Origin of the sequence: uncultured Bradyrhizobium sp., from assembly GCF_947648125.1 — a bacterium.
Taxonomy (GTDB): Bacteria; Pseudomonadota; Alphaproteobacteria; order Rhizobiales; family Xanthobacteraceae; genus Bradyrhizobium.
In genome coordinates, this window is the sequence record NZ_CANSMR010000037.1 from 1 (window position 1) to 53,609 (window position 53,609).

Sequence of the window (53,609 nt, forward strand, 5' to 3'; positions counted from 1 at the left end):
TCAAGGCCAAGACCGAGGCGGAATTCCGCGTCGCGCTGACGAACACCTGAGATGTTGGGTGCGGGACGATCCTCGATCCGTCCCGCACGATCCGACGACGCCGGCTTCATCGCCCGCATCGTGCTGGCCGCGCAGCGTGGTCCGTTGCCGCGCGGCTGGTTCGACATCGCGCTCGACCGGCCGGAAGAGGAGTGCCTCGCGTTCATGGCGCGGCTCGCCGTGGCGCGCGTGCGCTCATGGTACCATGTCGCCCATTTCCTGATCGCTGAGGTCGACGGTGTGCCGGCTGCCGCGCTGTGCGCCATGCCCGCTTCCGGAACGGTCGTGGCGGCACGCGCGGCGATCGAGGAGGTCGCGGCCGAGACCGGTGCGGATGCCGACGGCATCGTCGCGCGCGGCGGCTATGCCCGCAATTGCTGGGTTCAGGGCGGCGAGGGCGACTGGCTGATCGAGCACGTCGCAAACCTGGGATCCTATCGCGGCGGCGGTCTGGTGCAGGCCCTGATCGGCCGCGCGCTCGCCGACGGCAAGGCTGCCGGCTATTCGCGGGCATCGATCTCGTTCGTGATCGGCAACCACGCGGCCGAGCGCTGCTACGCCAAGGCCGGCTTTGCCTTCGCCGAGGAGAAGCGCGACGCGGCATTCGAAGCGCTGACCGGCGCGCCGGGTTTTCGCCGATTTGCGCGGGAGATGCGAGGGAGAGGCGAGGCCACATACACCGCTGTCGTCCCTGCGCAAGCAGGGACCCGTACTCCGCGGCTTGTGTAGTGGAGGGGGACTCGTCGTCCCAGCATCGCGTAACAATCAGCATTGGTGGTTATGGGTCCCTGCTTGCGCAGGGACGACGATGAAGATGGTCTCGCGCGATACGACGCATCATCATTGCGTATTTCACCTCGGTGTCATCGCCCGGAAAGCGGGCGATCCAGTATTCCAGAGACGCCGGTGCTTGAATCGAGAAGTCGCGGCGTACTGGATCGCCCGGTCGAGCCCGGCGATAACAGTGTGAGTGGGGACGCAGCTTCGCATTCTCGCGACATGATTGCCCGAGCTTTGCATTTCGTTCCGCCCTCTTTCTTGAAGAGGGCGCAGGGAAAGCCGGGTGCCGATCGCACCCATGGGTCCCGCGTAATAAAAAACGCGGGAGGTAGGACCACAGGTGTAACCGGAAACTACCCGGCTTTCCCTGCGCGATGGGTTACGGCTTACTTCGTGCTCTCCCCGGCGAGACTGGGCTTGTTTGTCACCGTCTCCGCAAAAACGCTTTCGCGTTTTGCGAAAAGACACCTGCCGCTAGGGCGTCAGGACCACACGACTTCGCCGTCCGCTTCACATGCTTTCGTCTCTGGCATGATCCGCGTCCACCGCATCTCACCGCAACACCCGTGACGATGCGCAAGCGCCCCTCGATCGGGTGAGACGCGCAGACCATACATCGAGTTGCCATTCCGATAAACCGAAATATTTTGATTGCGTGGGCTTGACAGGTTTTGCTGCGTTGCCCGTCGGGCTGTTTTGTCGCATGCAGGGCGTCGACCTCTGCATGGTGGCGTGCACGCGCCGCTCTGTGATGACGCTCACATCGCCAGCCGGGCGCGCAGCTTGCGGCACAATCCATACGTCGTCTGCGTGTCGCATGAGTCCAAACGCGTGTCGCGTCAGGCCAAGCGTCCAGACACAAGTTGTGCTGACTGAAGGCGTTTTGGCATTTCGTTGCGCGCTCCTGGATTCGTGTCGCGCCAGCACTACAGGCCAACAAAAACAAAATCGGGATCGAAGTAGGACCCGGCTGCGGCAAATGATCTCAAGACACTCCGCACCTCGCAGCCGTCTTTTGCCCCCGATTGTCTCCATCATCGAGGATTGATCCGTGATTCAAATTTTTCGCCGCTCGTTCGTTGCCGGCCTGCTGTCGCTTGGCCTGGCGTTGCTGTCACTCCATGGCGCGCAGGCGCAAGCGCAAGCGCAAGCTCAAGCTCAAGCTCAAGCTCAAGCGCAGGGGACCGACACCATTCTCGTGCTCGATGCATCCGGCTCGATGTGGGGCCTGGTCGACGGGCAGAGCAAGATCTCCGCTGCGCGGCAGGCGGTCGATGCCATCCTGTCGAAATGGAATCCCGCCGATCGTCTCGGCGTGATGGTCTATGGCCATCGCTCGAAGGGTGACTGCAAGGACATTGAGCTGATGGTGCCGGTCAGCAAGTTCGATCCGGCGAGGATAAAGGCCGCGATCGACGGCATCAACCCGAAGGGCAAGACGCCGATCTCGGATTCGCTCCGTGCTGCCGCCGAGGCGCTGCACTCGACCGAGAACAAGGCCAACGTGATCCTGGTCTCCGACGGGATCGAGACCTGCGCGCCGGATCCGTGCGCGGCCGCGGCCGAGCTGAAGAAGGCCGGCATCGGCTTCACCGCGCACGTGATTGGACTCGACGTCGCCGATCCCGCAGCGAAGAGCCAGCTGCAATGCATCGCGCGCGCGACCGGCGGCGTCTATCTCGATGCCGGCAACGCCGCGAGCCTGACCGGCGCACTGACCAAGGCGGTGGCGGCGACGCAAGGCACCAAGGTCGCCAGCGAGGCACCGCCGAAGCCGGCGGCCGCCGATCCCTATCTCGGCAAGAACCTCCGCGGCGTGGCACGGCTCGCCGAAGGGCTCGATCCGATCAGTGACGAGGACGTCAACTGGGGCGTCTACAAGCGCGCCGGAGGCGAGAAGGGTGAGCACGTCAACACCTTCTACGGTGCGCCGTTCGCCGACAACATCGCACCCGGCGATTACATCGTGGAAGTGAGCTACCGGCAGCTCAAGCGCGAGTTTCCGCTCAAGGTCGAGAACGGCAAGCCAGCCGCGCTCGACGTCATCCTCGATGCCGGCTACGTCACCAGCGAGGGCTCGGTGGCCGGCGGCGCGGGCAAGGTCGACGACGTGGTCTGGCAGGTCTCCGACAAGGGCGGCAGACTGATCGCGCAGGAATACGACGCGGTGCCGCGCTTCGTGCTCGCCGCAGGCAATTATACGCTGACCCTGACCAAGGGGCAGTCGAAGACCAGCAAGCCGTTCGTGGTCGCCGCGGGCGACTCCAGCAACGTCCAGCTCACGCTCGACGTCGGCAAGCTGATCGTCACCACCACCTATGCCGAGGGCGGCCCGAAGGTCGAGAAGGACCTCGTGGTTGCCGTGCATCAGCCGGCGAAGGCCGACGGTGACGAGGGCGAGAAGGTCGCGCAGGAATACGACGCCGAATCGAAGTTCGATCTGCCCGGCGGCAGCTACGAGGTGATGGTGACGGTCGGCGAGGCCAAGGGTACGGCGCGCGCGGAGGTGAAGTCCGGCGCGCCGACCCGGATCACCGTCAACCTCAATGCCGGTGTGGTCGGGATCAAGGCCGACGGCGCCCAGGAGATCGACATCTACGGCGCCGAGCGCGATATCAATGACGAGCGCAAGCGCGTCTCGGTGAGCTATGAGGCGACCACCAACGTTGCGCTCAGCGCCGGCGACTACGTCGCGGTCGCCACCTATGCCGACGGCCAGAAAGCGGAAAAGCCGTTCTCGATCGCCGCCGGCAAGCGCCAGACGCTGGAGATCAAGCAGTAGTTAGGACAACCTAGCGACGGAACGACTGCACCTCTCCCGCTTGCGGGGGAGGTCGGCGCGTAGCGCCGGGTGGGGGCTCTCTCCACGATATGATTCGCGGAGAGAGCCCCCACCCCGACCCTCCCCCGCAAGCGGGAGAGGGAGCCCTTCGGCCGGTGGTCGCCTTGCGTGCGCTACACGCGCGCCTCGCTCTCGCGAATCACACCCTCGCCGCAGCATGCGAGAACACGATCTCGATCAGCGTGCCGGTGCGGCCGCCGGTGCGGATCTGGAATTTGGCGCGGTTGGCTTCGACCAGCGCCTTGGTCAGCGACAGGCTGACGCCGCCGGAGCCGGCCTGATCGGAGGGCGTCGGCGCGCGGAACGGCTCCAGTGCGGCGGCGACCTCGTTGTCGTTGAGGCTCTGGCCGGTGTCGCGCACGCGCAGCATCACCTCGCCGAAATCCGACAGCGCGGTCGAGACGATCACCTGGCCGCCGGCATTGGCGAGATGGATCGAGTTGCCGATCAGGTTCAGCGTGATCTGGCGCAACGCGCGGGCATCGGCGACGACCGGCGGCAGCGTGTGCGCGAGCGAGGTGCGGATGATGATGCGCTCGCGGTTGGCCTGCGGCTGCATGACAGCGACGCAGCTCTCCACCATCTCGTTGAGGTTCTGGCTGGTGAAGGCGAGATCGAGCTTGCCGGTCTCGATCCGTGACAGATCGAGCAGGTCGTTGACGATGGCGATCACCCGCTCGCCGGAGGCGCGGATGTCCTTCATGTATTCGACATAGCGCTCGTTGCCGAGCGCGCCGAAACGCTCGCCGATCATCACCTCGGCAAAGCCGATGATGGCGTTGAGCGGCGTGCGCAGCTCGTGGCTGATCCGCGCCAGCATGTCGGATTTGGCGTTCGCCGCGCGTTCGGCGAGCCGCCGCGCCTCGCGCAATTCGCCCTCGCTCTTCTTGGTCTGCGAGAGATCGCGGAACACGGCGAAGAAGTTCGGGCCGTCGGCGCGGGTACGGCCCATCGTCACCGACAGCGGGATGATGCCGCCCTGGCGCACGCGGCCGAGCGTCTCGCGACCGTGGTCGAGCAGGCTGGCGACGCCTGCCGATTTCACGCTCGTGAGATAGTCGAAGATGCCGTGCTGGCTTTCCGGCGCGAACAGGTCGGCGAGATTGTGCGTGATGAACTCGTCGCCGTCATAGCCGAACAGCGCCTCGGCGCTGCGGTTGCAGGAATGGATGTTGCCCTCGGCATCGAACATGATGATGCCTTCGGCCGCGGTGTCGAGGATTGCGCCGAGCTCCTCGGCGTCGGCGTGGCCGGCCTGCGGCGGTAGCGGCGCCAGCACCGGCTCCGCGGCAGCCACAGGCTCCTGATCGGGTTCGGGATCAGAGAGGGCGGCCGCGACCGCGGAGTCTTCGTCCAGCGTGCGCGAGAAGATCAGCGCCAGCGCGGAATCGTCGTCCCAGGTGATGGTGTGCAGCCGCGCCTCCGCGGACACTGACTGCGCGCCGTCGTCCGCGTTCTGGTTCGCGGAGATCGTCACCGGCGTGCCGGTGCCGGAGCTGCTGCTCGCCTGCGAGACGCCGGGCTCGACATAGAGCGCGTCGAGCCCGCCGGCGGCTTCCAGCGCGTGCAGGCTGTCATAGCCCATGCGCGCGAGGAAGGCGTGGTTGGCATAGAGCAGGCGGTCGAGCCGGTAGATCAGGATGCCGACCGGCAGCAAATCGAGCAGCGCGCGGTCGCGCCGGGACTCTCCGCGCGGTGCAGGTTCCGTCGCGGCGAGCCAACCAGCCTTTGGCGCGTCGGCCGGCGTCTCCAGTTGCGCTGCGGTCTCTCGGCTCGGCGGCGCCTCCACCTCCTGCGGCGGTTCGCCGGCGAGCGGCGCTTCGGCAGCCGCCTCCGTGGCGGCGCTCTCGTTCGTCGTCGCGGTGAGTCCGGCCTCGCTCTCGAGCCGCGCCGACAATTGGCGCGCGAGCTCGTTGAAGGCGTTGTTCTCGACCGGCGTCAGCGATGGCGGCCGCGTATCGCCGGCAAGGCGGAACGGCACCACATTCTGCGGTGTGTCGTGACGCGCCTCCTGCGCTTCCTCGTGCGTTTCCACGGCGTGATCCGGATCGGCTTGGTGTGAAGTCTCTGTTGCGCTCGGCTCGGTCAATTCCTCGGGTGGTGCTGCGGTCGGGTCGGGCGGCGGCTCCGCGTGCGGCGGAGAAACATCATGCGGCGCGGCAGGACCGGGCGGCGCAGCGGTGCGCGGCGCCGGCGCGGCGTCGGCCGACAGCGATCGCGGCGCGATCGAGCCGCTGAAGAACTCATAGCGGCGCAAAGCGGCGAGTCGCGCAAGCCCGTCGAGATCACGACACACACCAAAGCCGCGGTAGCCGGCGAAATTTCTGGAACGATCGAACACCGGCAGGCCGGACAGTTCGACCGGCAGCCGGCCGCCGCCGTCGACTGGCCAGTGCAGCGTGATGCCGCTCCAGGTGTCGCGGCTGGCGAACGCCTTGAGGACGCGGCCCTCGGGATCGAGGCCGAAGCTCTCGGCGATGTCGCTCCAGAGACGGCCGAAGCCTGCCGCGGTGTGCAGGCCGATCAGGCGGGTGAATTCGTCGGAGCCGAGCGAGAAGCGCGCCTCATGGTCCATCTGCCACATGAAGCGCAGCGGATGCCGCCGCACCGGCAACGGCTCGTCGAGCCAGGACGGCGGCGGCATCGGCGCCAGCGTCGCCGGCTCCGGCTCGGCGGCAGGCGGTGGAGGGGGCGCATCCGCGATCGCATAGGGCGAGGGCACGGGCTCGGCCGGTGGCGCCGATGTTTCCGCAGCGGGCGCGTGTGCGGTCTCTTCGAGATCGGGCGCAGGCTCCGGCTTGGGTTCCTCGACCGGTGCCGCAGCGGGCATCTCGATCAGAGCTTCCGAGAGCGGCTCCTCGACCGTGGGAGTTTCGTCAGGCGTGGTGTCGAGAGGCGTGGGCTCGACCGGTGCTGGCTCGAGATGCGCCAGTTCGGCCGACGTGAGCGGTGGAGCAAGGTGCGCGGGCACTTCGACCTGGGCCCCGGCGGGCACCTCGATCAGCGCTTCCGATATTGGCTCCTCGACGGCGGGAGTTTCGTCAGGCGTGGTGTCGAATGCCGCGGTCGCGACGGGCGCCGTCTCGACGTACGTCTCTTCCGGCGCGGGAGATGGAGCAGCGTCCTCAGGCTCGGAATCAGCCGGGGCGATGATCGGTGCGATCGCGCCGCGCTCTTCCAACTGCGGATCCAGTGCATCGAACAGCGTGAAGGTGGCCAGCGCTTCGCTTGCTGGCGCGGCGGCTTCTGCAAGCGCCGTTGGCGGTTCGACGGCGGCCGATGCCGGTGGTGGCTCGACTGCGGCGGCCTCTTGCGGCGCTGCTGCGCGTACCGGAGCTTCCGGTGCAGCCGTCTCCGGCTCAACCGGCTCAGGCATGATCGGCGCTGCCGGTTTGGCGGCGAGATGCGCCGCCGGCTTGATCAGCGCGATCAGCGCGCGATCGGCGCCGCGGCCGATCCGCTGCAGCACGACGCGGCCGATCGCAACGCTCGCCGCCGCGCGGCCCTGCGCCAGCGCTTCGTCGCGCGCGGCATCGAGGCCGGCTTCGGTGAGATCGTGCAGGCCGGGCAGCAAACGCGCCGCCTCGTTGGTCGCGATCAAAAGTCCGTCGCCGTTGAAGGCGGCCGCCGGACGCGGCAAGCCCTGCACCAGCCGCAGCAAGCGCTCGGCGAGCGGCATGTTGCGGCCAGAGCCATTTAGCGCGGTCATCAGGATGCCGTGGCTGCCGTCGGATAGCTCGATCCGCCTGCAGCCGCAGGTCGCGAGCATGCCAGGCGTCGCGCCAAACCCGCGCAGCCGCTCCAGCCGCACCGCGCCGCCTGCGTCGAGGCGGTAGCCGAGCCGCGCGACCTGGCGGCGATGCGGATCGGCAGGGCCGAAGACGCGCTTCGCCAGCTCGGCGCCATTGGCGGCACCGAATACCTGCGCGCCGACCGGATTGGCCCACAGAATCCGTGCGCCGTCGGCCGACCACAGCCATGCCGGCAGGGAGCCCGACGCATGGTCCGCCAGCCTCACATCGCCCAGCGCCAGGATCTGGAATTCCGCGTCACTCATCACGCAAGATTTGACCGCATGGTTTGGCTTCTTCCTTAGCTTTGCCGGAGCGCCGGCGGCCGCAGGACGACAGCCTTAACAGAAGGTTAGTATCGCAACTGGGGGGCGGCAGGTCCATGTCCGCGGCCAGGGTGCCCCGGCTTAAGCCGGGATAACGTTAACTTGGTTGAACGATCCACAGCCGTTTGACGTTGTCGGGCGGAGAAAGGCGGCTGCGACAGTGTGTTGCGGAACCAGGGCGGCGCCGCGTCACACCTGCGATTGCAGTGCCACGATATAGCGTTCCGTCTATTCTACCTTGTATTCTATCTTGGGCACGCTGGGCCTACCGGCGGGCCGATCACCAAGCGAGGGAGAGCGACCATGAGCGACAACGGGCGTGACCATTTCGAGATTCCCAAGTTCGAGATTCCCAAGGACATGCGCTCGATGGCGGAAGCGAGCTTCGATCAGGCGCGCAAGGCCTTTGAGCAATTCGTGACCAACGCGCGGGACACCGCCGGCAAGATCGAGGAGCGCAACGCCACGGTGCGCGCCGGCGCCAAGGAGCTGTCCGCCAAGGCGCTCGGCTACGCGGAAAAGAACGTGCAGTCGTCGCTCGACTACGCCCAGTCGCTGCTCAAGGCCAAGGACCTCACCGAGGTGATGCGGCTGCACAGCGAATATGTGCAGGGCCAGATGCGCTCGCTCGCCGAGCAGGCCAGCGAAATGGGCCAGGCCGTCAGCCGTGCCGCGATGGATGCGGTCAAGCCCAAGAGCTAACGAAGAGCTCACGGAGTGTGGCAGGCCCGACCCCGGTCGGGCGCGGTAATCCCATATTCCGCCACATAAAAAATGTGGCGTTGCACGCGATCGTACGTTGCGTTGCACAAAATTGACATGATATGGGTGTTTATTAGGCGCGCCCGACGAAGGGCACTCCCGTGAATCAAGGCAGCGTGATCCATTTCAACGTTCCCGGCCCTTGTGTCTCCGGGACGTCCGCAATGGTCACATCTACTCACCCGTTGCGAAGGATTACACGTATGACCAACCCGTCCGATCCGTTCTCCGCCTCGATCATCCCGTTCGAAGTTCCCGAGCAGGTGCGTGCGTTCGCCGAAAAGGGCGTGCTGCAGGCCCGCGACAGCTACGCCAAGTTCAAGGATGCTGCCGAGACCCACAATTCGACCGTCGAGGCCGTGTTCACCTCGATGAACAAGGGCGCCACCGCGTATTCGGCCAAGCTGATCGAGTTCTTCAAGGCCAACACCACCTCGTCGCTCGACTTCGCCCAGGAGCTGTTCAGCGTGAAGTCGCCGACCGAAGCGGTCGAGCTGTGGACCTCGCACGCCCGCAAGCAGTTCGAGACCTACACCGCGCAGGCCAAGGAATTGGCCGAGCTCGGCCAGAAGGTCGCGAGCGAGACCGCCGAGCCGATCAAGGCCAGCGCCTCGAAGTTCTACCAGCAGCCGGCCGCCTGATCTCGGCCTGCATGAGATAGCGGAAGGCCCGGGCCGAAGCGGTCCGGGCCTTTTTGCTGGACGGGGGCCGTGGATTGGCCCGAGATAAGAGCGGAAATCAGCGCGTTACGGCCTTGCCAAAGGCGGGCGTTGCACCTAGTTTCCGCCGAAATCGCCGCCCCCTTTTTGCGGGGCCGTGCGTCAGGATGCAGTTGTAGCTCAGTTGGTTAGAGCGCCTGTCTGTGGAACAGGAGGTCGGTGGTTCGAGCCCACCCAACTGTACCATCCACATGATCACCCACCGTGACATCGGAAGTTCAGGCCATCGCAAGATCGCTTGCCGTCTCCTTGATCGCCGTGGGCGTGTCATCTCGCCCGCTTGCACTTCTGCGTGCCTTCACCCACACTCCGCGAAACGACGCCTTAACGACGCCTAGTGACACCTTTGGGGGGATGCATGGGGACCGCCGGTTCAAGGAGTTTTTCGTTTGCGTTGATATCAGGGATCGCCTTTGCCGCGCTGCTGCTGCCGGGCCGAGGCGAGGCTTACACGCCCGACCAGCAGCAGGCCTGTACGCCGGATGCGTTCCGGCTTTGTGGCCCCGAGATTCCCGATGTCGATCGCATCACGGCCTGCATGATCAGGAACAGGGCACAGCTGTCGCCGGCCTGCCGCGTGTTCTTCCGCGCAGATCCCGAGCCGCGTGAGGCGAGCGAGCGGCGGCCTGCCAAGCGGAAGGTCTCCAAGTCGCACAAGGCGAAGAAGTCCACCCACTGATGTCGGCCCATCGATCTGCTTCCCATCGCGCGCACGCGAGAGCCGCGAGCCCGGCGCGTTGTCTTGACGCGAACCGGTGTGGCTTCGCGCGCAGGATCATGCGGCGGCGATTTCAAGATCGTCATGCGCGACAGACTGACGCCTTGTGACGCTGTCACGCAGCATCATCTCTGGGGCTTGAGTTGTTTTGCAGAATCCGTTGCGCGATGGAACGGATGGAGTGAGGCGCGTGAGCGAATACGACAAGCAAGAGATCGATCGGCACTTCGCCTGGTTCGAAGCCAGGCTTCCGGAAGGGCCGGCGCGTTTCGTCGCGTGGCTACGCAAGCCGTCGTCGCGCTATGTGCGGATTCCGCTCGCGATCCTCCTGATCATCGGCGGCATCTTCAGCTTCCTGCCGGTACTCGGACTCTGGATGCTGCCGCTCGGACTCCTTTTGTTCGCGCAGGACGTCCCGTTCTTGCAGAAACCGACGGCGCAATTGCTCGGCTGGATCGAGCGCAAGTGGATCGCGCGCCAGCGCGCCAAGACTGCCGAAAAACGCTAGGGTGAGTCATATCAAACGCTTAGCGCTTCCATTTTCAGTTGTGTCATAAGTTGAGTGTGACTCAAAAAGCAGAATGCACCGGTAATCTTGGCCGCTTTGCGGATTGCAAGAAGTTTCTTCTTTCGCGAATCAGCGTGCTGATTCATTTTCGCCTCCTGGGGTCAATCTGGAGGCCAACGTATGAACGTGATTGTTTTCGCTTCGCGTAAGGGGGGCTCGGGAAAAAGTACCCTGGCTGCTCACCTCGCCGCGCAAGTGCACAAGGCAACGAAGCCCTGTCTGCTGATCGATGCCGATCCGCAGGGCTCGCTGACGCTCTGGCATAAATTGCGCGGCACCAACGAGCCGGCGATCAAGACGGCGGTGAACTCGGTCAGCGGGATCATTGCCCAGGCCAAGCGCGACGGTATCGAATGGGTGTTCATCGACACGCCGCCGAATCTGTCGGCCGTGGTCGACGACTCCATCAAGAACGCCACGATGGTGATCATTCCGGCGCGGCCCGGCGTGTTCGACGTCAACGCGGTGCAGGAAACGATTCAGACCTGCCGCTCGATGCGCAAGCCCTACGCCGTCGTGATCAACGGTGCGCCCGCGCAGCGTGATGGCGCCGAAAGCCGCATCGTCGCGATCGCGCGCGAGGCGCTGGCGAAATTCCGCGCACCGGTGTGGAGCGGCCAGATCACCAACCGTGCCGACCTTCTGATGGCGCTCGGTCAGGGTGAAGGCGCCCGCGAATATTATGCGGAAGGCCGCGCTGCTGCCGAGATCAATCGGCTGTGGGCCGCGATCGAACGTTCGATCAAGGCAATTCGCGGCACGGCGTCGGCGTCCGGCGCGATGCACAAGCAGGCGGCGTAACAACGCCGCTTTGGTTCGAACTGGAAAGAACGCGCGGCAGTCGCGCGTTTTTTGTGTGCTGAAGCGACGAGGCAATCGCAGATTGCCTCGCTGACTTTGGCGATGACGCGATGGATGGCGTTACGCCACCATCAGCAGATAGAACACGATCACCGGCGCCAGGGTCAGGATCACCGACCAGATGCCGACAGCCCATAGAATATCCTCGGTCGTAAAACCCGGCTCGGCACCCGGCCTCACGGCAAAAAAAACACTCCTGGAATTCACGACGCCCCCGCGTTGATCTTAAGCGCAATGCGGAGACTGATACGCGAGCGGTTTTAAGATCCCGCTCGGAATTTCGCTGGCATTTGCGCGCGGGGGCTACTTCGGATTAACCACAGCCGGGGCGGCAGGCCGAAAAGCCTCAGTGCATGCTTCCGTCGCGATCACGGATCGCGCCGAGATGCTCGTTGATCCGGAATACGATCAGGATGAACTCGGCGGCGATGCGCGAGAACACGATGCCGACGAAGACGCTGGCGATCGACGCGAGCAGCTGGATGAAGCCGACGAACGGGCTGATCGCCATCGCGGTGAGGCTCCACAGGATGCCGGAGATCCCGAACAGCACGATGACCGCGATCACCAGCCAGTAGAACGTCTTGATGATCGTGGGTGTGATGAAGCGGTCCCACTGAAACAGATCCTGGAAATCGAACATCATGGTTCTCCCGGCCAGCCGAAATATGATTCGCGTCGCGTGCATCCTACTGCGTCACCCCCGGCGTGATCACTTCGTCCCGGCAGCCCGCGCAGCAGGCGTCCGTCAGGACGAGGCGTCTCGCCGGGCCAATGGTTCGGGACGGCGCCAAGCGCCTCCGCACCCAGAGGGATCGATACCGCAGAAGCCCAATCGGTCTCGCCAAAGCCAGGCCCGGGACCGGGCGCCGGCAGTCCAGGGGCGAGCTATGCGAGTGGGCTGGTTGTGATTGCTGCAAATAACGGCCACAATCGGGCTTCCCTCCAGCATATCCTCACCCAATGACCACGCTGACCTTCGAAGACTTCAAGCCCGGCCGTTTCGGCACGTTCGGCCCGCGCCATGTTTCGCGCGAGGAAATCCTCGCCTTTGCCGCCGAATTCGACCCACAGCCGATGCATCTCGACGAGGAGGCGGCGAAGAAATCCATGCTCCGCGGCCTGTCGGGCTCGGGCTGGCATCTCGGCTCGCTGATGATGCGGATGATGTTCGACGGCTTCATCGGCCGCACCGCCTCGCTGGGCGCGCCCGGGGTCAACGAGATGCGCTGGGTGGCGCCGCTGCGTCCGGGCGACGATTTGACGCTGGATGTCGATGTCGTCGAAGCGCGGGTCTCGAAGAGCCGACCCGAGACCGGCATCGTGACCTTCAAGAGCACGATCCGCAACGCGCGCGGCGAGATGCTGTGCGAGATGGAGGCGCCGATCATGATCAGCTGCCGTGACGCTTTGAGCGCATAGGAGACATCATGCGCTTTTTTGAAGATATGGAAATCGGCGCCCAGCGCGCGTTCGGCTCATTCACCTTCACCGCCGAGGACATCAAGCGCTTTGCCGCGCAGTTCGATCCGCAGCGCTTCCATCTCGACGAGGAGGAGGGACGCAAGTCGCTGTTCGGCGGGCTCGCCGCATCGGGCTGGCACGTTGCCAGCGTCTGCATGAAGCTGCTCGTCGCGGACGGCAAGCAACTCGCCGCAGAAGCTGCCGCGCGCGGCGAGACGGTCGCGGTCTGGGGACCCTCGCCGGGCTTCCGCGAGCTGCGCTGGATCCGCCCGGTGCTGGCCGGCGACATCATCAGCTTCACCAACCAGGTCGAGACCAAGCGCACGTCCGAGAAGCGGCCGGAATGGGGCATCATTCAAGCCCGCAATACCGGCGTCAATCAGCGCAATGAGGTGGTGTTCTCGTTCCTCGCGACCGCCTTCGTGCCGCGCCGGAATCCCGGTTCCTGATGTTGCTCCAGCGCCTCTGATGTTGCACGGACGCCATGGTCGGCAGCTACTTCTGCTGCCGACGTAGTTGTGCGTTGCGTGGAACTGATTTTTTGCTAACGCATTTTGAACCTTTGTCCCTGCCTTATGGCTGGGGGCACGAGCACTTGGGCGAACACTTGGCCTTGCACGTGGGCCGAAAACTTGGGCCGAACACCTGGGGACTACTATGGCAGATCGCAGCGCGCTGAAACTCGTCGGCATTATCTTTGCGACGGTCACAGTTGTCGTGATGCTGGCCACTGGAATGGTCGTGAAGGGCTTTGCCGACGGCAATTATTCCTTCGAGACCACCGCGAGCATCGATCGCTGATCGACCGTCTGTGACGTCGGCGCGCGAGGGAGCGCGCATTCGCGCTTTTCAATGTGACCCGTCGGCAGGCTGCGTCACATTTCCTTCGAGATCTCAGTTTTTGGTTTGACGCGTTTTCTTCACGCGAACCGGCGTCCACTTCGCTCGAAAATGCTTTAGGCCACTCCTTGGGCATGATCTTTTCGGAAAACCGCTTCGCACTTTTCCGGATCATGCCCTAGCGATTCCAGATCAGCACCATCACGACGGTCGCGGCTGCCAGGATGCCGATGAACCGGATCATGATCGTGCCGATGCCCTGATGCGGCTGGCGCAGCGGAATCGGATCGGCGGCGCTATCCGGCCGGACGCTCTGCATGAATTCTCTCCAAATGGATGCCCGGCAAGGCGCGGTCCGGACACGAGTTCCGGATTGGACGCGGGCTCGGCATCTCAAGTCCAAATCGGCTTCTGCAAGAATTGACGCCGCGGAGTTTACACCGCGCTGAATAATGAATCGTTCTGCGCCAAAGCGGGCATGCAAAACGAAGCCGCCGCCTCCTGGTCGGGAGGCGGCGGCCATCAGTCTGGAAAACTGATCGGGATCAGCTGTTGCGCAGGCCGTCGGCGGCGCGCTTCCACTGCGAGACGTTGTCGGCGATCATCCGCGTCGACTTCATCGCTGCCTGGCTGAGCTGGGCATAGCCGGAGATCTCGCGCTGGACGCGCTGGCCCTCGGCATGCAGCAGATCGCGCAGGCTCTCGAGCTCGCCGATCAGCTTCTCGATCTCGGCGAGCGAGGTGCCGGCGACGCGCTGGATCAGCGAGTTGACGTTGCTAACCGTGGCATCGGTATTGGTGTCGGTCGGCGCGGTCTCCGGGCTCGCCACCGGGCGGCGCAGATAGGCGATGTCGTTGCGCACGAAGTCGCGGATACCGGCTTCGACTTCCGAGACCGCAGCAAGGTTGGAATCGACCTCGGAACTCGTTTCGACTTCGGCTTCCTCGGTACGGTTGGTGGCGTTCATCGGCTTTCCCCTGGTTCGCAATAGCGAAGCGCGGCTTGTCCCCCGCACGACGAATTGATGAAGTTACGGACCTATCAGTGCCGCCGAATTTGACCGCATCTGGGCCAAGTTGGGGCAATGCCTGATCATTAGCGCGACAGGGCTAACAGATCGTTCACCATGAGCGCTTGTAGCCGGCGCCGATGCTCTTGTTGATGGTGCCCTGGGGGGTCTCGCCGACCGAGCCGGAGACGGTGACGCCGTCGAACAGCTTCTGCTCGGCGCCGACCCGGCGCAGCCACCTGTCCTCAGCGGTCGACAGCGTCTGGCCGGCGGTGATGCTGGTGCCGGTGTCGGTAACGGACAGGCGAGCCGACTGATCGGTGTCGTAGCTGCGCGACGGATGGCCGTCGACGCCGGGCACCGGGACCACGCCCTGCTGGATCAAATTGTAGCCGCTCTGCAGCGTCAGCGAATATTGCTCCGACAGCGGCACCGACTTGCTGAGGGAGGTGCCGATCTTGCTCTGGTCGGCGCCCGGATCGACCCGCGCCTCGACCGAGGTTTTGTCCCAGATCGACGCCACGCCACCCGCCGAGATCGATGCCCAGGCCGAGCCGCCGGATTGCGGCAGGCTGCCGCCATTGGCAAGCCGCTCCGACAATTGCTCCGACGTCGTCATCGTGCCCTGTTTGGCGACCGTCATGTCGGCGCCGATGCGGGTGTCGAGGAACGGCGAGATCGACTGCTTGACCGACACCGCCGACGAGCCGTTGGCGTTGTTGTTGGTCGACCAGGACGGATCGTTGCCGGCGACGCTGCTGCGTTTGGCTGCACTCTTCGGCGCCAGCGTGGGCAGGCTTGTGGAGTCGGTGTCGAGCTGGCTCCAGTCGAGCTTGCTCTGGTCGATGTCCTTCAGGATGTCGGCGTCATTGGCGTCGGCCGCCGGCGGCGCCTCATCGGCCGCAGCCTCGGCGTCATCGGCGGGGGTGCCTTTTGCGGTGTCTTTCGCGATCTCTTGGGCGGCGGGCGCGACCGGCCATGGTGAGGTCTGCGCCGTGGCCGAAAACGCTATCGCCACGCTGAAGCCGGCCGCCAGCACCGGCAGCCTTGTCCAGCCAAATCGTGATGTAGAAGTCATTCCCAGCCCGCAAATTCCAGCGCCGCAACATGCGGTTTTCTTGGCGCGAAATTGTGGCAACGGCGCCGCGAAGGCAACTGATCAACGCGTGATCGTCATGTCCGGGACGAACGCGAGCGCGTTCGCGCGGCCCGGGCGCGGCCGTTCGCGGCTGGCAAAACAGGCCGCAGCTGCCGCGGCGCCTTGACGCGAAGGCGCGGCCCCGGACATGACGAAGGCGTGAAATCGTGGGCCCGTCAGACCGCGATGCGCGGCAGATGGATCGGGTAACCGACCGTCTGCTCGACCAGGTCGAAACTGTCGACCAGCACGCGGAAGCTCGTGAGCTTGCCGGCCCTGAACTGCGCGAAGTGAGCGATCCTGAGCGAGATCGGCTTGTTGGAATCCAATGCCGTCAGCGAATAGCGCAGCATCGAGGCCGCGGAATCCGCACCCAGCATGATGGACTCCCGATCGAAGCGGTGAACCCTCAAGTTCTCGCCGATCTGCCTGATCACCTCGAGCACGGCGGCCTTGCCGCGGCGCGAGCCGAAAAAGGAAAACAGGTCGATCGGCCCGTAGATGGCCCATTCGACCTCGTCATCGAGCAACGGCTCGATGTCTGCAAGCTGGCGTTCGTTGATCGCGCGATGCAATGCGCGCGAAAAACGCCAGAGGCTGTGCTCTGTCATTTTGGTCTCGTCCTGAAACTGGATTTTCAAAGCAAACGAATGGCAGGCGGTCAGCGCCGACGCCCTGCCAGGTTGCTGCACGTCACTATTACGGCCTCAAATAGTGCGGAACGGCCAAAACGCAAATGACTTTTTTGCAATGCACAATTGCGCCGGTCTTGACCGGAATGTGACCGCACGCCCGCAGAGCCCCGTTCCGATGGGATCGGAACGGGGCTCTGGATTCTGATTTAACGCGTTTTCTTCACGCGAACCGGCATCCACCCCGCATCAAGTGCGGGGCAGGCTTCGCTCGAAAACGCTCCGGTCACCGCAATTCAGCGGTCGCGTTGCCGCAGCGGCTGCCGTTCGATCACGATCTCGGCGTCGTGGATCGCCACCACCGCGAACAGCAGCGCGCCGCCGATGCCGCCGATCGCGGCGCCGAGCGGCATGAAGGTGAAAAACACCAACGTTCCGCTGTCGAGACCTGAGGTTTTGGCCAGTCCGATCCAGGTGAGCCCGGCTCCGATGCCGAGAGCGGCGCCGCCAAGGGCGCCCAGTGCAAGGCCAAGCACAGCGAGCAATGCGACTTTCATGGTGATTTCCAGCCCCGACCGCAACAAGCCCAGTGATAGGTCAGCGCCGGGCCTGCGAGGTTCAACGCTGGTGGGGACGAATTTGCGGGGCGGGGACGCCGGCGTGGTTTTCCGGGAGCTAGCCCGCGTTTTGCCCGGTCAGCGCCGCCGCGACGTCGCGCTCCAGCACCTGCTGGACGAGGTCGAACGTGTCGATGATCTCGCGGATCTCGGTGATCTTGCCGTCGCGCAGCGTGTAGAACACCGCGACATCGAACTGCACCACGCGCCGGTTGTTCCGCTTGCGGAAGAACACCCGCAGCTGGGCCGCGACCTTGTCGCCTTCGGCCACCACCATCGGCGCCTCGTAGCGCATGTCCGAATAGCGCTCGTGGATCGTGGTCCACATCTGGCGCAGCGCGGCCTTGCCGCGGTGCTGGCCCATATGCGGGAGGATGTCGATCGGGGCGTTGGCCAGAAACGCGACGTCGTCGCTGCAGCGATCCAGCGCGCCCTCGATGCCGCCGGCATAATAGACGTCGAGGAAGTTCAAGACGCGCTGCCGGTTCAAATCGTCGCCCATGTTCGACTCCGCCGGTTCAGTCCGACTCGCCTTTGACTGCCCCTGGCCCACATTGTGAACCGAAGCGTTCCACTCTCAAACATATGTTTTGACGCACGAGACGCGATTAGGTTCGGCAACCGGAACGTGCATTGCGGCAAAAAATCCACACGGCGCCATCTAACTGGTTGGCGCGGCATTTATTCCGTAGGCGCGGTCTTTACTCCGTTGGCGCGGCCTTGCCGGTCACGAGATCGATCGTGAACCGCTTCGTCTTCTCGGAGCCCGGCGGCACGAAGGCCTCGCCGGGCAGCAGGTCGTGGTAGAGCTCCTTTGGCTTCGGAAAGCCTTCGCCGCAGGCGGTGCGGATGGTCGCATCATCGGCATAGTCGACGTCGACCGTGACCGTGTTGCGGCGCGGGCCCGCGGCGAGGTTGGCGAGGCCGAAATATTTCGGGCCCTCGTTGCACATCACGACGTTGGAGCCGTAGGCGCTGACCGCATCCTCGGCCCTGAGCAGGAAGTCGGGCGCGATCTCGATCCGCTTGCCGGACTTTTTGCTAAACTCCATCCGCGCCACCGCGCTTTCGACGATGCCCTGGCCCATGTGGCCGACCGTGCAGACCAGCACGTCCTGCTGCTCGTCCTTGGGCACGACGATGCAGTCGTGGCCCTGCGCGCCGGGCAGGAAGCGGATGAAGCGAGTGGCCGTGCCGTTCTGCTCGAACAGCGCGACGCCGCCGAAATCGGTCGCGTGCGGCTCGCATTCGCTTTCATAGTTGACGGCGAGCAGCGCATTGCCGGCGGCAAGGAAGCGTCCGACGTAGCGCTCCTTGGTCAGCTTGACGTCGCAGGCGCGGCCTCCGCCACCCGGATAGGATTTTGCCCGCGTGCAGGTCGATCCCTTGATGTTGGCGCTAGCACAGAATGTCGCGAGCAGCGTGCGGTCGCTGCCGTCCGCGCGGGCCTGGCTCGTGGTGAACAGCATCGCCGCGCCAAGTGCCGGCGCGAGAAGGGCCGGGATGAACGCCGAGAGGAAAGCAATGTGTGATGTCCGCATGATCTCCAAAACGCTGTCCGCAATGCGGCGGCATTTAGAGCATGATCGCGATCGGCGCGCAGCGAATTTCTGTTGCGAAGCAGCGGGAACCGGCGGGCCGGCTCCGCCGTTGATCCCAGAGAATTCCATTGGAGCCGCATCATGAAATCCATTCTTCTCGCTTCCGCTATTGCCGTCAGTGCGATTGCCGCCACCTCGCCCGCCGACGCCAAGGGCTGCATCAAGGGCGCGGTCGTCGGCGGTGTCGCCGGTCATTATGCCGGCCATCACGGCATGCTCGGCGCCGCCGCCGGATGTCTCTATGGCCGCCATCATGCCAAGGAGCAGGAGCGTCAGCGCCAACAGCAACAGGCGCAGCCCTCGCAGCAGGAGAAGCTGTAAGGCTCGACCAGTTGAAGTCTCATGTCCGGAACGTCGCCCGCAGAGGCGGCGTTGTCTCCTTGCGTAACGGAGACGATGATGACGAAACCACTGAACAAGACCATCCAGCCCGTTCCCGACGCTAACCAAAGCCACAAGGGCCCCGGCAGCGCCCCCGGCGTTCCCCTCGACACCACCAAGGGCCACCGCGACGACGAGAAGCACAACATCCGCGAGCAGGGCGCGCACGCCAATCTGATCCAGAACACCAGCAACAAGCGGTCGGGGTAGGGGTGCGAGGGCACCACATCCTCAGATGTCGTCCCTGCGAAAGCAGGGACCCATAACCACAGGGTTGCGTTGTTGAAGCAAGCCGGGGCCACAGCGCGGGACAACAATTCCTGCCTGTGGTTATGGGTCCCGGGTCGCGCGGAGCCTGTCATCGGGCGGCGCTTCGCGCCGACCCGTTGGCTTGCCCGGGACGACGTGGGTGGAAATCCGATTCACATGTCAAACAGACCCGTAGGATCGGTAGAGCGCAGCGAAACCCATCAAGCTGCAGTCGCATGGCCAGATGAGGGGGAGCCGCGCCGCGATGCCGTTTCCCCCGTGACCTGCATCACGCCGCAGGCGAGTGCATCCGGCTAGCGTGGCGGCGTCGGATCACCCGATTGAGAAGGGATCGCCGCCATGAATGCCATCGCTGCACCGAAATCTTCAGCGCAGAACCGGCTCGAAGGCTTTGCGCTCACCGCCATCCTCCAGGGACTGCCGACCTTCGCCGCCGCCGTGCTGGTGCTGAAGATGTTCGGCGCCTCGGAAATCGTCGGCGAACGCTACGGCGCAGCGATCTACGTCGTGCTCGCCTCGCTGGTCTACGCCGCGATCACGCCGCTGCTTGCCGCCAAATTCCCGCAACGCTTCGTGCACATCTACGCGCCGATGTTTTTCGACGCGAGTCTCACGTTCTCCGAGAAGATCGCGCAATGGCGAAGCCAGCCCGGCGTCTCGCTGCAACTGATGACCATGACGATCATGATGTCGCTGCTGGCGGTCGCGGTCGTCAGCGTGGGCTGAGCTTGCGCTTCGCCGCCGATCGGCCTTATCTGCGCGCATGCAGATCAGAGACGAACGCGATGAAGACGCCGCCGGGATCAGCCGCATAACGGCGGCCGCATTCGCGACAGCGCCGCACAGCAACGGCACCGAAGCCCGCGTCGTCGAGGCGCTGCGCCAGGCCGGCGCGCTGACCGTCTCGCTGCTGGCGACATCGGCCGACGGATGCATCGTCGGCCACGTCGCCTTCTCACCGGTGCAGATCGCCGGCGTCGCAGGACGCTGGTACGGCCTCGGCCCGATCTCCGTCGCACCCGACCTGCAACGCCAGGGCATCGGCGGCGCGCTGATCCGCGAGGGACTTGCCCGCCTCGCGGAACTGAATGCCGACGGCTGCGTCCTGCTCGGCGATCCCGCCTACTACAGCCGCTTCGGCTTCGTCAGCGATCCCGCGCTGACCTATGGCGGCGAGCCGAGCCGATATTTTCAGCGGCTGCTGCTGAGGGGGAAAGTGCCGAAGGGGGATGTGCGATATCATCCGGCATTCGACGTCGCGTGATCTGGCGCCGTTGCGGCGGCCTCCGTTTCCATGACAACCCCCGTCGTGATAACAACCTGTATCGGCAGTAGCCTGCGGCTTCAGCGAAAGCCATCGTCCGGGGCGAGGATGTCATTCGCGGATCTACACCTTCTGAAGTTGTTCTGGGGCAAGATCTTCGCAGCGATCTTTATTGGTCTTGTCCTGTTGTTTGCGAAGAACGCAATTTTCGCGCGCGGCATCAAGTACAACTGGTTTGCCGTCGTGGCGTCGTTTCTGGCGATCGGCCTCGCGCTCTATGTGGTGTTCTTCGTCCAGCCATAGCGCTCGCCGGCCATGCGAGAGGCTGATCAACCAAGCTGCATCTCCTCAACTCGCCGCGGCGCCGCGCCAAAATCGCTGAACCTCACCCAGCGCGGCCTCACGCGGACGTGGCCGATGTTCGGCCATGCCTCGCGCTCCGGGCCGTCGGGCCACGCCGCGAAGTACACCTGCTTGCACGCAGCCAGCTCCGCGCCGGTCGGGAAGTCGGCGATGCCCTCGAGCTGCGCGGTCTGCTCGGCGTCCCAGCCGATCATCAGTGCCGCGCGGGGATCGGTGCGGAGGTTCTGGTACTTCCGCGAGGGAGGTCAGCGTATCGAAGATGATTTCGAGCGCATCGCTTACCGCGATGCCGACGACGGCTGCCTGCGGCGTGCCATCGCGCACCGTGCTGACGACCGCGAGCCGATGCATCCGCAGGAAGGCGAGAAGCTCGGCGCGCGTCATGAGTTACCTTTTCTTCCACCCACCCCGTTTTCCCGGCGCACCTCCGCTCGACCGCGGTGAGGGCCCGAACTCCGGCCCGGATTGCCGCGAGTCGGTCGGCTGGATGATGCGGCTCGTGGTGCCGAACGGCTTTGCCGGCAGCGCGCCGCCGGGGCGGAAGGGCAGCGATTCCGGGCCGTGCATCTCGTCGAGGTCGGGCTTGTGCACCCGTGAGCCGGACTTGCCGCCGCGGCTTGCCTTGAGCGAGGTCTGCGCCAACTTGTTCTTCAGCGCGGCGACCGGCAGGTTGGCGGCATCGCCGTATTTCCTGGTGCCGGCATAGGCGCCGGCCTGCTTCTGCACATTGCGCTGCTTCGTGGTCGGATCGTCGACCACGGCCATCTCGGTGGCGCGCAGCCGCTTGACCTCGTCGCGCAGCCGCGCGGCTTCCTCGAAGTTCAGGTCGGCGGCGGCCTCGCGCATCCGTGTTTCGAGGTCGCTCAGCACGGCCTCGAAATTGTGTCCGATGCTGATGACGTCGTCGGCCATGCCGCCGTCGCCGATCTCGACCAGCACGTGGTCGCGCTCATAGACCGAGTTGAGGATGTCGCCGATCGACTTCTTGACGCTCTCCGGCGTGATGCCGTTGGCCTCGTTGTACTCGACCTGCTTCTCGCGGCGGCGGTTCGTCTCGGCGATGGCGCGCTCCATCGAGCCGGTCATCTGATCGGCATAGAGGATCACCTTGCCGTCGACATTGCGCGCGGCGCGGCCGATGGTCTGAATCAAGGACGTTTCGCTGCGCAGAAAACCTTCCTTGTCGGCATCGAGGATCGCGACCAGCGCGCATTCGGGAATGTCGAGGCCCTCGCGCAGCAGGTTGATGCCGACCAGCGCGTCGAACGCGCCAAGCCTGAGATCCCGGATGATCTCGATGCGCTCGATAGTGTCGATATCAGAGTGCATGTAGCGGACGCGGATGCCCTGCTCATGCAGATATTCGGTCAGGTCCTCCGCCATGCGCTTGGTCAGTACGGTGATCAGCGAGCGGTAGCCGGCCTGCGCGGTGGCGCGGACTTCGCCGACGAGGTCGTCGACCTGGGTACGGGCGGGGCGAATATTGACGGGAGGATCGATCAGGCCGGTCGGGCGGATCACCTGTTCGACGAACACGCCGCCGGACTCGTTGATCTCCCAGCCGCTCGGCGTCGCCGACACCGCGACCGTTTGCGGCCGCATCATGTCCCATTCCTCGAAGCGCAGCGGGCGGTTGTCCATGCAGGAGGGCAGGCGGAAGCCGTATTCGGCGAGGGTTGCCTTGCGGCGGAAGTCGCCGCGGAACATGGCGCCGATCTGCGGTACGGTGACGTGGCTTTCGTCGGCGAAGATCAGCGCGTTGTCGGGCACATATTCGAACAGCGTCGGCGGCGGCTCGCCGGGGCGGCGGCCGGTCAGGTAGCGCGAATAGTTCTCGATGCCGGCGCAGCTCCCGGTCGCCTCCATCATCTCGAGGTCGAAGGTGGTGCGCTGCTCCAGCCGCTGCGCTTCCAGGAGGCGGCCCTGGTCGTTGAGCTGGTCGAGCCGCACCTTCAATTCTGATTTGATCGACTTGATCGCCTGCACCAAGGTCGGCCGCGGCGTCACATAGTGCGAATTGGCGTACATCTTGATGAATTCGAGCTCGTCCTGCTTGTGACCGGTGAGCGGATCGAACTCCTCGATGGTCTCGATGGTGTCGCCGAACAGGTTCACGCGCCAGGCGCGGTCTTCATAGTGCGCCGGGAAGATGTCGATGACATCGCCACGGACCCGGAAAGTGCCGCGGGTGAAGTCGGCCTGGGTGCGCTTGTATTGCAGCGCGACCAGGTCGGCGATGAGCTGCCGCTGGTCGATGCGCTCGCCCTTTTTCAGCGCGAAGGTCATCGCGGTGTAGGTCTCGACCGAGCCGATACCGTAGATGCAGGACACCGAGGCGACGATGATGACGTCGTCGCGCTCCAGCAGCGCGCGCGTCGCCGAATGGCGCATGCGGTCGATCTGCTCGTTGATCGAGGAATCCTTCTCGATATAGGTGTCGGTCCGCGGCACGTAGGCCTCGGGCTGGTAGTAGTCGTAATAGCTGACGAAATACTCGACCGCGTTGTCGGGGAAGAAGCTCTTGAACTCGCCATAGAGCTGCGCGGCCAGCGTCTTGTTCGGCGCCAGGATCAGCGCCGGGCGCTGCGTCGCCTCGATCACCTTGGCCATGGTGTAGGTCTTGCCCGAGCCGGTGACGCCGAGCAGCACCTGGGTGCGGTCGTTGCGCCCGATGCCCTCGACCAGTTCGGCGATCGCGGTCGGCTGGTCGCCCCTGGGCTCGTAGGACGACTTGATCTCGAACCGCACGCCGCCTTCGGACTTCTCAGGGCGCGGCGGCCGGTGCGGGGTCCACACCCGCATCGAGCCGTCATCCCTGCGGAATTCCGGACGGCCGTCGCGGATCAGGTTTTCCAGCGCGTCGGCGGTCGCCTTGACCCCGAGCGCTTCCATCTTGCTGCGCGGCGGACGGGCGAGCGCTTCGTCATCGTCCTCGGCGGTCGGCAGGCCGAGCTGCCGCGCCAGTTCCGGATCGAGCGTCGGGATGGTGGCCGAGGTGCCGTAATTGGCCTGCGGGGCTTCCTCGAGCCCGGAAGCATCGCGCCTGGCGACGTCCTCGCTGGTCTCGCGCGTCGACGCCCGCGCGCGATGCGCGGCGGCCTCGCCGCCAGCGCGGCGGTCCCAGGAATTGTCCGGCGGCGGCTGCAAGCCGGTGCCCGAACCCATGCCGGCATCGCCGCGATTGATCGCGGGATTGAGCAGCTCAGCCAGCGCCGGTCCAATCGGTTGGACCTCGGGCCGGTGTGCCTTGGATTTGGGGGATTTGCCGGGCTTTTTCGGAGTGTTCGGTGTCTTCGCCATGGCCGGAATATGGGACGAGTCCGGCAGCGAGAAAAGGGTAATCGACGGCTGGATTGGCGCACAGGCGAGGCTGCTGACAGCAGGGTGTCAGCAGGCGGCGCCTTCGCGGACGTCAGGCGCGCGGCAGGTCGACGATGTCGAGATGGATCCCGCCGCAGCCGTCGCAGCGCATGGTCCAGTATTCGGCGGCGCGGCCGGGAATCACGCGCAGCAGAGAGAGTTGGGCGGCGCATTCCGGGCAGCTGGTGCTGACCTGCGCCGGCCGGACCGGATCCGGCTCGCATTGCGGGACGATGGCGACCACGACGTTGCCGGTCACGCCAACGGCATTGTCATGCCATACCGTTGTGGGAACCGGTCGATAGTCCGCTTCGCGTCGTCGATCGCCGCATCCGGATCGGACCACGCAAAGCCGATGTCGAGCATCGGAAACGGCATGCCATCGATGACGACCGGCCTTTGATCGACCCGTTGAATCCTGGCGTGCCATTGCCCCTTCCCCACCTCGAACGATTTGATCTCAAAACCGCTGTAAATCATCGCGACCTCGGGATGCCCCTTCTCATAGGAAGCACGGGCGCTCGGTGCCCTATGTGAACCAGATCACAAATCGCGCGGTTTATTTCCGACGGGGAAGGGAATCTTGAGGTCAAGGCTCTTGTTTCGACGCGGCTTCTTCAGGCGAACCGCTCGAAAACGCTCTAGCCGCGGGCCGCGATGTGATCGGCGAGCACGGCCGCGTCGTCGCCGACGCCTGACAGGAACGAGGATTTCATCTTCGACAGCCATTGCAGGCCGAGAAAATACAGGCCCGGGACGTCGGAGACGCCATGACGGTGTCGCGGTGCTCCATCGGCGTCCAGCACCGGTATGTCGATCCAGTTCAGATCGAGTCCATAGCCTGTGGCCCAGATCACGCTGCTGATCCGCTCGGTGCGCAGGTCGATGGTGCGCAGCGGCGCAGTGAGGCACGGCGGATCGGGCAGGCGGACGCGCGCCAAGGGATCGTCGGGATGCTCGAGGCCGCGTGCCGCGATGAAGTCGTCGACGATCCCGAGGAATGTCGCGTAGTAGGCGTCGCCATTGGCGATGCTGGTGGCGAGATCGGGCGCAATATCGAGCACGCCGTCGCGCGCCGCCGTCACGCGGCCGAGCAGCGTCACGCCATCGGCGGCGAAGCGGCGGAAATCGATGGTGTGGCCGCCATGAGCGCCCGAAATCACCGGCAGCAGGCGGGACGGGCCGCGCTGCTCGACCGGCGTCTCGTCGACGCCCATCTCGGCCAGCCACCAGAACAGGTCGCGGCCGCGATAGCGGCGCGGCAGGCGATTGTGACGGCCGACGGAGAGGAAGACATGACGTCCGGCGCGCATCAGCTCGTCGGTGATCTGCGCGCCCGAGGCGCCGGCGCCGATCACCAGCACCCCGCCGTCAGGCAATTGCGCGGCATTCTTGTAGCCGCTGGCATGGACCTGGAACAGGCCGGGATGATCGCCCAGCACGTCGGGCCGCAGCGGACGCTGATACGGGCCGGTGGCGATGACGACGTTGCGGGCGGCGATGCGGCCGCCGGCAATCTCGGCAAGGAAGCCGCCGGCGTCGCGGCGCAGTTTTGTCACTTCGACACCGCAGCGGATCGGCGGCGCGACAAAAGCGGCGTAGTCTTCGATGAAGGCGGTGATGGATGCGGTGTCCGAGAAGCCGTCGGGATCGCTGTGCGGAAACGCAAACTCCGGCAGCCGCACCGACCAGTTCGGAAACTGGAACATCAATCCGTCCCAGCGTTCGCTGCGCCAGCGCTCGGCGATCCGCTGCCGTTCCAGCACCAGATGGGCGATGCCGCGCTGCTTCAGCCGGTGGCTCATGGTGAGCCCGGCCTGGCCGCCGCCGATCACCAGCGTATCGATGGTCTCCTCACGCATTGCGCGCTCCCTTGCGGCGCGCGGCCGGCTCCGCGGCAGCGCGGATGATCCAACGCCGGAACGCGGCGAAATCGCGCTGCTCGGCGTGGAAGCCGCGATAGACGAGATACCAGCGCATGCCCTTCGGCACGCTGAGCGCAAACGGCGCCACCAGCCGTCCGGCGGCGAGATCGTCATCGATATAGGGCCGGATGCCCATCGCGATCCCGAGCCCGTCGCTAGCTGCCTGCAGCGCCTGGCCATAGAACTGGAATTCCGGCCCGCGCGCCGTCAGGCGCGGCACGCCGGCAGCCTTCAGCCAGGACGGCCAGTCGTCGGGCGAATGCGCGACGCGGATCAGGCTCGGTCCCTTCAGGTCAGCGGGACGCTTCAAGGCGTTGGCGAGCCGCGCGGTGCACACCGGCATCAGGTCGGCGGCGAACAGCGGCTCGGCGACGAGGCCCGGCCACTGGCCGTCGCCGAGCTGGATGCCGCAGCTCCAGTCGTCGGCGAACGGCACCGCCATGCCGCCGGTCGTGATCCGCACCTCGATGTCGGGCTCCGCTTTGCGGAACTCGGCGAGGTGCGGGATCATCCATTTCAGCGCAAACGTCGGCCCGACGCCGACGGTCAGCACGCGCGCGCTCGCGGAGGCCGTGACCTGCGCGGTGAGGCTCGCCAGCGCGTCGAAGATCGGGGTCAGCCCGCCTTGATAGGCGCGGCCGGCCTGTGTGGTGACGAGGCGGTTCGCCTTGCGCTCGAACAGCGCGACGCCGAGCCGCTCTTCCAGGAGATGCACCATCCGGCTGATCGCGGCGGCCGAGACGTTGAGCTCGCTGCCCGCGGCCGCGAAGCTGCCGGTCCGCGCCGCGGCCTCGAATGCCTTGATGCCGTTGAGAAAGAGCAGCCGCCGCATGAACCCTCAGGAAAACTGATGCAAGGGCAAGATAACTCAGTTTGCCGGCAGAGGCCAAGCAGCGCAGAAATATCACCATCCGTCATGGCCGGGCTTGGCCCGGCCATCCACGTCTTTCCTGATGCAGAGCCAAGACGTGGATGCCCGGGCCAGGCCCGGGCATGACGATGCTCAGGGAGTGTACCCAATGACTGAGACCACGGACGCCCTGGTGCTCGATCTCGTGGAATGGGTCGCGCGCGAGCCGCGGCCCTATGCCGAGGTGCTCGAGGTCTGGCGCACCTCATGCCCGCGGCTGACGATCTGGGAAGACGCGGTCGACCGCGGCTATGTCGCGCGCCGTCCCTCGGTCGAGGGCATGCGAGTGATGGTGACGGAAACCGGCGAGACCTTTTTGCGCGCGCATGGGCGGATGCATTGAGGCAACGCCGAGCTCATCGCCGCGCAACTAGCGTGCGGGTTCGGCGAGCCGCGGCCGGATGATTTCGACCATCCGGTCGGCGGATGTGCCCGGCGGAAAGAAGCCGAGATAATTGCCGTCGCGGTCCATCAAATAGATGTAGGCGGTGTGATCGACGGTGTAGTCGCCGTCCTTCAACGGCACCCTGGCGTAGTAGACCTTGTAGGCATCGGCGACCTTGCGGATCGCATCAAAGCTGCCGGTCAGCCCGATCAGCCGCGGGTGAAACAGCGGCACGTACTCCGCGAGATGCGCAGCGGTGTCGCGCTCGGGATCGACCGTGATGAAGATCGGTTGGACCTGATCGCCGTCAGGGCCGAGCTTGTCGAGCGCCAGCGCGATCGCCTGCAGATCAGTCGGACAGACGTCGGGGCAGTAGGTGAAGCCGAAATAGACCAGCATCAGCCTGCCGCGGAAGTCACCGTCGGTGCGCGCATGGCCGGCCTGATCGGTCAGCGCGAACGGACCGCCGACCGGCTCCCGATTCCACATCAGGATGTCCATGATCTCGGCGGCGGAGCGCGTCGATTGCGCCGGCGCATCGCCCGCCAGCGCGGACGCCAGCGCCAGCCACAGGCCGGCGCTGGCGCAAGCCAGGCCTGCGCCAGCGCATGCAATGGCGCGCAGGATCGGCCGGGTCATATGCCGAAGGAGAGGCGGCTGCCTGTTGTCGTGACCAGCACCTTGTCGCCCATCTGCGCGGTCGCCTCCTGCACGAAGTTGAGCCCGGAGCAATGCATCGGGATCAGTACATCAGGGTCGAGCTTCTTGATCTCGGCGACGACCTCGGTGAGGTAGTCCTTCGGCGCCGGCCCGAGATGGAAGCCGCCGACGATTGCGTGCACCTTCTGGATGCCCGAGACCTCCTGCGCCTGCTTCACCGAATTGACGATGCCGACATGGCCGCAGGACGAGATCACGACGAGGCCGAAGTCCCGCACGTTGAAGCAGGTGGCATGTTCGTGGATGTGCTCGTCGGGCACGATCTTGCCTTCCAGCTCGGCCGGCAGATAGTGGCTGGCGTTGCAGCCGAGCCCGTCCTTCATACTGAACTCGACCCAGGTGTTGGGCAGCACGCGCTCGATGCTGCGGCGGTTGATCTTGCCGGTGGTGAAGGCGTGGCCTGCGATCACGGTCGGCGTCTCGCACAGCACCGTGGTGACGCGTTGCGCTGCGAGCTGGCGCCGATCCAGCGTGCCGAAATCGGTGAACTGGCCCTTGGTCGGCGTCGCGCTGACGCGGTGGCAGAAATTGTCCTCGCCGCCGGCATAGAGTTTCACGTCGGCCGGCAGCTTGTCGCGGAATTTGTCGAGGAAGCCGTTGAGGCCGCCGAAATGGTCGTAATGCCCATGGCTCACGATCAGCGCGTCGATCTTCGCTGGATCGACGCCGACCAGCGCCATGTTGTTGAGCAGCACCTCGGGCGTGTAGCCATAGTCGAGCATCAGGGTGCGCTGCGCGCCCTTGGCCTCCGACTCTAGCCACAGCGACAGGCCCCATTCATTGTGCAGCGACTTCTGGTAGTCCGCGGTGCGCGGCGGCGGCGCGATCGTGACGCCGCCCGCCTGCTTCGGCTTGAAGAATAAATCGTAGCTGGAATCGACCAGCACGCGGATCGAGAGCTTGTCGACAGTCGGCACCTCGATCGGTGCCGCGCTCGCGATCTCGACGCAGGAGAATGCGCCCGCAGCTGCGGCGCCGGCGATGGCCGCCGAACCTTTCAGGAAATCACGTCGTGCCAAATCCTGTGCCATTGTAATCCCCTATGTTCTGAAAATTCTTCAATACCAACCACGCCGAGCCTAGGAGCAATCGGGGCGCGGCTCAATCGGGCGCGTGCGTCGTTTGCAGATCACATTCGCGCGCGGCGCAATGCGCGCGCCATTGACTTGGGTGCGGTTATGCGCGCAACTTCATGCATTCGCATCTTTCTCGCCGGTGCGTCAGCAATCCCCGGAAATACAGGATCACACCCATGATCGATCTCCACTACTGGTCAACGCCGAACGGCCACAAGATCACGATGTTCCTCGAAGAGACCGGACTGGAGTACAAAATTTTCCCGGTGAACATCGGCAAGGGCGATCAGTTCAAGCCGGATTTCCTGCAGGTCGCGCCGAACAACCGCATTCCGGCGATCGTCGATCACGCGCCGAAGGGCGGCGGCAAGCCGATCTCCCTGTTCGAGTCCGGCGCGATCCTGCTCTATCTCGCCGAGAAGACCGGAAAATTCCTGGCCGAAGATCCCTACGGCCGCTATGACGCGATCCAGTGGACGTTCTGGCAGATGGGCGGGCTCGGGCCGATGGCCGGGCAGAACCATCACTTCCGCAACTACGCGGTCGAGAAGCTGCCATACGCGATCGACCGCTATGTCAACGAGACCAACCGGCTCTACGGCGTGCTCAACAAGCGGCTCGCCGACCGCGAATTCATCGCCGGCGAGTATTCGATCGCCGACATGGCGAGTTATCCCTGGGTCGTGCCCTACAAGAACCAGGGCCAGGAGATCGACGACTTCCCGCATCTGAAGCGCTGGCTGGAGACGATCGGCAAGCGCCCGGCGACCGAGCGCGCCTATGCCAAGGCGAAGGAGGTCAACCCGAATTTCGGCCAGCCCGCGATCCGCACCGAGGAAGAGCGCAAGCTGCTGTTCGGGCAGACGGCGGCGGTGGTGCGGTAGGGCGCAACTCCCGTCATTGCGAGGAGCGAAGCGACGAAGCAATCCATGCCGCCGTGCATGCGGATCTATGGATTGCTTCGCTTCGCTCGCAATGACGGATTGGGCACTAGCTGAGATTAAGCCCCGACGTACTTCGCCGGACGCCGCTCCTTCCACGCCGCGAGCCCCTCGGCGAGATCACGGCTTGGCACCAGCGCGGCGAATTGCTCGCTCTCGACCAGCAAGCCCTCGGCAATCGGCATGTTGAGGCCGCGCGTCACCGCGGTGATGGTGCCGGCGACGGCATCGGGCGAATGCCTGGTGATGCGGCCGGCGAGTTCGCGCGCCGCGGTCAGCAATTGATCGTGCGGCACGATCCGGTTGATCAGCCCGATCTCGCGCGCGTGCTCGGGCGGGAACGGATCGCCCGCGAGCAGCAGCTCCAGGGCGCGCTTGCGTCCCGCGAGCCGCGGCAGCCGCTGCGTGCCGCCGAAGGTCGGGGGCATGCCGAGCTTGATCTCGGGCTTTGCAAACAGCGCGCGATCGCTGGCGATGGCGAGATGCACCGCCTCGGTGATCTCGCAGCCGCCGCCGAAGGCGAGCCCGTTGACCGCGGCGATGACGGGCTTCTTGAACGCCTCCAGCCGTGCGGTCATGGCCTGTCCTCGGCGGACGAAGTCGCGTACCCCGACGGCGGAGCCTTGCTTGACGCTCTCGGAAAACTCCTTGATGTCGGCGCCCGCCGAGAAGGCGCGTTCCCCGGCACCGGTCAGGATCACGGCGCGCACGGCAGCGTCACCCTCGATGCGGTCGAGCGCCGCCATCAGCTGATCCATCAGCTGGTAATTGAGCGCGTTGAGCTGCGCGGGACGGTTCAGGGTGATCAGGGCGATCCCGTCGTCGATGGCGAGCAGGATGGGGGCGGGCATGGTGCAGTCTCCGGCATGGGTGTTCGTGCCGCCGAAGCTAGAGGCTCCCGCAATTTGTGTATATTCACTGGTTAGTATACATACGGCGGATGCCCAGACCCTCCGAGCCCACCCGCGAGCGCATCGTCCAGGCGGCGAATTCGTTGTTCTACAGCGAAGGCATCCGCCGCGTCAGCGTCGATGAGGTGGCCGCCAAGGCCGGCCTCACCAAGCGCACGCTGTATTATCACTTCAAGAGCAAGGACGACCTCGTCGCCGCCTACCTCGCCGCGCGCGATCAGCCCAACCTTGCGCTGTTCCGGAAATGGTTTTCGGAAACCGAGGGCGGCGTGCCGGTAAAGGTCGAGGCGATCTTCAAGAACCTCGCGCGCTCGGCGCGGCATCCGAAATGGAAGGGCTGCGGCTTCCTGCGCACCTCCGCCGAGCTCGCCAACATGCCCGGGCACCCCGCGATCCGGATCGGCGCCGCGCACAAGAAGAAGTTCGAGGACTGGCTGCGCGCGACCTTCGCGGAGCAGGGCATCGCCGATCCGCTCAAGCTGGCGCGCCAGATCCTGCTGCTGCTCGATGGATCATTCGCGGTGGTGCTGCTGCATCGCGACGCGAGCTACATGGAAACCGCCGGCGAGGCCGCGCGCACGTTGATCGAGACGGCGATGATGAAGCCGAGGCGTAAGCGGGGCTAGGGCGTGTACTGAAAAAGGCCGCGTCCGCTATGCTTTGAAAGATCACCTCGTCGGCAGCAACCGGCAACGTCGGCGGTACCGTCAGACGTCTAAGGCTGCTTCGGTGCGGTCAGTCGATCAACTTCCTGTTGGAATTTCTGTAGGTCATAGCCCGAGCCTTGCAGCATTGTGCTGTTGAAACGGACGAGCGCGGCGGTTGCAATGGCCTCCTTTATTTCAGCATCGGTCGCACCAGCGGCTTTTGCCAATTTAGTGTGTCCGTAAACGCAATAAACACAAGGAATTTGCGCTGCCACCCCGAGGGCAATGAGTTGCTTGGTTTTCCCGTCCAAAGCACCCTTGGGATTCATCAGGGTCAGCTGTTCGTCCCAATGTGGCTTCAGTGCCTGCTCAGGAAGTGTCTGTTTAAAATAATCAGGGGCCTCCTGAGCGCTGACGCTTGGTTCTGTTGCCAAGGCCAAAAACAGCGCTAAACCGGCACTCGCTAGTAAGGGTCTCATGACTGATCTCCCTTAAAGTGCACGCCGAACAATAAATAAGAACCCAGCTTGCAAACAAGCGCGGTCGCAGTGATTTCGATCGACGAAATCGGGCTCGACGGTTCATTTTGCGCAGCAGCAATTCTGAGGCGCCGATGTCTCTTGTGAGTCAAAAGCAGCCGATGACGGTCGAGCCGACCGGCATCCGCTTGTATCCTCAGAAGCGGACCACACTCCGACCGATTAGCCTCCGTCATTGCGAGGAGCTCGCGACAAAATTGCGAAGCAATTTTGCGCTGAAGCGACGGAGCAATCCATCGCTCCGCACATGCGGGACGATGGATTGCTTCGCTTTGCTCGCAATGACGGTTAGAGCGCGCCGCGCTCTTGCAGCAGCGCCAGCACCGCGTTGAGGTCCGGCAGCACGGCAGCGCATTTCGCGCGCGTCGCTTCGGTCGGCGGCGCCATGTCGGGGACCATCAGCGTGATGGCGCCGGCAGCGTAGGCAGCCGTGACGCCGTGGTTGGAGTCTTCCACGGCGATGCACGCCTCTGGTGCCACGCCGAGCCGCGCGGCGGCCTTGAGATAGAGCTCGGGGTCCGGCTTGCCTTGCACGACATCGTCGAGCGTCAGCAACGTGTCGAAGCGGTCGCGGATGCCGGCAAGCATCAGGTTGCGTTCGGCGGAGCGGCGCGACGACGAGGTGACGATCGCCATCGGGCGTTCCGCGGCGGCGATGGCGTCGAGCAGATTGAGCGTGCCTGATTTGAGCGGCAGGCCCGACCGCATCGTCTCATCGCGATGTTCGAGGAACGCTTGATTGACGGCCTCGAGCGGAAACGCCGCGCCGTAATGATCGCGCAGCATCGCCTCGCAGACCGGGCCAGGAAGCCCGACCATGGAATGGCACAGCGCGACGACGCCGTCGGTGTAGCCGCATGCATTCAGTGCCGCGACCAGGCTGTCGAAGTAGACTTTCTCGGTGTCGAGCAGCGTGCCGTCCATGTCGAGCAAGACGGCCTCGACGGTCCAGGGTGCGTTCACGTGGCGCTCACTGCTGCTTGCTGTTCCGCCAGTTTCCGCAAGCAGGCGGGGCACAGGCAGTCGCCGCCACCAGCCGGCATCGGCAGTCGGAAGCTCTCGTCGGAACACCAGCACGATCCTGTGAGCGAGCAGGAAAATTCGCTGCCGCAGGCCGTGCAGGCAAGCCGGCGCGGCGAGGCTTGTTCGGAACGATCGTGTGAAGAGAGGTCCATTCTAACCGCGATTTAATGCGCGAATTAATCTCGGGTTCATCCCGGACCGCGCTAAGATGCCGGGCGACTGATATAGCCGAGATAGGCCGTTAAGGGAATTCTGATGGCCCGTGATTCGCAAGCCGCGCTGATTGCTCTCAACCGGTTTGGATTTGGCGCCCGCGGCGGGGCGGCCGGCGACTTGGTCAACGCGGCCTCCGATCCGCGCGGTTTCGTGCTGGCTGAGCTGGCGCGTCCGAACGGTGCGCTGCTCGAAGTGCCGGGCCTGCTCTCGACGCCGGAGCTCGGCAAGCAGGTGTTCGATTATCAGTTCGAGATCCAGCAGGCGCGCAATGCCGCGAAAGCCGCGCAGCAAGGCGCGAGCGAGACGCCGCCGCAGGGATCCGACGCGAAGCCGCCGCAGCGGCGCAATCTGTCGCTGTCCACTGCCGCGAAGGAGATCGCCGGCAAGGATCCGGCGATGCAGCCGCCGGCCGGTCCGCCCAAGCCGCCGGCGCAGCCGCTCAACATCATCCAGAAGACGTTCCGCGCCGAGGCGCTGGCGCGGCTGCAACGCGGCGTGGTCGCCGATTGCGGCTTCGTCGAGCGGCTCGTGGTGTTCTGGTCCAACCACTTCTGCATCTCGGCCAACAAGGGCGCGCTGGCGCGGATGTGGGCCGGCTCGTTCGAACGCGACGCGATCCGCCCGCATGTGCTCGGCCGTTTCTCAGACATGCTGAAGACCGTCGAGCAGCATCCGGCGATGCTGTTCTTTCTCGACAACCAGCAATCGCTCGGCCCGGAGTCGCGCGCCGGCATCAACCGCAACCGCGGCCTCAACGAGAACCTCGCACGCGAGATCATGGAGCTGCATACGCTCGGCGTCGGCGGCGGCTACACCCAGGACGATGTCACGGCGCTCGCGCGGGTCATCACCGGCTGGACCTTGGCCGGCCGCCGCGGCCAGCTCGGTGCGCCCGGCAGCTTCGTGTTCAATGCCAATGCGCATCAGCCGGGGCCGCAGCAGGTGCTGGGCAAGACCTATGCGCAGGCCGGCCTCGCGCAGGGCGAGGCGGTGCTATCGGATATCGCGCGGCATCCCTCGACCGCAAAGTTCATTGCGACCAAGTTCGCCCGCCATTTCGTTGCCGACGATCCGCCGCCGGCGCTGGTGGCGAAGCTGCAGGACATCTTCACCAAGACCGACGGCGATCTCAGGGCGCTGGCCACCGCGCTCGTTCAGTCGAACGAGGCGTGGCAGGCGCCGCAGACGAAGATGCGTTCGCCTTACGAATTCCTGCTCGCCTCCGGCCGTCTGCTGGCGCGCAATCCGGAAGATCCGGGCCGCTATCTCAACGGCCTCAATCTGCTCGGCCAGCCGCTGTGGTCGCCGGCCGGGCCGAACGGTTTTCCGGATACCGCGGCGGCCTGGGCCGCGCCTGAAGGCATCAAGCTCAGGCTCGACATCTCGGCGCAGCTTGCCTCCCAGCTCGCGGACCGGTTCGACCCGCGCGACCTGCTCGAGCTGATTGCGGCGGATGCCGCTTCGGTCGAGACGCGGCGCACCATCGAGCGCGCGGAATCGCGGCAGCAGGCGCTGGCGCTGCTGCTGATGTCGCCCGAATTCCAGAGGAGATGATCATGGATTGCTCCGAGAGCCTGATGCTGCAGGCGACATCGCGGCGCGCGCTGCTGCTGGGCGGCGCCTCCTTTGCCGCCTGGGCCTACTTGCCGAAATTCGCGCGCGCGGCCGATGGCCGCGATCCCCGCTTCGTCACCATCATCCTGCGCGGCGCGCTCGACGGCCTTGCCACCGTGGCCCCGGTCGGCGACCCCGATTATGCCGGCCTGCACGGCACGATTGCGCTGAAGGCGGATGGGCCGAACGCGGCCGTGATGCTCGATCCCTTCTTCGGCCTGCATCCGGCGATGCCGGAATTCGCGCGGATGTATCGCGCCAAGCAGGCGGCGGTGGTTCACGCAGTTGCGACTTCCTATCGTGATCGCTCGCACTTCGACGGCCAGGATGTGCTGGAGAGCGGCTTCCCCGGTCCCGGCCGGGTGCAGTCCGGCTGGCTCAACCGCGCGCTCGAAGCATTGCCAAAGGGCGAGCGGGTGACGAGCGCGCTTGCCGTCGGCCCGACCACGCCGCTGGTACTGCGCGGCCCAGCGCCGACCGTCGGCTGGGCGCCGACCGCGCTGCCGCAGGCCGCCGACGACACCGCGATGCGGCTGCTCGATCTCTATCAGCATCGCGATCCGACGCTGGCGAGCGCCTTGACGCAGGGCTTGCAGCTCGAGAAGCAGGCGCAGGGCAACGAGATGAAACCGCAGCCCGGCGGTGGCGGGGTGGCGGCGATGCGGCTGGTGGCGCGCGGCGCTGCCAAGCTCATGGCGGCGGATGACGGCCCGCGGATCGGCGCGCTGGCGTTCGACGGCTGGGATACGCATGCCAATGAAGGCGGCCCGGTCGGCCGCCTCGCGCAGCTGCTCGGCGGTCTCGACGGCGCGCTGGCGGAATTCCAGAGCGGTCTTGGTGCGCACTGGCGCGACACCGTGATCGTGGTCGCCACCGAGTTCGGCCGCACCGCGCGCATCAACGGCACCGAGGGCACCGACCACGGCACCGGCACCATCGCGCTGCTCGCCGGCGGCGCGGTGAACGGCGGCCGCATGATCACCGACTGGCCCGGCCTCAAGCCCGCCAATCTCTACCAGGCCCGCGACCTCGCCCCGACCACCGACCTGCGCGCCGTGATCAAGGGCGTGCTGCACGATCAGTTCGGCCTCGGCGAGCGAGTGCTGGCCGATGCCGTGTTCCCGGACAGCGCCCCGGTGAAGCCGATGAAGGGGCTGGTGGCGTAGCACTCGTCACAACCACGCCGTCGTCCCGGCCAAGCGAAGCGCGAGCCGGGACCCATAACCACCGATGGTGCTGTTGGAGCACGCTGTGGCCCCAGCGCTGCATAACCACAGGCATTTGTAGTTATGGGTCCCTGCTTTCGCAGGGACGACAGTTGTGACTGCAGCTCCAGCGCGCCTAGCCCTTCGTAATCCGGTCGATCTCCGCCATCTCCTCGGCACTCAGCTTCCAGCTGATCGCCTTGACGTTCTGCTCGATTTGCTCGGGACGCGTCGCGCCGGCGATGACGCTTGCGACTTGCGGGCGGGCGGCGAGCCAGGAGAAGGCGAGCTCGAGCATGGTGTGGCCGCGCTCCTGTGCGAAGGCTTGCAGCCTCTCGACGATATCCTCATTGCGCGGCGTGACGTAGCGATCCTTCAAGGCCGGCGCCTTGGCGAAGCGGGTGTCGGCAGGCGCCGCAGTGCCGCGCTGATACTTTCCGGTCAACAGCCCGCTGGCGAGCGGGAAGAACGGTAGCAGGCCGAGATTGTATTGCTGCGCCGCCGGCAAGAGGTCCTTCTCGATGCCGCGCACCACGAGGCTGTATTCGTCCTGGCAGGACACGAAGCGGTTCACGTTCAGCTCGCGCGCGACGTATTCCGCCTCCGCGATCCGCCATGCCGGGAAGTTCGAGTTGCCGATGTAGCGCACCTTGCCCTGGCGCACGAGATCGTCGAGCGCGCGCAGCGTCTCGTCGATCGGGGTCAAGGGATCGTAATCGTGCTGCTGGTAGAGATCGATGTAGTCGGTCTTCAGGCGGGTGAGGCTCGCTTCGACCGCCGACATGATGTAGCGCCGCGAGGCGCCCTGCTTGGTGCCGTCGGTCGCCATCGGCTTGGAGAATTTCGTGGCGAGCACGATGTCCTTGCGGCGATCGCCCAGCACGGTGCCGAGCACGGTCTCCGAGCCGCCCATGCCCGCATAGATATCGGCGGTGTCGAACAGCGTGATGCCGAGATCGATTGCCTTGTGGATCACCTTGCGCGAGGTTTCCAGATCGGTGCGCTGGCCGAAATTATTGCAGCCGATGCCGACCGCGGACACGCGCAGGCCGGAGCCGCCGAGATTACGAATTTCCATGAGACAATCCTGTGGGATAGGCGAGGGATGCCGTGCATTGTGACAAGCACGCCGAGCGGCAGCAAGGTGCCGCCCTACCGCCGATCACGCATGACAATGTCGCAAAAACGGTAATGTCGCAAAAAAAAGCGGTCCCGGTCAGACGCGGCGACTGACGGGGACCGCTCGGGGCGAAGATCTGAGACGGGGGGCCTGATCTTACGCGAGCGAAGCCTAGCCGGGCTTTGTAACGCGCCGGTGACATCTCCATTCCATCCACAGGCCGCGCAGGTTTGCTCAGATAATCTTGCGGTAGATGACGAAGCCGGGCTTGTCCGCGACCTTGTCATAAAGCTGCATCGCGGTGTGGTTGGTCTCATGCGTCTGCCAATAGACGCGCGGCGATCCCGCGAGCTTCGCCTGTGCGTAGACGCCGTTGATCAAGGCGCGGCCGACGCCCTTGCCGCGCGCGGCTTCACTGGTGAAGAGATCCTGCAAATAGCAGGTTGGCGCGATCGCCGTGGTCGAGCGGTGAAACAGATAGTGCGTCAGCCCGATCAGCGTGCCGCCGGCGTCGGCGACCAGCGCATGCATCGGCTCGTAGGCATCGAAGAAGCGCTGCCACGTCATCGCGGTGATCTCGGGCGCGAGCGCGGTCGGTCCTGAACGTTCATAGAAGGCGTTGTAGCCGTCCCATAGAGGGAGCCATTGGGCGTAGTCGTCGCGCGTGACGAAGCGGATGGTGACGTCGTCGGACATGAATGAACCTTGGATGATCCCGCGTTGCACGATGTCTGCGCATCGCTCGCGACGGTTCTACCGTCGCCAGTTCGTGGGATCAATTGCGGACGAGGCCGCGGCCTCACTCGGCGGCGCGCATCAGCCGCGCCAGATGGCGTTCGCGCCCGGCGCGCTGTGCACGATATTCGTCGGCCTTCGCGGGATCGTCGGTATGCCGCACGAGGTCGGTCACCGGCGTGTAGCTCAGCATGCGGCCGCCGTCGGGCAGCGCCGTGCAGCTGAAGCGCAGCACCTGGCCGTCGGCGAGATTGAGGTTGATCGGCGTGGAATCGCCTGATCGCATCATCGCGATGCGCTCGGCGATGAACGCGCTCAGCTCGTCTTCCGGCAGTTCATAGACGCCGGTGTCGCGGCCATGATACATCAGCGCGACGAAGGGCGGCTTGCTGTCGGCCTGCGCGTCGGAGAGCGCGAAATATTCGCGGAAGGCGCGGTTGATGAATTCGGCGCGGGTGTCGGCGTCGAGCAGCACGATGCCGATGTCGACCTCGTCCAGTGCGGCGGCGAGCCGCGCCGAGGTGGCGTGATGCTGCTGGTCCGCGGCGAAGGCGTCGATCCATTTCTGCCGCAGCATTCCGGTGATCAGCGCGGTGCCGGCCGCGGTCGCGGCCAGCATCAGCATCCGCGCGATGTCGGCGGTGTCGTAGCCGGGCAGCGCACGATGGTCGAGGAAGAACAGCGCCGAGGCGGCCACCGCGATTGTGGCGGAGATCAGCCCGGAGGTGATGCCGCTGATTGAACTGGCGAGCGCCACGATGCAGACGAACAGCGGCGCGGGGTTAGGGACGGTGACAAGGAGGCGATCGATCAGGAAGGCGGCGAGCGCCGTGATCGCCGTCAGGGCCGGACCTGAAATTGCACGCCAATCAAACCGCATGCGCGTTCTCGCTATCTGTCAAACGAGCGATAAAGCGGTAGTTTGACGACAGCTCCGCAACGGCGCCGGGATTTCCGCCCCGACCGTTAAGCCGGCCTTGCGCGGGCCGAGCCAGCTTTCGCTGCTTTCAAATCAAATGATATGAAGATCGCCATGGAACCCGGTTCCGGGCCTGCGGGTTACCGCGTGCCGTGCTTGCAAGAGGACATCGATGCCCGCCATTTCGCCTTCGCTGCTGCCGATCCTGATGCTGTTTGCCTCGAACATCTTCATGACCTTCGCCTGGTACGGCCATCTCAAGTTCAAGGATCATTCGCTCCCCCTTGTCATCATGGTGAGCTGGGGCATCGCTTTCTTCGAATACTGGCTGGCGGTGCCGGCCAATCGCTGGGGCAGCGAGGTCTACAGCGCGGCGCAGCTCAAGACCATGCAGGAGGTGATCACGCTGGTCGTGTTCGCCGGCTTCTCGGTGTTGTATCTGAAGGAGCCGCTGGGCTGGAATCACGCGCTCGGATTTGCCTTCATCGCCGCCGGCGCGTTCTTCATCTTCCACAAATGGAGCTAGCGCGTGAGGCGGTTTGGCTGTAGCCGCACACTCGGTTTGCCTCTCCCGCTTGCGGGGGAGGCCGACGCGCGTAGCGCGGCGGGTGGGGGTCTCTCCACAATACGATTCGTTGCGATACCCCCACCCCAACCCTCCCCCGCAAGCGGGAGAGGGAGCAGACCATCTTCACGGTTGCCAGTGCGAACTCATCGCATCGCGCTTTAGCGGTGCGGGGCCGGTTTGGCGGCAGGCGTCGTCACATGCGCGGGGTGCGCGCGGTCTTCGCCCTGCGTGCCGGTCACGATCAGGAGCGAGGCCGCAAGCAGGATCGCCGCCGACAGCGTCACAGTCACAAGTCCGACGGGGGTCTTCATCATGTCGCGCCGCTGTCTCTCCCGCGCCTTGCCGCGGATCAGGTGCCAAAAGGAATTTGCTGGGTTACGCCGGGATCGATGTCGCCATGGTGATGTTGCTCGACAGCACCGTCACGGCGACGACCAGGCACAGCGTCAGCGCGCCAAGCGCGAGCGACGCGGCGATCGCGTTGGTCAGGCGGGATGATGCCACTGGGGCAGGGCGGCCATGGAAGCCTGCCGTGCCGGACCACCGTCTCATGGTGTAAATCCCTCAGGCCGCGAGCGAATCACTCGCGACATCCGAGCGAATCTGCCCAGCGTCACCGGCAACATTGCGGCGGCGAGGTCCCTCGAAAACGGCGAAAATGCGGCCTTGACGAGGGTTTTGCCCGTTGTTTAGGCAGTTTCCCCGCTATTCCCGGAATTCAGACCCGTTGTTCAAACGCCTGCCACAAGGCGGGCCTGGGGCTCGGCCCCGGCACCAGGCTGCCAATCCATCGAGACAAATCCGGGGGTCTGCTCGACCCGTTTCAGCCAGGCGCGGATCGACGGGAAGGTCGCCAGGTCGAAGTCGCAGCGGTCGGCGACGTGGGTGTAGCCGTAGAGTGCGATGTCGGCGACGGTGAACTGCTCGGCCGCGAAATAGGCGTGCCCCTTGAGGTGATTTTCCATCACCTGGAGTGCCGCATAGCCGCGCTCCATCCAGTCCTCCAGCGCGTGGGTCTGCAGGTCGCGCCCGCCCTTGACCAGCGACAGCCAGAAATAGGCGGCGCCGATATTCGGCTCCAGCGCGTGCTGCTCGAAGAACATCCACTGCAGCGCCTCGGCGCGCTCGATCCGCGACTCCGGCGCCAGCGGCGTCCCGATCGCGACGTACCAGAGGATGGCGTTGGACTCAGCGAGATGGCGGCCGTCGGCGACCTCGAGCAACGGCACCTGGCCGCTCGGATTCTTGGCCAGGAATTCGGGGGTGCGGCTCTCGCCGCGCAGGATGTCGATCTCGATCGCCTCGTATGGCGTGTTCAGCACCGCAAGCGCCAGCCGGACCTTGTAGCTGTTGCCGGAGCGCTGCATCGAATAGAGCTTGTACATTGCGTCGGTGTTCACTCGGTGCGTCAGGTTCACTTGGTCTGAGACGGTACGCTTGAAAGTTGCGCGGCCTGTCACACCGCAACGCCGCTAAACAATGATGCCGACGGGGGTGCGTCGCAAGCCCTGGAATGTGGAAAAAGTCGAAACGTCTACCGCACTGCACGCGTGCAGAACGATTCCATCAGCACGGCAGAACAACTCGGATCACGGCTGCGCGACGTTGTGCACGGTGCCGGTCGGTGCCATGGCCGACGCGCGAATTCACAAACCTTAACGGGCGACGCGACGGCCGGTCGTCGTGCCGGACGCGCCTGGCTCGGCACTGTCAGGCTGCCGCCGCGTCGCACATTGTCCTCGGAGCAATCCGTGCTGCTGCGCCCAGCCGGAAGCCTGTCGGCAAGCCTGGCGCGCTCGCAATCGAGCTTGCCGGATATGAGCCATTTGGCGGCGGAACTTGCGGAATATTGCGCGCGTCGCGCGGTGCGCGCGAAAGTTTTCCTGCTTTGCCGCCAAGCTTCTTGCGATGCAGCGGCGACCGGCCTAGGGTGCCGCGATCCCATTCAAATCAAGTCGTGGCCCAACGGCTCACGACGTTTGCCAGGAGATGATAATGGCCTTCCTGTCCGCTGCGCTCGACCGTGTGAAGCCGTCCGCGACGATCGCGGTCACGGACAAAGCACGCGCGCTGAAAGCCGCGGGCCGCAACGTCATCGGCCTCGGCGCCGGCGAGCCTGACTTCGACACGCCCGCCAACATCAAGCTGGCTGCGATCCACGCGATCGAGGCCGGCAAGACCAAGTACACCGATGTCGGCGGCATTCCGGAGCTCAAGGAAGCCATCATCAACAAGTTCTCGCGCGAGAACGGCCTGAGCTACAAGCCGAACCAGATCATCGTCGGCACCGGCGGCAAGCAGGTGCTCTACAATGCGCTGATGGCGACCATCAATCCGGGCGACGAGGTCATCATCCCGGCGCCGTACTGGGTCAGCTATCCCGAGATGGTCGCACTCGCGGGCGGCGAGTCGGTGCCGGTGGTGTGCCCGGCCTCGACCGGCTTCAAGCTGCGTCCGCAAGATCTCGAGAAGGCGATCACGCCGAAGACCAAGTGGGTGATCCTGTGCTCGCCATCGAACCCGACCGGCTCGGCCTATACCAGGAGCGAGCTCAAGGCGATCACCGACGTGCTGGTCAAGCATCCGCATGTCTGGGTGATGACCGACGACATGTACGAGCACCTCGTCTATGACGACTTCGTCTTCACCACCGCGGCGCAGGTCGAGCCGAGTCTCTACGAGCGCACGCTGACCGTGAACGGCGTGTCGAAGGCCTACTGCATGACCGGCTGGCGCATCGGCTATGCCGGCGGCCCGGCGCAGCTGATCAAGGCGATGGCGACGATCCAGTCGCAGTCGACCTCGAATCCGTCGTCGATCGCGCAGTGGGCGTCGGTCGAGGCGCTCAACGGTCCGCAGGACTTCATCGCCGCGAACAACAAAGTGTTCAAGGAACGCCGCGACCTCGTGGTGTCGATGCTCAACCAGGCGAACGGCATCGAGTGCCCGCGGCCGGAAGGCGCGTTCTACGTCTATCCGTCCTGCGCCGGCACGATCGGCAAGAAGGCGCCGTCCGGCAAGGTGATCGACAACGACGAAGCCTTCGTCACCGAGCTGCTCGAGAGCGAAGGCGTCGCGGTCGTGCAGGGGTCGGCGTTCGGCCTCGGACCCGCGTTCCGCATCTCCTACGCCACCAAGACCTCGGATCTCGAGGATGCCTGCAAGCGCATCCAGCGCTTCTGCGGCAATCTGCGGTAATCGGTTCTGAACCAAGAAACCAAGAAACGCTCCCGCACCAGGTGCGGGAGCGTTTCTGTTTGTGCAGTCACGTCGGGCGGCGGTAAAATCGCAGAGTCAAATCACAACCCGCTCATCTCACGCGCGTGTGCGCGAACATCGATGCCACACGCTGGAAGTTTTCGCGGCCTCTTTGCGAACTGCCTTGTTTTGGACACGACCCTTGCATTCTGTCCGCCGCACAAATTTCAGTTCACCTTGCGGAGACAGACCAATGCGACTTTCGACTCTCACCCTTGCAGCGCTTGCGTTGCTGGCGCCGTTCGCCACCGCCAACGCGGCACCTCAGCAGGTTCAGGCCGGGGTTCTGCAATGCCAGGGCGGCGAGAATGTCGGCTTCGTTGTCGGCTCTGTCGCCCGCCTCGAGTGCGTGTTCCAGAGCGGCGGCCGCCGTCCCGAGCCCTATGTTGCGACCGTGAAGCGGATCGGCGTCGATCTCGGCGTCACCGCGACGACCCAGCTCGCCTGGGCCGTGAGCGCGCCGACCACGCAGCTCCCGCGCGGTGCGCTTGCCGGCAGCTACGGCGGCGTCGGCGTCAACGCGTCGGTCGGCCTCGGCGCCGGCGGTAACTTCCTGTTCGGCGGTCCGAACAACGCCTATGCGCTGCAGCCGATCAGCGTGCAGGGCCAGACCGGCCTCAACGTTGCGGCCGGCATCGCCGGCATCGATCTCGAGCCGGTCCGCACCGCTGGTCCGCGCCGTCATCATCGCCACCACCGCCATCATCACCACCACTAAGCTGGTCGGTGTTCGATCAAAGAGGCCCGCGAAAGCGGGCCTCTTTTTTTGCGGTCCGTTCATTGCGGTGCGTCGTTTGTTGTCGGTTGCATGACAGCTTCGGCATGGTTGCGGGGGCATAGCAACACCGCCACATCCCGTAACAATTGGTGGCCGAGCACCGCAAATTCTGGCTGACCATTCGATGTTATGGCATAGGATGCGAAAGGCGCCGCAGACACGGCGCCGTTCTGTTCTCTGCTCGCGTCATGCCTCTCAGCCGGAGACCCTCACCATGCGTCGCTTCACTCTCCTTGCCGGTGCCGCCATCGCCACGCTGACCGCGATCGTTGGCGTCAACGCCCAACAGCCGAGCCAGCGCGTACAGGTCGGCGTCCTGGAATGCCGCGGTGGCGCGAGCGTCGGCTTCATCGTCGGCTCTGTGACCCATCTCGGTTGCGTGCTGCGCGCCAACGGCCTGCCTGAGGACCGCTACATCGCGACCATCCAAAAGGTTGGCATCGATCTCGGCATCACCCAGGAATCGGCGCTGGCTTGGGGCGTCTATGCACCGGTGGAGCGGCTCGGGCCGGGTGCGCTCTCGGGCAATTATGCCGGTGCGCAAGGCAGCGCGACGCTCGGCGTCGGCGTCGGCGGCAACGTGCTGGTCGGCGGCTCCGACAACACGATCGCCCTGCAGCCGCTCAGCGTGCAGGGCCAGGTCGGTGTCAATGTCGCCGCCGGCCTCGAGAGCCTGGAGCTGCGTCCGGGGCGCTAAGTTTCGCGCATACCGTTCTGCAACCTGGCGAAGAAGCCGCGGGCTTCTTCGGCGACGATCCCCGGCGCCTCGGCGTGAACATAATGCCCGGTGTCGACGAACCTGATCGAAGGTTTCGTCCAGTAGTCCTCCAACCGGTCCGACCATTCGGGCGCGATCAACGGATCGCGGCGGCCCCAGACAAAGCGTGAGGGGACGTCGATGCGCGGCTGCGCCGGCAGCCTGCCTTCCAGCCAGAGCCGGCGATTGGGCGCGGACGAGAGATACCAGTCGAAGCCACCCTGGATGTTGCCCGGCTTCATGAAGTTATCGACATAGGCTTCGAGCAGGTCGCCGAACACGGCGGGATCGTCGCCCGACCAGTGGTCGAGGAAATGGCGGAAGTAGAGCCGGCATGACTCGCGCGAGCTTCCGACCAGTTGCGCGGCCCATGGCAGCTGCTGGAAGTATTGATACCAAACCTCGATCAGGTGGCCGGGTTCGCCGTAGCGTTGGCCGACGCCCGGATAGGGCGTGCAGAGATAGAGCGTGCCGGTCAGCCGCCGCGGCTGACGATGCGACATCGCCTGCATGACATAGGCGCCGAGATCGCCGCCGATCACACCGAAGCTGATATGACCGAGCGCGTCCATGAGCGCGAACATATCCAGTGCGTGGCGCTCCGCCGTCGCGGACGCGTCAGGTTCGGGCGCCGGCTTGCCGGTGTCGCCGCAGCCGCGCAGGTCCGGCGCGATCAGCTCAAAACTATCGCCGAGCCGCAGCATCACAGGACGCCACACCAGCCAGAACTCCGGCCAGCCATGGAGCAGGAGCAGCGGCGGGCCCTTGCCGAAGCACGCGACGTTGACGGATAGGCCGCCGATCTCGATCTTCTGTTGCGTGATGCCGGACGCGGCTGCATCCGCGAAAGCTTTTTCCAGTGCCGTCATGGCGACCTCCTGTGGTTTGCCGCAGGCTGTCGACGTTCGCGCGTCCGGTCCAATACTCGTTCGATACGGTAGCAGAGCTATTGCATATTGCTGCCGGCGCCGGCCGCCGTGCTATATCGCCGGCATGGAATTGCGACACCTCAGATATTTCGTGGCGCTCGGCGAGGAATTGAATTTCACCCGCGCGGCCGAACGGTTGCACATCGCGCAGCCGCCGCTGAGCCAGCAGATCCGTCAGCTCGAGGACGAACTCGGCGTGACGCTGCTGCAGCGGAATAGCCGTCCGATCAGGCTCACCGAGGCCGGCGAGCTGTTCCTTGCGCGTGCCCGCGCGCTGCTCGCCAATTTTGAGAGCGCGGTTGCCGACACGCGGCGCGTCGGGCGCGGCCAGGCCGGCAGGCTCGCGATCGGATTCGTCGGCTCCGCCATGTTTGCCGGCCTGCCCGATATCATCGGCGCCTATCGTGATGCCTGTCCCGATGTCGAGCTCGTGCTCGACGAGATGCTGGCGGCGGAGATTGCCGAGGCATTGCGGCGGCGCCGGATCGATGTGGGCTTCGCACGCCCGGCGCTGTTGCCCGAAGCGGGTCTCGCGCAGCGCCTGATCCTCGATGAGCCCTATGTTGTGGCGCTGCCGCGCGCGCATCCCCTCGCGGCGCGAAGCGATATTGCGCTCGCCGAATTGTCCGACGATGCCTTCGTGCTCTATCCGGTGCAGCCGGAGCCTTCGGTCACCGGCCTGATCGTTGCCGCCTGCCAGGCCGCCGGCTTCACGCCACGGCTCGCGCAGGAAGTTCTGCATCTGCAAACCGCGATCGGCTTGATCGCCGCCGGCGTCGGCGTGTCGCTCGTACCGGAAGCCGCGGCGCGCGCGCAGACCGGGCGCGGCGTGGCGTATGTTCGACTCGCCGCGCCGGTGGTGACGGCTCCGCTCACGATTGCGTGGCGCGAGGAAGATGTGTCGCCTGCCGTGCAGCGCCTGCTCGACATCGCGCAGCGCTCGCGCGAGATTGCGTCCTTAAGGAACTGACGCATCGGACGCAATCGTCCGGCGAATGGCGGCGCGCGGCTCCGCCATCGCAAACTTCCGCGACGCCGCACCGCAGCGACGTTTTCCCGCTTGCCAAACGCGAAACGCAGGCAGACCATAAACGGTCGCCGACCCAATCATGGGCCGAGCTCCAACACGAGGAGGCGGCAATGGGACAAGACGTCAGAAGTCCCCGAGGTCCACGGTGCATCGCGCTGGTGGGCCCTTTCCAAAGCGGTAAAACCACACTTCTGGAAGCGATCCTGGCGCGCACTGGCGCCATCAAGACTGCCGGCAGCGTCGATGCCGGAACCTCCGTCGGCGATGCCAGCCCCGAGGCACGTCAACACAAGATGGGCGTAGGCCTGACCGCCGCGACCACCACCTTTATGGGGGACAGCTACACCTTTATCGATTGTCCCGGCTCGATCGAGTTCGCGCACGACATGCGTGCCGCGTTGCCGGCGGTCGATGCCGCGGTCGTGGTCTGCGAGGCTGACGAGAAGAAGCTGCCGCAGCTGCAGATCATCCTGCGCGAGCTCGAGGAGCTCGGAATTCCCCGTTTCCTGTTCCTGAACAAGATCGACCGCGCCAACAAGCGCGTCCGCGAGACGCTTGCGACGTTGCAACCTGCGTCGCGCGTGCCGCTGGTGCTGCGCCAGATCCCGATCTGGAACGGCGATCTGATCGAAGGCTTCGTCGATCTCGCGCTGGAGCGCGCCTTCGTCTATCGCGAGCACAAGTCGTCGGAGGTGATGGCGCTTGAGGGCGGCAACCTCGATCGCGAGAAGGAAGCGCGCTTCTCGATGCTGGAGAAGCTCGCCGATCACGACGATGCGTTGATGGAGCAATTGCTGGAAGATATCCAGCCGCCGCGCGATGCCGTGTTCGACGATCTCGCGCGCGAACTGCGCGAAGGGCTGATCTGTCCGGTGCTGCTTGGTGCGGCGAGCCGCGAGAACGGCGTGCTCCGCCTGATGAAGGCGCTGCGTCACGAGGCGCCCAGCGTCACTGAGACTGCCGCGCGGCTCGGCATCAAGGACCAGAAGGACGCGTTGGCCTATGTGTTCAAGACCGTGCATCTGCAGCACGGCGGCAAGCTGTCGCTGGCGCGCGTGCTCGCAGGCCGGCTCGACGACGGTGCGACGCTGCAATCCTCGAGCGGCGAAAGCGGACGCGTCTCCGGCATCCTCGCGGTCTCGGGCACGCATGACAGCAAGCGGCCGCAGGCCGAGGCCGGCGACGCGGTCGCGCTCGGCAAGCTCGATGCGATCAAGACCGGCGATACGGTTTCGAGCGGCAAGACGGCCCCGGCCTCGCTGGTCACGGTCGAGCCCGCCGCGGCGGTGCTGTCGATCTCGATCGCCGCGACCGACCGCAAGGACGACGTCAAGCTCGGCCAGGCACTGCTGCGGTTGAACGAGGAGGATCCGTCGCTGACGATGATCCAGAACCCGCGTACCCACGACACCGTGCTGTGGGGGCAGGGCGAAATGCATCTGCGCGTCGCGCAGGAGCGGCTGAAGGACCGCTATGGCGTCAACGTCAAATCGCATCCGCCCGCGATCGGCTATCAGGAGACCATCCGCAAGGCGGTCACCCAGCGCGGCCGGCACAAGAAGCAGTCCGGCGGCCATGGCCAGTTCGGCGACGTCGTGCTCGACATCAAGCCGAAGCCGCGTGGCTCTGGATTCGAATTCCACGAGAAGGTGGTCGGCGGCGCGGTGCCGCGCAACTATATCGGCGCGGTGGAGGAGGGGGTGGTCGACGCGCTCACGCGCGGCCCGCTCGGCTTCCCCGTGATCGATGTCGACGTCACGCTGACCGACGGCTCCTATCACAGCGTCGACTCCTCCGATCTTGCGTTCCGCACCGCGGCGCGGGTCGGCGTCAGCGAGGCGTTGCCGCAGTGCCAGCCGGTGCTGCTGGAGCCGATCCATATGGTCGAGATCGTCTGTCCGACCGACGCCACCGCCAAGATCAACGCGATCCTGTCAGCGCGGCGCGGGCAGATCCTCGGCTTCGACACCCGCGAGGGCTGGAGCGGCTGGGATTGCGTCCGTGCCACGATGCCGGAATCCGAGATCGGCGACCTCATCGTCGAGCTGCGCTCCGCCACCGCCGGCGCCGGCACCTTCACCCGCCAGTTCGACCGCATGGCCGAAGTGACGGGCCGCGCCGCCGACCAGATCATCGCCGCGCATCGCGACGCGGCGTGAGACTGCTGCTGCGATCACGCCCCGCGCGGGCGTGATCGTTGGCAGGATGGCCGGAGGCCGCTAGCTTGCGTCCCTGATGGGGGCGCAACGACATCATGCTTGAATCCCGCCGCAACCTGGCGCTGGCCTGCGCGCTCAGCGCGGTGGCCGGCTATGTCGACAGCATCGGCTATCTGCATCTCGGCGGGTTGTTCGTGTCCTTCATGAGCGGCAACTCGACGCGGCTAGGCGTGACCTTGGCCGAGGGGCACTGGCAGCATGCCCTGGAAGCGCTGGCGCTGATCGTGCTGTTTGTCGCGGGTGCTGCGGCCGGCAGCCTGGTCGTGCTCAGCCGTATCGCATATCGCCAGCCGCTGATCCTGCTCTTCGAGGCGCTGCTGCTGACGGCAGCGGCGTTGGCCTATGCGTATGGCCTGCCGAACACCGCGGTCGCGGCGATCGTGCTGGCGATGGGACTCGAGAACGCCGTGTTCCAGCTCGAAGGCGGGGCCGGGCTTGGCCTGACCTATGTCACGGGAGCGCTGGTGAAGGCGGGGCAGCTGATCGCCGCCGCGCTGACCGGCGGTGCGCCCTGGGCCTGGCTGCCCAACGTATTGCTGTGGGCGGCGCTGGTCGCGGGCGCGCTCGCCGGCGCATTGGCCTACCACTGGATCAATCTCGGTGCGATCTGGTTTGCCGCGGCCACCGCGTTCACCCTCAGCGCGCTGGTTGCCGCAACCGCGAAGCGGACGGATTGACAGCGCGCCTTCCTTGGCCGATGTCACGGCCATGACATCCCAAGGCGACACCCAAGGCAAAACTCAAGGCAAAACCCGCGCCGCGTGCCTGATCGGCTGGCCGGCGGCACATTCCCGCTCGCCGCTGATCCATCATTACTGGCTGCGCACGCTCGGCATCGAGGGCGGCTACGTGATCGAGGCGGTGCCGCCGGAGGATTTCAAGGATTTCCTGTTTCGCCTGTCGCTGCGCGGCTTCGTCGGCGCCAACGTCACCATTCCGCACAAGGAGCGCGCGCTGGCTCTCTCTGCACCGGACGCGCGCGCCCGCGCCGTCGGTGCCGCCAACACCTTGTGGTTTGCCGACGGCGAATTGCGCTCGACCAACACCGATGTCGAAGGCTTCATCAACAACCTCGACGCCTGCGCGCCCGGCTGGGACAAGACCGAGGACGCGCTGGTGCTCGGCGCCGGCGGCGCGTCGCGTGCGGTGGTGTTCGGCCTGATCGAGCGCGGGATTGCGCGCGTGCATCTGGTCAACCGCACCATCGACCGTGCTCGCGCGCTCGCAGAGCAGTACGGTGCACGCGTTCATCCGGCGACGTGGGATAGCGTCGGCGCGCTCTTGCCGCGTGCAGGCCTGCTCGTGAATACGACGTCGCTCGGCATGCACGGCCAACCCGCGCTCGAGGTCGATGTCGGGTTGTTGCCGCAAAATGCGGTTGTTTCCGATCTTGTCTATGTGCCGCTGTTGACGCCGTTGCTTGCGGCGGCAGCGGCGCGGGGGCTGAGGACCGCCGACGGGCTCGGCATGCTGCTGCATCAGGCCGTGCGCGGTTTCGAGTTGTGGTTCGGGCAGCGCCCGCACGTTACGCCGGAACTGCGTTCGCTTGTCGAAGCCGATCTCACAAAGACTTGAGGCCTGGAATAGCGTCTCCGGAACGGTGTCTCGTGTTAGTCGCCCCGCGTTCCCTCCCGGAGATCACCATGCCTGCCAGCCGTACCCATCTCGTTCGTCCGTTCATTGCGCTTGCGATGGTGACGGCGTCCACGCTTTACGCGCTTGCGCAGCAACCGCCGACGCCGACGCGGGTGCGTGGAACCGTCGAGAGCGTCGATAGCGATACGCTCGCGGTGAAGTCGCGCAGCGGCGAGGACGTCAAGCTGCACATGGCGGGCAATATGGTGGTGCTCGGCCTCACCAAGATCACCCTGTCCGACATCAAGGTCGGTTCCTTCATCGGTACGACCACGGTGCCGGGGCCCGATGGCGTGCCGAAGGCGGTCGAGGTGCATGTCTTTCCCGAAAACATGCGCGGCACCGGCGAGGGGTCGCGGCCGTACGACCTGAAGCCCAACAGCAGCATGACCAACGCCACCGTCGCGGAATCCGTCGTCGGCAATGATGGTCATACCTTGCTGGTCAAGTACAAGGACGGTGAGAAGAAGGTTCAGGTCACGCCCGACACGCCTGTCGTGACCTATGTTCCCGGCGACAAGGCGGACCTGAAGGCCGGCGCCAAGGTGATCGCCTTCATGAAGAAGCTGCCTGACGGTTCGTTTGAGACCGACCGTGTCAGCGTCGGCCGTGACGGCCTCACCCCGCCGATGTGACGCGTCGTACCCTCTCCCACGCAACCGGGGCTTACCCCGGTTGCGCATCATGAAGCTGCGCAAGTCGGGCAGGCCCGACTTGCGTGTGGGAGAGGGTCGCTTCGCGCAGCGAAGCGAGGTGAGGGGTTGCCTCCGCGGATAGAGACCCCTCATCCGTCGCAAACTTCGTTTGCGCCACCTTTTGCCACAAGGGGAGAAGGGAAGAGAGCGCAACATCACCTGTCCGTTACCGCTGTAACAGCCCGTCATGCGAAGCGTAGCTAGGATGCGTGCCGTCTCCGCGCGAAGGGGAGGTAGCCGCACGGAATACCTTCAACTCCCCGGTGTTCCCTGATTCGCCAGCCAAACCCATGAGGAACACCATGCCGAAATCGACGCTGTTCGCCGCATTGCTTCTCGTTGCCTTCACCTCGGCCGCATCCGCACAGCAGCCGCCGATGGTGCGCATCCGCGGTACCATCGAGGCCGTCGACGGCGCGATGCTGTCGATCAAGTCGCGCGAGGGCGCCGATATGAAGGTCCGCACGACCGACAACGTCGCGGTGTTCGGCGTCGCCAACACCGATCTGTCGGAGATTAAGGCCGGTTCCTATATCGGCGTCACTGCGATGCCCGAGCCGGACGGAACGCAGAAGGCGATCGCGGTGCACATCTTCCCGGAAAACCAGCGCGGCGCCGCGGAAGGCTTCCGTCCCTGGGACCTGCGCGCCAACTCGACCATGACCAACGCCACCGTCGCCGAGACGGTGAAGAGCGCCGACGGCCAGAACATCCTGGTGAAATACAAGGACGGTGAGAAGAAGGTCGTGGTGCCGCCGGGAACCCCGGTCGTCACCTTCGTCTCCGGCGACAAGTCGGAGCTGAAGCCGGGCGCCAAGATCATCATCTTCGGCGCGGTGAAGAAGGACGACGGCACGCTGGAAGCCAACCGCGTCAATGTCGGTCGCGACGGAATCGCACCGCCGATGTGACGCCTCTGACCCTCTCCCCTTGTGGGAGAGGGTCGCTTCGCGCAGCGAAGCGGGGTGAGGGGTCTGTCTCCGCGGATAGAGACCCCTCATCCGTCGCGGACTGTGCATAGCCGATGCGTAGCATCGGCGTCCTTCAAGGGCGGCGGCCCGTGGGCCGCCTATGGCCACCTTCTCCCACAAGGGGAGAAGGGAAGTAAGTGCGTAGCCCGGATGGAGCGAAGCGAAATCCGGGGCAAACCTGTCCGCGGAGAGATTCTCCCGGATTGCGCTTCGCTTTATCCGGGCTAGGACAGTGGCGATTGCCTAAACCGCCAGCACCTTGTCGTCGATCTCGGCGATGGTGTTGACGCCGCACAGCCCCATCGTGGTGGTGAGCTCCTTGCCCAGGATGTCGAGCGCCTTGGCGACGCCGGCCTGGCCGCCGGCGCCGAGGCCGTAGGCATAGGCGCGGCCGATCATGCAGGACTTCGCGCCGAGCGCCAGCGCGCGCATGATGTCCATGCCGGTGCGGATGCCGCCGTCGAACATGATCTCGAGCTTCGAGCCGACCTCGTCGACGATCTCCGGCAGCACCTCGATCGAGGACGGTGCGCCGTCGAGCTGGCGGCCGCCATGGTTGGAGACCACGATCGCCTGCGCGCCGGTCTTGGCGGCGAGCTCGGCGTCCTCGACATCGAGAATCCCTTTAAGGATCAGCTTGCCCGGCCAGATGCTGCGGATCCAGTCGATGTCCTTCCAGTTCAGCGTGGTATCGAACTGCGAGGCGGTCCATTCCGACAGCTTGGTCAGATCCTCGGTGCCTTTGACGTGACCGACGATGTTGCCGAAGCTGCGGCGCTTGCCGCGCAGCACGCCGGCGACCCATGACGGCTTGCTCGCGAAGTCCAAGAGCTTCGACAGCGACCATTCCGGCGGCACCGTCATGCCGTTCTTGATGTCCTGATGACGCTGGCCGATCACCTGCAGGTCGACGGTCAGCACCAGCGCCGAGCATTTCGCCGCGATCGCACGCTCGATCAGCGACTTGATAAAGCCCCGGTCCTTCATGACGTAGAGCTGGAACCAGAACGGCTTGTCGACGGCGGCTGCGATGTCCTCGATCGAGCAGATCGACATCGTGCTCTGGGTGAAGGGGATGCCGGCCGCTTGCGCTGCGCGGCAGGCGTAGATCTCGCCGTCGCCATGCTGCATGCCGAGCAGGCCGACCGGCGCCAGGATCAGCGGCATCGCGGCCGGCTCGCCCAGGATCGTGGTCGCCAGGCTGCGCTTGGACACATCGACCAGGATGCGCTGGCGGAACTTGATCTGCTGCAGGTCCTCGGTGTTGGCGCGCAGCGTGTCCTCGGTGTAGGAGCCGCGGTCCGCATAATCGAAAAACGCCTTCGGCACCCTGCGTTTGTGCAGCTGGCGCAGATCTTCGATGCAGGTAATGTGCTTCATGGACGTTCCCGGCCCTTCTTCTATGTCGCAAGTTATGTCTGGCGAGTCTTGCGGGTGTTCGGTCTTGCCGTCATCTAGCATGGTTAGATGGCCCGCCAAATCTGAAGACGGATAGGAGAGCACGATGACGCAATCAGGCTCCAAGCCGAAGCCAGAC

Annotated in this window: 61 protein-coding genes and 1 tRNA gene (1 of these 62 running past the window's edge); 32 read left to right on the top strand and 30 right to left on the bottom strand. The window is 65.2% G+C overall.

Features of this window, described 5'->3' with window-relative positions; genetic code table 11:
* Positions 1–51 precede the first annotated feature (51 nt).
* Together Q0030_RS36150 and Q0030_RS36155 are read left to right on the top strand one after the other, a co-directional pair.
* On the top strand, positions 52–768 hold the full coding sequence (locus tag Q0030_RS36150) for a GNAT family N-acetyltransferase (protein WP_298378489.1): 717 nt from the start codon (positions 52–54) through the stop codon (positions 766–768).
* A gap of 1,102 nt (positions 769–1,870) precedes the next feature.
* Positions 1,871–3,601: a vWA domain-containing protein gene (locus tag Q0030_RS36155; protein WP_298378491.1), complete on the top strand. Its 1,731-nt coding sequence runs from the start codon at positions 1,871–1,873 to the stop codon at positions 3,599–3,601.
* Between the two features lie 199 nt (positions 3,602–3,800).
* On the opposite strand, the gene Q0030_RS36160 is transcribed toward Q0030_RS36155, so the two are convergent.
* The gene (locus Q0030_RS36160; protein WP_298378494.1) at positions 3,801–7,718 is read right to left on the bottom strand and encodes a PAS domain-containing protein; all 3,918 of its coding nucleotides are present in this window, start codon (positions 7,716–7,718) and stop codon (positions 3,801–3,803) included.
* A gap of 363 nt (positions 7,719–8,081) precedes the next feature.
* On the opposite strand from Q0030_RS36160, the gene Q0030_RS36165 reads away from it, so the two are divergent.
* From Q0030_RS36165 to Q0030_RS36185, 5 genes are all read left to right on the top strand, one after another.
* Positions 8,082–8,480, top strand: a complete 399-nt coding sequence (locus Q0030_RS36165) for a phasin family protein (protein WP_298378497.1) — start codon at positions 8,082–8,084, stop codon at positions 8,478–8,480.
* Positions 8,481–8,743: 263 nt separating this feature from the next.
* Positions 8,744–9,181 (top strand): phasin, encoded by a 438-nt coding sequence (locus tag Q0030_RS36170; RefSeq protein WP_074130367.1) that lies wholly within the window; start codon positions 8,744–8,746, stop codon positions 9,179–9,181.
* Positions 9,182–9,368: 187 nt separating this feature from the next.
* A tRNA-His gene (locus tag Q0030_RS36175) sits at positions 9,369–9,445 on the top strand.
* 172 nt (positions 9,446–9,617) lie between these two features.
* Positions 9,618–9,938 carry a hypothetical protein gene (locus Q0030_RS36180; RefSeq protein WP_298378505.1) on the top strand — a complete coding sequence of 107 codons (321 nt, stop codon included), beginning with the start codon at positions 9,618–9,620 and terminating at the stop codon, positions 9,936–9,938.
* Between the two features lie 229 nt (positions 9,939–10,167).
* On the top strand, positions 10,168–10,485 hold the full coding sequence (locus Q0030_RS36185; RefSeq protein ID WP_298378508.1) for a hypothetical protein: 318 nt from the start codon (positions 10,168–10,170) through the stop codon (positions 10,483–10,485).
* 11 nt (positions 10,486–10,496) lie between these two features.
* On the opposite strand, the gene Q0030_RS36190 is transcribed toward Q0030_RS36185, so the two are convergent.
* Positions 10,497–10,631 carry a hypothetical protein gene (locus Q0030_RS36190; protein WP_298378511.1) on the bottom strand — a complete coding sequence of 45 codons (135 nt, stop codon included), beginning with the start codon at positions 10,629–10,631 and terminating at the stop codon, positions 10,497–10,499.
* A gap of 34 nt (positions 10,632–10,665) precedes the next feature.
* Here Q0030_RS36190 and Q0030_RS36195 point away from each other — a divergent pair, with 34 nt between their 5' ends.
* The gene (locus tag Q0030_RS36195; protein WP_021081815.1) at positions 10,666–11,346 is read left to right on the top strand and encodes a ParA family protein; all 681 of its coding nucleotides are present in this window, start codon (positions 10,666–10,668) and stop codon (positions 11,344–11,346) included.
* 406 nt (positions 11,347–11,752) lie between these two features.
* Here the strand turns inward: Q0030_RS36195 and Q0030_RS36200 are convergent, their stop codons facing one another.
* Complete coding sequence (locus Q0030_RS36200; RefSeq protein ID WP_050404422.1) at positions 11,753–12,049, bottom strand: DUF4282 domain-containing protein; 297 nt, start codon at positions 12,047–12,049, stop codon at positions 11,753–11,755.
* A 320-nt stretch (positions 12,050–12,369) separates the two neighbouring features.
* On the opposite strand from Q0030_RS36200, the gene Q0030_RS36205 reads away from it, so the two are divergent.
* The 3 genes from Q0030_RS36205 to Q0030_RS36215 all read left to right on the top strand — a co-directional run bounded on the left by Q0030_RS36205 (position 12,370) and on the right by Q0030_RS36215 (position 13,671).
* On the top strand, positions 12,370–12,828 hold the full coding sequence (locus Q0030_RS36205; RefSeq protein WP_298378517.1) for a MaoC family dehydratase: 459 nt from the start codon (positions 12,370–12,372) through the stop codon (positions 12,826–12,828).
* 8 nt (positions 12,829–12,836) lie between these two features.
* Entirely contained in the window at positions 12,837–13,319 is a 483-nt protein-coding gene (locus Q0030_RS36210; protein ID WP_298378520.1) for a MaoC family dehydratase, read from the top strand.
* A gap of 208 nt (positions 13,320–13,527) precedes the next feature.
* The gene (locus tag Q0030_RS36215) at positions 13,528–13,671 is read left to right on the top strand and encodes a hypothetical protein (protein ID WP_016841369.1); all 144 of its coding nucleotides are present in this window, start codon (positions 13,528–13,530) and stop codon (positions 13,669–13,671) included.
* Between the two features lie 217 nt (positions 13,672–13,888).
* Here Q0030_RS36215 and Q0030_RS36220 read toward each other — a convergent pair whose 3' ends face one another.
* The 7 genes from Q0030_RS36220 to Q0030_RS36250 form a co-directional block, all read right to left on the bottom strand.
* Positions 13,889–14,029, bottom strand: coding sequence for a hypothetical protein (locus Q0030_RS36220; RefSeq protein ID WP_298378528.1), 141 nt, complete (start codon positions 14,027–14,029; stop codon positions 13,889–13,891).
* Between the two features lie 226 nt (positions 14,030–14,255).
* Entirely contained in the window at positions 14,256–14,678 is a 423-nt protein-coding gene (locus Q0030_RS36225) for a hypothetical protein (protein WP_298378531.1), read from the bottom strand.
* 154 nt (positions 14,679–14,832) lie between these two features.
* Positions 14,833–15,798, bottom strand: coding sequence for a hypothetical protein (locus tag Q0030_RS36230; protein ID WP_298378533.1), 966 nt, complete (start codon positions 15,796–15,798; stop codon positions 14,833–14,835).
* A gap of 236 nt (positions 15,799–16,034) precedes the next feature.
* A complete protein-coding gene (locus Q0030_RS36235) occupies positions 16,035–16,469 on the bottom strand; it encodes a nuclear transport factor 2 family protein (RefSeq protein ID WP_229170418.1) in 435 nt (144 codons plus the stop codon).
* Between the two features lie 317 nt (positions 16,470–16,786).
* Positions 16,787–17,047 (bottom strand): hypothetical protein, encoded by a 261-nt coding sequence (locus Q0030_RS36240; RefSeq protein ID WP_298378539.1) that lies wholly within the window; start codon positions 17,045–17,047, stop codon positions 16,787–16,789.
* Between the two features lie 118 nt (positions 17,048–17,165).
* Positions 17,166–17,609, bottom strand: a complete 444-nt coding sequence (locus tag Q0030_RS36245; protein ID WP_298378542.1) for a nuclear transport factor 2 family protein — start codon at positions 17,607–17,609, stop codon at positions 17,166–17,168.
* A 199-nt stretch (positions 17,610–17,808) separates the two neighbouring features.
* Positions 17,809–18,648, bottom strand: a complete 840-nt coding sequence (locus Q0030_RS36250; RefSeq protein ID WP_298378545.1) for a hypothetical protein — start codon at positions 18,646–18,648, stop codon at positions 17,809–17,811.
* A 141-nt stretch (positions 18,649–18,789) separates the two neighbouring features.
* On the opposite strand from Q0030_RS36250, the gene Q0030_RS36255 reads away from it, so the two are divergent.
* From Q0030_RS36255 to Q0030_RS36275, 5 genes are all read left to right on the top strand, one after another.
* Positions 18,790–19,029 (top strand): hypothetical protein, encoded by a 240-nt coding sequence (locus tag Q0030_RS36255; RefSeq protein WP_298378548.1) that lies wholly within the window; start codon positions 18,790–18,792, stop codon positions 19,027–19,029.
* 78 nt (positions 19,030–19,107) lie between these two features.
* Positions 19,108–19,299 carry a hypothetical protein gene (locus Q0030_RS36260; RefSeq protein ID WP_298378550.1) on the top strand — a complete coding sequence of 64 codons (192 nt, stop codon included), beginning with the start codon at positions 19,108–19,110 and terminating at the stop codon, positions 19,297–19,299.
* A 399-nt stretch (positions 19,300–19,698) separates the two neighbouring features.
* The gene (locus Q0030_RS36265) at positions 19,699–20,085 is read left to right on the top strand and encodes a hypothetical protein (RefSeq protein ID WP_298378551.1); all 387 of its coding nucleotides are present in this window, start codon (positions 19,699–19,701) and stop codon (positions 20,083–20,085) included.
* Positions 20,086–20,122: 37 nt separating this feature from the next.
* Positions 20,123–20,623 carry an N-acetyltransferase gene (locus Q0030_RS36270; RefSeq protein WP_298378554.1) on the top strand — a complete coding sequence of 167 codons (501 nt, stop codon included), beginning with the start codon at positions 20,123–20,125 and terminating at the stop codon, positions 20,621–20,623.
* A gap of 108 nt (positions 20,624–20,731) precedes the next feature.
* A complete protein-coding gene (locus Q0030_RS36275) occupies positions 20,732–20,926 on the top strand; it encodes a hypothetical protein (RefSeq protein ID WP_298378557.1) in 195 nt (64 codons plus the stop codon).
* Positions 20,927–20,952: 26 nt separating this feature from the next.
* Here Q0030_RS36275 and Q0030_RS36280 read toward each other — a convergent pair whose 3' ends face one another.
* From Q0030_RS36280 to Q0030_RS36305, 6 genes are all read right to left on the bottom strand, one after another.
* Positions 20,953–21,183 carry a hypothetical protein gene (locus Q0030_RS36280; RefSeq protein WP_298378665.1) on the bottom strand — a complete coding sequence of 77 codons (231 nt, stop codon included), beginning with the start codon at positions 21,181–21,183 and terminating at the stop codon, positions 20,953–20,955.
* 190 nt (positions 21,184–21,373) lie between these two features.
* The gene (gene uvrB, locus Q0030_RS36285) at positions 21,374–24,286 is read right to left on the bottom strand and encodes an excinuclease ABC subunit UvrB (protein WP_298378560.1); all 2,913 of its coding nucleotides are present in this window, start codon (positions 24,284–24,286) and stop codon (positions 21,374–21,376) included.
* 112 nt (positions 24,287–24,398) lie between these two features.
* A complete protein-coding gene (locus tag Q0030_RS36290; protein ID WP_298378668.1) occupies positions 24,399–24,590 on the bottom strand; it encodes a zf-TFIIB domain-containing protein in 192 nt (63 codons plus the stop codon).
* An 11-nt stretch (positions 24,591–24,601) separates the two neighbouring features.
* Complete coding sequence (locus Q0030_RS36295) at positions 24,602–24,826, bottom strand: hypothetical protein (RefSeq protein ID WP_298378563.1); 225 nt, start codon at positions 24,824–24,826, stop codon at positions 24,602–24,604.
* A gap of 161 nt (positions 24,827–24,987) precedes the next feature.
* Positions 24,988–26,208: an NAD(P)-binding domain-containing protein gene (locus tag Q0030_RS36300; RefSeq protein ID WP_298378566.1), complete on the bottom strand. Its 1,221-nt coding sequence runs from the start codon at positions 26,206–26,208 to the stop codon at positions 24,988–24,990.
* Complete coding sequence (locus Q0030_RS36305) at positions 26,201–27,103, bottom strand: LysR substrate-binding domain-containing protein (RefSeq protein ID WP_298378568.1); 903 nt, start codon at positions 27,101–27,103, stop codon at positions 26,201–26,203. The genes Q0030_RS36300 and Q0030_RS36305 overlap by 8 nt, the downstream gene beginning before the upstream one ends.
* 187 nt (positions 27,104–27,290) lie before the next feature.
* Here Q0030_RS36305 and Q0030_RS36310 point away from each other — a divergent pair, with 187 nt between their 5' ends.
* Positions 27,291–27,524, top strand: coding sequence for a hypothetical protein (locus tag Q0030_RS36310; RefSeq protein ID WP_207835145.1), 234 nt, complete (start codon positions 27,291–27,293; stop codon positions 27,522–27,524).
* A 27-nt stretch (positions 27,525–27,551) separates the two neighbouring features.
* Here Q0030_RS36310 and Q0030_RS36315 read toward each other — a convergent pair whose 3' ends face one another.
* Both Q0030_RS36315 and Q0030_RS36320 read right to left on the bottom strand, forming a co-directional pair.
* The gene (locus tag Q0030_RS36315; protein ID WP_298378572.1) at positions 27,552–28,205 is read right to left on the bottom strand and encodes an SCO family protein; all 654 of its coding nucleotides are present in this window, start codon (positions 28,203–28,205) and stop codon (positions 27,552–27,554) included.
* The gene (locus Q0030_RS36320) at positions 28,202–29,317 is read right to left on the bottom strand and encodes an MBL fold metallo-hydrolase (protein WP_298378574.1); all 1,116 of its coding nucleotides are present in this window, start codon (positions 29,315–29,317) and stop codon (positions 28,202–28,204) included. Before Q0030_RS36320 ends, Q0030_RS36315 begins: the two co-directional genes overlap by 4 nt.
* Before the next feature lie 221 nt (positions 29,318–29,538).
* Between Q0030_RS36320 and Q0030_RS36325 the strand changes: the two genes are divergently transcribed.
* Positions 29,539–30,246: a glutathione S-transferase N-terminal domain-containing protein gene (locus Q0030_RS36325; protein ID WP_298378576.1), complete on the top strand. Its 708-nt coding sequence runs from the start codon at positions 29,539–29,541 to the stop codon at positions 30,244–30,246.
* 116 nt (positions 30,247–30,362) lie between these two features.
* Here the strand turns inward: Q0030_RS36325 and Q0030_RS36330 are convergent, their stop codons facing one another.
* Positions 30,363–31,154, bottom strand: coding sequence for a crotonase/enoyl-CoA hydratase family protein (locus tag Q0030_RS36330; protein ID WP_298378579.1), 792 nt, complete (start codon positions 31,152–31,154; stop codon positions 30,363–30,365).
* An 89-nt stretch (positions 31,155–31,243) separates the two neighbouring features.
* Between Q0030_RS36330 and Q0030_RS36335 the strand changes: the two genes are divergently transcribed.
* A complete protein-coding gene (locus Q0030_RS36335) occupies positions 31,244–31,840 on the top strand; it encodes a TetR/AcrR family transcriptional regulator (RefSeq protein WP_298378582.1) in 597 nt (198 codons plus the stop codon).
* An 89-nt stretch (positions 31,841–31,929) separates the two neighbouring features.
* On the opposite strand, the gene Q0030_RS36340 is transcribed toward Q0030_RS36335, so the two are convergent.
* The 3 genes from Q0030_RS36340 to Q0030_RS36350 all read right to left on the bottom strand — a co-directional run bounded on the left by Q0030_RS36340 (position 31,930) and on the right by Q0030_RS36350 (position 33,575).
* Positions 31,930–32,340: a carboxymuconolactone decarboxylase family protein gene (locus tag Q0030_RS36340; protein ID WP_298378585.1), complete on the bottom strand. Its 411-nt coding sequence runs from the start codon at positions 32,338–32,340 to the stop codon at positions 31,930–31,932.
* Between the two features lie 348 nt (positions 32,341–32,688).
* Entirely contained in the window at positions 32,689–33,363 is a 675-nt protein-coding gene (locus Q0030_RS36345; RefSeq protein WP_298378589.1) for an HAD family phosphatase, read from the bottom strand.
* Positions 33,360–33,575: a cysteine-rich CWC family protein gene (locus Q0030_RS36350; RefSeq protein WP_298378592.1), complete on the bottom strand. Its 216-nt coding sequence runs from the start codon at positions 33,573–33,575 to the stop codon at positions 33,360–33,362. Before Q0030_RS36350 ends, Q0030_RS36345 begins: the two co-directional genes overlap by 4 nt.
* Positions 33,576–33,678: 103 nt before the next feature.
* On the opposite strand from Q0030_RS36350, the gene Q0030_RS36355 reads away from it, so the two are divergent.
* Positions 33,679–35,193 carry a DUF1800 family protein gene (locus tag Q0030_RS36355; protein ID WP_298378595.1) on the top strand — a complete coding sequence of 505 codons (1,515 nt, stop codon included), beginning with the start codon at positions 33,679–33,681 and terminating at the stop codon, positions 35,191–35,193.
* On the top strand, positions 35,190–36,419 hold the full coding sequence (locus Q0030_RS36360; RefSeq protein WP_298378598.1) for a DUF1501 domain-containing protein: 1,230 nt from the start codon (positions 35,190–35,192) through the stop codon (positions 36,417–36,419). Before Q0030_RS36355 ends, Q0030_RS36360 begins: the two co-directional genes overlap by 4 nt.
* A 175-nt stretch (positions 36,420–36,594) precedes the next feature.
* Here the strand turns inward: Q0030_RS36360 and Q0030_RS36365 are convergent, their stop codons facing one another.
* From Q0030_RS36365 to Q0030_RS36375, 3 genes are all read right to left on the bottom strand, one after another.
* A complete protein-coding gene (locus Q0030_RS36365; protein ID WP_298378601.1) occupies positions 36,595–37,536 on the bottom strand; it encodes an aldo/keto reductase in 942 nt (313 codons plus the stop codon).
* A 276-nt stretch (positions 37,537–37,812) separates the two neighbouring features.
* The gene (locus Q0030_RS36370) at positions 37,813–38,274 is read right to left on the bottom strand and encodes a GNAT family N-acetyltransferase (protein ID WP_298378604.1); all 462 of its coding nucleotides are present in this window, start codon (positions 38,272–38,274) and stop codon (positions 37,813–37,815) included.
* 103 nt (positions 38,275–38,377) lie between these two features.
* On the bottom strand, positions 38,378–39,193 hold the full coding sequence (locus Q0030_RS36375) for a PAS-domain containing protein (protein WP_298378607.1): 816 nt from the start codon (positions 39,191–39,193) through the stop codon (positions 38,378–38,380).
* A gap of 211 nt (positions 39,194–39,404) precedes the next feature.
* Here Q0030_RS36375 and Q0030_RS36380 point away from each other — a divergent pair, with 211 nt between their 5' ends.
* Complete coding sequence (locus Q0030_RS36380) at positions 39,405–39,758, top strand: DMT family protein (RefSeq protein ID WP_298378609.1); 354 nt, start codon at positions 39,405–39,407, stop codon at positions 39,756–39,758.
* Between the two features lie 200 nt (positions 39,759–39,958).
* On the opposite strand, the gene Q0030_RS36385 is transcribed toward Q0030_RS36380, so the two are convergent.
* The 3 genes from Q0030_RS36385 to Q0030_RS36395 all read right to left on the bottom strand — a co-directional run bounded on the left by Q0030_RS36385 (position 39,959) and on the right by Q0030_RS36395 (position 41,185).
* Positions 39,959–40,114, bottom strand: a complete 156-nt coding sequence (locus tag Q0030_RS36385; RefSeq protein WP_176533486.1) for a hypothetical protein — start codon at positions 40,112–40,114, stop codon at positions 39,959–39,961.
* A gap of 61 nt (positions 40,115–40,175) precedes the next feature.
* The gene (locus Q0030_RS36390) at positions 40,176–40,352 is read right to left on the bottom strand and encodes a hypothetical protein (RefSeq protein WP_298378617.1); all 177 of its coding nucleotides are present in this window, start codon (positions 40,350–40,352) and stop codon (positions 40,176–40,178) included.
* A gap of 179 nt (positions 40,353–40,531) precedes the next feature.
* A complete protein-coding gene (locus tag Q0030_RS36395) occupies positions 40,532–41,185 on the bottom strand; it encodes a glutathione S-transferase family protein (protein WP_298378671.1) in 654 nt (217 codons plus the stop codon).
* A 610-nt stretch (positions 41,186–41,795) separates the two neighbouring features.
* Here Q0030_RS36395 and Q0030_RS36400 point away from each other — a divergent pair.
* The 3 genes from Q0030_RS36400 to Q0030_RS36410 all read left to right on the top strand — a co-directional run bounded on the left by Q0030_RS36400 (position 41,796) and on the right by Q0030_RS36410 (position 44,533).
* A complete protein-coding gene (locus tag Q0030_RS36400; protein WP_298378620.1) occupies positions 41,796–42,998 on the top strand; it encodes a pyridoxal phosphate-dependent aminotransferase in 1,203 nt (400 codons plus the stop codon).
* 253 nt (positions 42,999–43,251) lie between these two features.
* The gene (locus Q0030_RS36405; RefSeq protein WP_212316213.1) at positions 43,252–43,776 is read left to right on the top strand and encodes a DUF992 domain-containing protein; all 525 of its coding nucleotides are present in this window, start codon (positions 43,252–43,254) and stop codon (positions 43,774–43,776) included.
* Between the two features lie 274 nt (positions 43,777–44,050).
* Positions 44,051–44,533, top strand: coding sequence for a DUF992 domain-containing protein (locus Q0030_RS36410; RefSeq protein ID WP_298378625.1), 483 nt, complete (start codon positions 44,051–44,053; stop codon positions 44,531–44,533).
* On the opposite strand, the gene Q0030_RS36415 is transcribed toward Q0030_RS36410, so the two are convergent.
* Positions 44,530–45,462, bottom strand: coding sequence for an alpha/beta hydrolase (locus tag Q0030_RS36415; RefSeq protein ID WP_298378628.1), 933 nt, complete (start codon positions 45,460–45,462; stop codon positions 44,530–44,532). The two genes, Q0030_RS36410 and Q0030_RS36415, sit on opposite strands and share 4 nt — an antisense overlap.
* A gap of 124 nt (positions 45,463–45,586) precedes the next feature.
* Between Q0030_RS36415 and Q0030_RS36420 the strand changes: the two genes are divergently transcribed.
* The 6 genes from Q0030_RS36420 to Q0030_RS36445 all read left to right on the top strand — a co-directional run bounded on the left by Q0030_RS36420 (position 45,587) and on the right by Q0030_RS36445 (position 52,012).
* The gene (locus Q0030_RS36420) at positions 45,587–46,492 is read left to right on the top strand and encodes a LysR substrate-binding domain-containing protein (protein WP_298378631.1); all 906 of its coding nucleotides are present in this window, start codon (positions 45,587–45,589) and stop codon (positions 46,490–46,492) included.
* Positions 46,493–46,662: 170 nt separating this feature from the next.
* Complete coding sequence (locus Q0030_RS36425; RefSeq protein ID WP_298378634.1) at positions 46,663–48,711, top strand: elongation factor G; 2,049 nt, start codon at positions 46,663–46,665, stop codon at positions 48,709–48,711.
* A gap of 95 nt (positions 48,712–48,806) precedes the next feature.
* The gene (locus Q0030_RS36430) at positions 48,807–49,448 is read left to right on the top strand and encodes a YoaK family protein (RefSeq protein WP_298378636.1); all 642 of its coding nucleotides are present in this window, start codon (positions 48,807–48,809) and stop codon (positions 49,446–49,448) included.
* 31 nt (positions 49,449–49,479) lie between these two features.
* Positions 49,480–50,346 (top strand): shikimate dehydrogenase, encoded by an 867-nt coding sequence (locus tag Q0030_RS36435; RefSeq protein ID WP_298378638.1) that lies wholly within the window; start codon positions 49,480–49,482, stop codon positions 50,344–50,346.
* A 116-nt stretch (positions 50,347–50,462) separates the two neighbouring features.
* A complete protein-coding gene (locus tag Q0030_RS36440; protein WP_298378674.1) occupies positions 50,463–51,041 on the top strand; it encodes a hypothetical protein in 579 nt (192 codons plus the stop codon).
* 362 nt (positions 51,042–51,403) lie between these two features.
* On the top strand, positions 51,404–52,012 hold the full coding sequence (locus tag Q0030_RS36445; protein WP_298378639.1) for a hypothetical protein: 609 nt from the start codon (positions 51,404–51,406) through the stop codon (positions 52,010–52,012).
* A 303-nt stretch (positions 52,013–52,315) separates the two neighbouring features.
* On the opposite strand, the gene Q0030_RS36450 is transcribed toward Q0030_RS36445, so the two are convergent.
* Positions 52,316–53,452 (bottom strand): alpha-hydroxy acid oxidase, encoded by a 1,137-nt coding sequence (locus Q0030_RS36450; protein ID WP_298378641.1) that lies wholly within the window; start codon positions 53,450–53,452, stop codon positions 52,316–52,318.
* A gap of 124 nt (positions 53,453–53,576) precedes the next feature.
* Between Q0030_RS36450 and Q0030_RS36455 the strand changes: the two genes are divergently transcribed.
* Positions 53,577–53,609, top strand: partial view of a hypothetical protein gene (locus tag Q0030_RS36455; protein ID WP_298378643.1) — the 5' end (the start) only. 141 nt of this gene lie beyond the right edge of the window; only the first 33 of its 174 coding nucleotides appear in the window; its start codon is at positions 53,577–53,579; the stop codon falls past the right edge of the window.

Coding starts and splice junctions, on each gene's coding strand:
- Q0030_RS36310 (WP_207835145.1), top strand. CDS start 27,291: ATGACTGAGACCACGGACGCCCTGGTGCTCGATCTCGTGGAATGGGTC.
- Q0030_RS36255 (WP_298378548.1), top strand. CDS start 18,790: ATGAAATCCATTCTTCTCGCTTCCGCTATTGCCGTCAGTGCGATTGCC.
- Q0030_RS36380 (WP_298378609.1), top strand. CDS start 39,405: ATGCCCGCCATTTCGCCTTCGCTGCTGCCGATCCTGATGCTGTTTGCC.
- Q0030_RS36200 (WP_050404422.1), bottom strand. CDS start 12,049: ATGTTCGATTTCCAGGATCTGTTTCAGTGGGACCGCTTCATCACACCC.
- Q0030_RS36170 (WP_074130367.1), top strand. CDS start 8,744: ATGACCAACCCGTCCGATCCGTTCTCCGCCTCGATCATCCCGTTCGAA.
- Q0030_RS36435 (WP_298378638.1), top strand. CDS start 49,480: ATGACATCCCAAGGCGACACCCAAGGCAAAACTCAAGGCAAAACCCGC.
- Q0030_RS36450 (WP_298378641.1), bottom strand. CDS start 53,452: ATGAAGCACATTACCTGCATCGAAGATCTGCGCCAGCTGCACAAACGC.
- Q0030_RS36385 (WP_176533486.1), bottom strand. CDS start 40,114: ATGATGAAGACCCCCGTCGGACTTGTGACTGTGACGCTGTCGGCGGCG.
- Q0030_RS36250 (WP_298378545.1), bottom strand. CDS start 18,648: ATGCGGACATCACACATTGCTTTCCTCTCGGCGTTCATCCCGGCCCTT.
- Q0030_RS36230 (WP_298378533.1), bottom strand. CDS start 15,798: ATGACTTCTACATCACGATTTGGCTGGACAAGGCTGCCGGTGCTGGCG.
- Q0030_RS36425 (WP_298378634.1), top strand. CDS start 46,663: ATGGGACAAGACGTCAGAAGTCCCCGAGGTCCACGGTGCATCGCGCTG.
- Q0030_RS36245 (WP_298378542.1), bottom strand. CDS start 17,609: ATGGGCGACGATTTGAACCGGCAGCGCGTCTTGAACTTCCTCGACGTC.
- Q0030_RS36415 (WP_298378628.1), bottom strand. CDS start 45,462: ATGACGGCACTGGAAAAAGCTTTCGCGGATGCAGCCGCGTCCGGCATC.
- Q0030_RS36395 (WP_298378671.1), bottom strand. CDS start 41,185: ATGTACAAGCTCTATTCGATGCAGCGCTCCGGCAACAGCTACAAGGTC.
- Q0030_RS36410 (WP_298378625.1), top strand. CDS start 44,051: ATGCGTCGCTTCACTCTCCTTGCCGGTGCCGCCATCGCCACGCTGACC.
- Q0030_RS36205 (WP_298378517.1), top strand. CDS start 12,370: ATGACCACGCTGACCTTCGAAGACTTCAAGCCCGGCCGTTTCGGCACG.
- Q0030_RS36355 (WP_298378595.1), top strand. CDS start 33,679: ATGGCCCGTGATTCGCAAGCCGCGCTGATTGCTCTCAACCGGTTTGGA.
- Q0030_RS36320 (WP_298378574.1), bottom strand. CDS start 29,317: ATGGCACAGGATTTGGCACGACGTGATTTCCTGAAAGGTTCGGCGGCC.
- Q0030_RS36225 (WP_298378531.1), bottom strand. CDS start 14,678: ATGAACGCCACCAACCGTACCGAGGAAGCCGAAGTCGAAACGAGTTCC.
- Q0030_RS36270 (WP_298378554.1), top strand. CDS start 20,123: ATGCAGATCAGAGACGAACGCGATGAAGACGCCGCCGGGATCAGCCGC.
- Q0030_RS36305 (WP_298378568.1), bottom strand. CDS start 27,103: ATGCGGCGGCTGCTCTTTCTCAACGGCATCAAGGCATTCGAGGCCGCG.
- Q0030_RS36235 (WP_229170418.1), bottom strand. CDS start 16,469: ATGACAGAGCACAGCCTCTGGCGTTTTTCGCGCGCATTGCATCGCGCG.
- Q0030_RS36315 (WP_298378572.1), bottom strand. CDS start 28,205: ATGACCCGGCCGATCCTGCGCGCCATTGCATGCGCTGGCGCAGGCCTG.
- Q0030_RS36295 (WP_298378563.1), bottom strand. CDS start 24,826: ATGATTTACAGCGGTTTTGAGATCAAATCGTTCGAGGTGGGGAAGGGG.
- Q0030_RS36350 (WP_298378592.1), bottom strand. CDS start 33,575: ATGGACCTCTCTTCACACGATCGTTCCGAACAAGCCTCGCCGCGCCGG.
- Q0030_RS36405 (WP_212316213.1), top strand. CDS start 43,252: ATGCGACTTTCGACTCTCACCCTTGCAGCGCTTGCGTTGCTGGCGCCG.
- Q0030_RS36265 (WP_298378551.1), top strand. CDS start 19,699: ATGAATGCCATCGCTGCACCGAAATCTTCAGCGCAGAACCGGCTCGAA.
- uvrB (WP_298378560.1), bottom strand. CDS start 24,286: ATGGCGAAGACACCGAACACTCCGAAAAAGCCCGGCAAATCCCCCAAA.
- Q0030_RS36195 (WP_021081815.1), top strand. CDS start 10,666: ATGAACGTGATTGTTTTCGCTTCGCGTAAGGGGGGCTCGGGAAAAAGT.
- Q0030_RS36260 (WP_298378550.1), top strand. CDS start 19,108: ATGACGAAACCACTGAACAAGACCATCCAGCCCGTTCCCGACGCTAAC.
- Q0030_RS36430 (WP_298378636.1), top strand. CDS start 48,807: ATGCTTGAATCCCGCCGCAACCTGGCGCTGGCCTGCGCGCTCAGCGCG.
- Q0030_RS36190 (WP_298378511.1), bottom strand. CDS start 10,631: ATGAATCAGCACGCTGATTCGCGAAAGAAGAAACTTCTTGCAATCCGC.
- Q0030_RS36325 (WP_298378576.1), top strand. CDS start 29,539: ATGATCGATCTCCACTACTGGTCAACGCCGAACGGCCACAAGATCACG.
- Q0030_RS36360 (WP_298378598.1), top strand. CDS start 35,190: ATGATCATGGATTGCTCCGAGAGCCTGATGCTGCAGGCGACATCGCGG.
- Q0030_RS36365 (WP_298378601.1), bottom strand. CDS start 37,536: ATGGAAATTCGTAATCTCGGCGGCTCCGGCCTGCGCGTGTCCGCGGTC.
- Q0030_RS36210 (WP_298378520.1), top strand. CDS start 12,837: ATGCGCTTTTTTGAAGATATGGAAATCGGCGCCCAGCGCGCGTTCGGC.
- Q0030_RS36220 (WP_298378528.1), bottom strand. CDS start 14,029: ATGCAGAGCGTCCGGCCGGATAGCGCCGCCGATCCGATTCCGCTGCGC.
- Q0030_RS36160 (WP_298378494.1), bottom strand. CDS start 7,718: ATGAGTGACGCGGAATTCCAGATCCTGGCGCTGGGCGATGTGAGGCTG.
- Q0030_RS36240 (WP_298378539.1), bottom strand. CDS start 17,047: ATGAAAGTCGCATTGCTCGCTGTGCTTGGCCTTGCACTGGGCGCCCTT.
- Q0030_RS36370 (WP_298378604.1), bottom strand. CDS start 38,274: ATGTCCGACGACGTCACCATCCGCTTCGTCACGCGCGACGACTACGCC.
- Q0030_RS36300 (WP_298378566.1), bottom strand. CDS start 26,208: ATGCGTGAGGAGACCATCGATACGCTGGTGATCGGCGGCGGCCAGGCC.
- Q0030_RS36150 (WP_298378489.1), top strand. CDS start 52: ATGTTGGGTGCGGGACGATCCTCGATCCGTCCCGCACGATCCGACGAC.
- Q0030_RS36375 (WP_298378607.1), bottom strand. CDS start 39,193: ATGCGGTTTGATTGGCGTGCAATTTCAGGTCCGGCCCTGACGGCGATC.
- Q0030_RS36180 (WP_298378505.1), top strand. CDS start 9,618: ATGGGGACCGCCGGTTCAAGGAGTTTTTCGTTTGCGTTGATATCAGGG.
- Q0030_RS36340 (WP_298378585.1), bottom strand. CDS start 32,340: ATGAGACCCTTACTAGCGAGTGCCGGTTTAGCGCTGTTTTTGGCCTTG.
- Q0030_RS36275 (WP_298378557.1), top strand. CDS start 20,732: ATGTCATTCGCGGATCTACACCTTCTGAAGTTGTTCTGGGGCAAGATC.
- Q0030_RS36400 (WP_298378620.1), top strand. CDS start 41,796: ATGGCCTTCCTGTCCGCTGCGCTCGACCGTGTGAAGCCGTCCGCGACG.
- Q0030_RS36165 (WP_298378497.1), top strand. CDS start 8,082: ATGAGCGACAACGGGCGTGACCATTTCGAGATTCCCAAGTTCGAGATT.
- Q0030_RS36335 (WP_298378582.1), top strand. CDS start 31,244: ATGCCCAGACCCTCCGAGCCCACCCGCGAGCGCATCGTCCAGGCGGCG.
- Q0030_RS36440 (WP_298378674.1), top strand. CDS start 50,463: ATGGTGACGGCGTCCACGCTTTACGCGCTTGCGCAGCAACCGCCGACG.
- Q0030_RS36390 (WP_298378617.1), bottom strand. CDS start 40,352: ATGAGACGGTGGTCCGGCACGGCAGGCTTCCATGGCCGCCCTGCCCCA.
- Q0030_RS36420 (WP_298378631.1), top strand. CDS start 45,587: ATGGAATTGCGACACCTCAGATATTTCGTGGCGCTCGGCGAGGAATTG.
- Q0030_RS36445 (WP_298378639.1), top strand. CDS start 51,404: ATGCCGAAATCGACGCTGTTCGCCGCATTGCTTCTCGTTGCCTTCACC.
- Q0030_RS36330 (WP_298378579.1), bottom strand. CDS start 31,154: ATGCCCGCCCCCATCCTGCTCGCCATCGACGACGGGATCGCCCTGATC.
- Q0030_RS36215 (WP_016841369.1), top strand. CDS start 13,528: ATGGCAGATCGCAGCGCGCTGAAACTCGTCGGCATTATCTTTGCGACG.